45 protein-coding genes (2 of these 45 only partly in view) are annotated in these 57671 nt (G+C 63.0%); 24 read left to right on the top strand and 21 right to left on the bottom strand.

Going from position 1 to position 57671, the window contains the following annotated elements; genetic code table 11:
• From ABIB90_RS13080 to ABIB90_RS13070, 3 genes are all read left to right on the top strand, one after another.
• Positions 1 to 1005, top strand: partial view of an efflux RND transporter periplasmic adaptor subunit gene (locus ABIB90_RS13080; RefSeq protein ID WP_354160344.1) — the 3' portion only. The gene continues 168 nt to the left of window position 1, outside the view; the window shows 1005 of its 1173 coding nt (coding positions 169-1173); its start codon lies beyond the left edge, outside the window; it ends in the stop codon at positions 1003 to 1005.
• Positions 1002 to 4145, top strand: a complete 3144-nt coding sequence (locus ABIB90_RS13075) for an efflux RND transporter permease subunit (protein WP_354200801.1) — start codon at positions 1002 to 1004, stop codon at positions 4143 to 4145. Before ABIB90_RS13080 ends, ABIB90_RS13075 begins: the two co-directional genes overlap by 4 nt.
• Positions 4146 to 4374: 229 nt before the next feature.
• Entirely contained in the window at positions 4375 to 5736 is a 1362-nt protein-coding gene (locus tag ABIB90_RS13070; RefSeq protein WP_354160340.1) for a PAS domain-containing sensor histidine kinase, read from the top strand.
• Here ABIB90_RS13070 and ABIB90_RS13065 read toward each other — a convergent pair.
• A complete protein-coding gene (locus ABIB90_RS13065; protein WP_354200800.1) occupies positions 5675 to 8044 on the bottom strand; it encodes an FdhF/YdeP family oxidoreductase in 2370 nt (789 codons plus the stop codon). The genes ABIB90_RS13070 and ABIB90_RS13065 overlap by 62 nt on opposite strands.
• Before the next feature lie 248 nt (positions 8045 to 8292).
• Here ABIB90_RS13065 and ABIB90_RS13060 point away from each other — a divergent pair, with 248 nt between their 5' ends.
• Entirely contained in the window at positions 8293 to 9546 is a 1254-nt protein-coding gene (locus ABIB90_RS13060; RefSeq protein ID WP_354200799.1) for an oxalate decarboxylase family bicupin, read from the top strand.
• 49 nt (positions 9547 to 9595) lie between these two features.
• On the opposite strand, the gene ABIB90_RS13055 is transcribed toward ABIB90_RS13060, so the two are convergent.
• From ABIB90_RS13055 to ABIB90_RS13035, 5 genes are all read right to left on the bottom strand, one after another.
• A complete protein-coding gene (locus tag ABIB90_RS13055; protein ID WP_354200798.1) occupies positions 9596 to 10276 on the bottom strand; it encodes a YoaK family protein in 681 nt (226 codons plus the stop codon).
• A gap of 18 nt (positions 10277 to 10294) precedes the next feature.
• The gene (fdhD, locus tag ABIB90_RS13050) at positions 10295 to 11131 is read right to left on the bottom strand and encodes a formate dehydrogenase accessory sulfurtransferase FdhD (RefSeq protein WP_354160334.1); all 837 of its coding nucleotides are present in this window, start codon (positions 11129 to 11131) and stop codon (positions 10295 to 10297) included.
• Between the two features lie 216 nt (positions 11132 to 11347).
• On the bottom strand, positions 11348 to 11848 hold the full coding sequence (locus tag ABIB90_RS13045; RefSeq protein ID WP_354200797.1) for a Dps family protein: 501 nt from the start codon (positions 11846 to 11848) through the stop codon (positions 11348 to 11350).
• Positions 11849 to 11911: 63 nt separating this feature from the next.
• Positions 11912 to 12475, bottom strand: coding sequence for a cytochrome b (locus ABIB90_RS13040; RefSeq protein ID WP_007596080.1), 564 nt, complete (start codon positions 12473 to 12475; stop codon positions 11912 to 11914).
• Entirely contained in the window at positions 12472 to 13527 is a 1056-nt protein-coding gene (locus ABIB90_RS13035) for a catalase family peroxidase (protein WP_354200846.1), read from the bottom strand. The genes ABIB90_RS13040 and ABIB90_RS13035 overlap by 4 nt, the downstream gene beginning before the upstream one ends.
• 351 nt (positions 13528 to 13878) lie before the next feature.
• Here ABIB90_RS13035 and ABIB90_RS13030 point away from each other — a divergent pair, with 351 nt between their 5' ends.
• Positions 13879 to 14763, top strand: a complete 885-nt coding sequence (locus ABIB90_RS13030) for an SDR family NAD(P)-dependent oxidoreductase (RefSeq protein ID WP_007596085.1) — start codon at positions 13879 to 13881, stop codon at positions 14761 to 14763.
• A gap of 197 nt (positions 14764 to 14960) precedes the next feature.
• Positions 14961 to 17834 (top strand): ATP-binding protein, encoded by a 2874-nt coding sequence (locus ABIB90_RS13025; RefSeq protein WP_354200796.1) that lies wholly within the window; start codon positions 14961 to 14963, stop codon positions 17832 to 17834.
• 110 nt (positions 17835 to 17944) lie between these two features.
• On the opposite strand, the gene ABIB90_RS13020 is transcribed toward ABIB90_RS13025, so the two are convergent.
• Both ABIB90_RS13020 and ABIB90_RS13015 read right to left on the bottom strand, forming a co-directional pair.
• Positions 17945 to 20797, bottom strand: a complete 2853-nt coding sequence (locus ABIB90_RS13020; RefSeq protein WP_354200795.1) for an ATP-binding protein — start codon at positions 20795 to 20797, stop codon at positions 17945 to 17947.
• Positions 20798 to 20912: 115 nt separating this feature from the next.
• A complete protein-coding gene (locus ABIB90_RS13015) occupies positions 20913 to 21194 on the bottom strand; it encodes a hypothetical protein (protein WP_007596089.1) in 282 nt (93 codons plus the stop codon).
• A 251-nt stretch (positions 21195 to 21445) separates the two neighbouring features.
• Here ABIB90_RS13015 and ABIB90_RS41625 point away from each other — a divergent pair, with 251 nt between their 5' ends.
• The 5 genes from ABIB90_RS41625 to ABIB90_RS12995 all read left to right on the top strand — a co-directional run bounded on the left by ABIB90_RS41625 (position 21446) and on the right by ABIB90_RS12995 (position 28319).
• Positions 21446 to 21688, top strand: coding sequence for a hypothetical protein (locus ABIB90_RS41625; protein WP_502918233.1), 243 nt, complete (start codon positions 21446 to 21448; stop codon positions 21686 to 21688).
• A gap of 317 nt (positions 21689 to 22005) precedes the next feature.
• Positions 22006 to 23271, top strand: a complete 1266-nt coding sequence (locus ABIB90_RS13010; protein ID WP_502918232.1) for an ABC transporter substrate-binding protein — start codon at positions 22006 to 22008, stop codon at positions 23269 to 23271.
• Positions 23272 to 23446: 175 nt separating this feature from the next.
• Positions 23447 to 23674, top strand: a complete 228-nt coding sequence (locus tag ABIB90_RS13005) for a hypothetical protein (protein ID WP_219681611.1) — start codon at positions 23447 to 23449, stop codon at positions 23672 to 23674.
• 548 nt (positions 23675 to 24222) lie between these two features.
• Entirely contained in the window at positions 24223 to 27054 is a 2832-nt protein-coding gene (locus ABIB90_RS13000) for an ATP-binding protein (protein WP_354200794.1), read from the top strand.
• 56 nt (positions 27055 to 27110) lie between these two features.
• A complete protein-coding gene (locus ABIB90_RS12995; protein ID WP_354160318.1) occupies positions 27111 to 28319 on the top strand; it encodes an ABC transporter substrate-binding protein in 1209 nt (402 codons plus the stop codon).
• Between the two features lie 49 nt (positions 28320 to 28368).
• Here ABIB90_RS12995 and ABIB90_RS12990 read toward each other — a convergent pair whose 3' ends face one another.
• The 7 genes from ABIB90_RS12990 to ABIB90_RS12960 all read right to left on the bottom strand — a co-directional run bounded on the left by ABIB90_RS12990 (position 28369) and on the right by ABIB90_RS12960 (position 36967).
• Complete coding sequence (locus ABIB90_RS12990; protein WP_007596098.1) at positions 28369 to 29070, bottom strand: hypothetical protein; 702 nt, start codon at positions 29068 to 29070, stop codon at positions 28369 to 28371.
• An 11-nt stretch (positions 29071 to 29081) separates the two neighbouring features.
• Positions 29082 to 30353: an efflux RND transporter periplasmic adaptor subunit gene (locus tag ABIB90_RS12985; protein WP_219681614.1), complete on the bottom strand. Its 1272-nt coding sequence runs from the start codon at positions 30351 to 30353 to the stop codon at positions 29082 to 29084.
• Positions 30350 to 33532, bottom strand: a complete 3183-nt coding sequence (locus ABIB90_RS12980; RefSeq protein ID WP_354200793.1) for an efflux RND transporter permease subunit — start codon at positions 33530 to 33532, stop codon at positions 30350 to 30352. The genes ABIB90_RS12985 and ABIB90_RS12980 overlap by 4 nt, the downstream gene beginning before the upstream one ends.
• A 79-nt stretch (positions 33533 to 33611) precedes the next feature.
• Positions 33612 to 34535 (bottom strand): RNA polymerase sigma factor RpoH, encoded by a 924-nt coding sequence (gene rpoH, locus ABIB90_RS12975; protein ID WP_354160312.1) that lies wholly within the window; start codon positions 34533 to 34535, stop codon positions 33612 to 33614.
• Between the two features lie 60 nt (positions 34536 to 34595).
• Entirely contained in the window at positions 34596 to 36020 is a 1425-nt protein-coding gene (locus tag ABIB90_RS12970; RefSeq protein ID WP_354160310.1) for a sensor histidine kinase, read from the bottom strand.
• 9 nt (positions 36021 to 36029) lie between these two features.
• Positions 36030 to 36710 (bottom strand): response regulator transcription factor, encoded by a 681-nt coding sequence (locus tag ABIB90_RS12965; RefSeq protein ID WP_035993491.1) that lies wholly within the window; start codon positions 36708 to 36710, stop codon positions 36030 to 36032.
• A gap of 71 nt (positions 36711 to 36781) precedes the next feature.
• Positions 36782 to 36967 (bottom strand): hypothetical protein, encoded by a 186-nt coding sequence (locus ABIB90_RS12960; RefSeq protein WP_354160308.1) that lies wholly within the window; start codon positions 36965 to 36967, stop codon positions 36782 to 36784.
• Between the two features lie 233 nt (positions 36968 to 37200).
• Here ABIB90_RS12960 and ABIB90_RS12955 point away from each other — a divergent pair, with 233 nt between their 5' ends.
• Both ABIB90_RS12955 and ABIB90_RS12950 read left to right on the top strand, forming a co-directional pair.
• Positions 37201 to 37449: a hypothetical protein gene (locus ABIB90_RS12955; protein WP_007596106.1), complete on the top strand. Its 249-nt coding sequence runs from the start codon at positions 37201 to 37203 to the stop codon at positions 37447 to 37449.
• A 302-nt stretch (positions 37450 to 37751) separates the two neighbouring features.
• Positions 37752 to 38135 carry a hypothetical protein gene (locus ABIB90_RS12950; RefSeq protein ID WP_354200792.1) on the top strand — a complete coding sequence of 128 codons (384 nt, stop codon included), beginning with the start codon at positions 37752 to 37754 and terminating at the stop codon, positions 38133 to 38135.
• 1086 nt (positions 38136 to 39221) lie between these two features.
• On the opposite strand, the gene ABIB90_RS12945 is transcribed toward ABIB90_RS12950, so the two are convergent.
• Positions 39222 to 40247 (bottom strand): aldo/keto reductase, encoded by a 1026-nt coding sequence (locus tag ABIB90_RS12945; RefSeq protein WP_354200791.1) that lies wholly within the window; start codon positions 40245 to 40247, stop codon positions 39222 to 39224.
• A gap of 201 nt (positions 40248 to 40448) precedes the next feature.
• On the opposite strand from ABIB90_RS12945, the gene ABIB90_RS12940 reads away from it, so the two are divergent.
• The gene (locus tag ABIB90_RS12940) at positions 40449 to 41348 is read left to right on the top strand and encodes an SMP-30/gluconolactonase/LRE family protein (RefSeq protein ID WP_354200790.1); all 900 of its coding nucleotides are present in this window, start codon (positions 40449 to 40451) and stop codon (positions 41346 to 41348) included.
• A gap of 15 nt (positions 41349 to 41363) precedes the next feature.
• On the opposite strand, the gene ABIB90_RS12935 is transcribed toward ABIB90_RS12940, so the two are convergent.
• The 4 genes from ABIB90_RS12935 to ABIB90_RS12920 all read right to left on the bottom strand — a co-directional run bounded on the left by ABIB90_RS12935 (position 41364) and on the right by ABIB90_RS12920 (position 46163).
• A complete protein-coding gene (locus ABIB90_RS12935; protein WP_204510880.1) occupies positions 41364 to 42323 on the bottom strand; it encodes an ABC transporter permease in 960 nt (319 codons plus the stop codon).
• The gene (locus ABIB90_RS12930) at positions 42320 to 43432 is read right to left on the bottom strand and encodes an ABC transporter permease (RefSeq protein WP_007596118.1); all 1113 of its coding nucleotides are present in this window, start codon (positions 43430 to 43432) and stop codon (positions 42320 to 42322) included. The genes ABIB90_RS12935 and ABIB90_RS12930 overlap by 4 nt, the downstream gene beginning before the upstream one ends.
• Positions 43425 to 44966, bottom strand: a complete 1542-nt coding sequence (locus ABIB90_RS12925) for a sugar ABC transporter ATP-binding protein (protein ID WP_354200789.1) — start codon at positions 44964 to 44966, stop codon at positions 43425 to 43427. The genes ABIB90_RS12930 and ABIB90_RS12925 overlap by 8 nt, the downstream gene beginning before the upstream one ends.
• Positions 44967 to 45032: 66 nt before the next feature.
• Entirely contained in the window at positions 45033 to 46163 is a 1131-nt protein-coding gene (locus ABIB90_RS12920) for a sugar ABC transporter substrate-binding protein (RefSeq protein WP_018459502.1), read from the bottom strand.
• Positions 46164 to 46854: 691 nt separating this feature from the next.
• On the opposite strand from ABIB90_RS12920, the gene ABIB90_RS12915 reads away from it, so the two are divergent.
• From ABIB90_RS12915 to ABIB90_RS12880, 8 genes are all read left to right on the top strand, one after another.
• The gene (locus ABIB90_RS12915) at positions 46855 to 47856 is read left to right on the top strand and encodes an autoinducer 2 ABC transporter substrate-binding protein (protein ID WP_219681623.1); all 1002 of its coding nucleotides are present in this window, start codon (positions 46855 to 46857) and stop codon (positions 47854 to 47856) included.
• A 109-nt stretch (positions 47857 to 47965) separates the two neighbouring features.
• Positions 47966 to 49450 (top strand): sugar ABC transporter ATP-binding protein, encoded by a 1485-nt coding sequence (locus tag ABIB90_RS12910; protein WP_354200788.1) that lies wholly within the window; start codon positions 47966 to 47968, stop codon positions 49448 to 49450.
• On the top strand, positions 49443 to 50447 hold the full coding sequence (locus ABIB90_RS12905; RefSeq protein WP_007596125.1) for an ABC transporter permease: 1005 nt from the start codon (positions 49443 to 49445) through the stop codon (positions 50445 to 50447). The genes ABIB90_RS12910 and ABIB90_RS12905 overlap by 8 nt, the downstream gene beginning before the upstream one ends.
• The gene (locus tag ABIB90_RS12900; protein WP_007596126.1) at positions 50444 to 51451 is read left to right on the top strand and encodes an ABC transporter permease; all 1008 of its coding nucleotides are present in this window, start codon (positions 50444 to 50446) and stop codon (positions 51449 to 51451) included. Before ABIB90_RS12905 ends, ABIB90_RS12900 begins: the two co-directional genes overlap by 4 nt.
• A 6-nt stretch (positions 51452 to 51457) precedes the next feature.
• Positions 51458 to 52876: an FGGY-family carbohydrate kinase gene (locus ABIB90_RS12895; RefSeq protein ID WP_354200787.1), complete on the top strand. Its 1419-nt coding sequence runs from the start codon at positions 51458 to 51460 to the stop codon at positions 52874 to 52876.
• Positions 52873 to 53586 carry a class II aldolase/adducin family protein gene (locus tag ABIB90_RS12890; protein ID WP_354160288.1) on the top strand — a complete coding sequence of 238 codons (714 nt, stop codon included), beginning with the start codon at positions 52873 to 52875 and terminating at the stop codon, positions 53584 to 53586. The genes ABIB90_RS12895 and ABIB90_RS12890 overlap by 4 nt, the downstream gene beginning before the upstream one ends.
• Positions 53587 to 53978: 392 nt before the next feature.
• Positions 53979 to 54761 (top strand): Crp/Fnr family transcriptional regulator, encoded by a 783-nt coding sequence (locus tag ABIB90_RS12885; RefSeq protein ID WP_354160286.1) that lies wholly within the window; start codon positions 53979 to 53981, stop codon positions 54759 to 54761.
• Between the two features lie 169 nt (positions 54762 to 54930).
• Complete coding sequence (locus ABIB90_RS12880; RefSeq protein WP_354200785.1) at positions 54931 to 55782, top strand: hypothetical protein; 852 nt, start codon at positions 54931 to 54933, stop codon at positions 55780 to 55782.
• 5 nt (positions 55783 to 55787) lie between these two features.
• On the opposite strand, the gene ABIB90_RS12875 is transcribed toward ABIB90_RS12880, so the two are convergent.
• The gene (locus ABIB90_RS12875; RefSeq protein WP_007596131.1) at positions 55788 to 56075 is read right to left on the bottom strand and encodes a hypothetical protein; all 288 of its coding nucleotides are present in this window, start codon (positions 56073 to 56075) and stop codon (positions 55788 to 55790) included.
• Between the two features lie 391 nt (positions 56076 to 56466).
• Between ABIB90_RS12875 and ABIB90_RS12870 the strand changes: the two genes are divergently transcribed.
• Together ABIB90_RS12870 and ABIB90_RS12865 are read left to right on the top strand one after the other, a co-directional pair.
• On the top strand, positions 56467 to 57567 hold the full coding sequence (locus tag ABIB90_RS12870) for an inositol-3-phosphate synthase (protein ID WP_354200784.1): 1101 nt from the start codon (positions 56467 to 56469) through the stop codon (positions 57565 to 57567).
• Positions 57567 to 57671: the 5' end (the start) of a histidine phosphatase family protein gene (locus ABIB90_RS12865; protein WP_354200783.1), read on the top strand. 495 nt of this gene lie beyond the right edge of the window; the window shows 105 of its 600 coding nt (coding positions 1-105); its start codon is at positions 57567 to 57569; its stop codon lies off the right edge, out of view. The genes ABIB90_RS12870 and ABIB90_RS12865 overlap by 1 nt, the downstream gene beginning before the upstream one ends.

Here is a 57671-nt window from a genome sequence, read left to right as displayed (position 1 = left end):
CTGCACGGCATCGGCACGGTGATCGCTTACAACACCGACGTCGTGCGCAGCCAGATTCAAGGACAGATCGTCAAGATCGCCTTCACCGAGGGACAGGCCGTCAAGGCCGGCGACTTGCTCGCCCAGATCGATCCACGTCCTTACGAGGCCCAGATCGAGCAGTTGACGGCCAATCGCGACAGGGACCAGGCGCAGCTCGCGAATGCCGAAGCCAATCTCTCCCGCTACAATCAACTCGGCGACAAGGGCTATGCGACCCCGCAACTGATCGAGACGCAGACGGCGCAGGTGGCGCAGCTCAGGGCCGCCGTGAAGGCGGACCAGGCCCAGATCGACGAGGCCAATGTCCAGCTGAGCTATACGCGCCTCTCGTCGGCCGTTCCCGGCATCACCGGCGTTCGCCAAATCGATGTCGGCAATGTCATTCATCCGACCGACGCCAACGGCCTCGTCGTCGTCACCCAGATCGAGCCGATCTCGCTGCTGTTCACCCTGCCGCAGGCAGACCTGCCGAGGATCCAGGAGCACGCAGCAAAGGGCGCCCTGAAGGTCATCGCCTACAGCCAGGACAACAAGACGAAGCTCGACGAAGGCACGCTACTGCTGGTCAACAACGAGATCGCGGGAACGACCGGCACCGTCCAGCTCAAGGCGGTGTTCCCGAACCATGAGCACCGGCTATGGCCGGGGCAGCTGGTGAATGCGCGCCTGCTGCTCGAGATTCAGAAGGATGCGCTCACTGTCGCCGGCTCGGCCGTGCAGCAGGGCCCGAACGGCAGCTATGTCTATGTCGTATCCGCTGACCAGACGGTTACCTTGCGTCCCGTTCACGTCGCCCAGATCACCGATGGCCAGGCCCTGATCGACCAGGGCCTGAAATCCGGTGACGTTGTCGTCGTCGACGGCCAGTATCGACTGACGGAAGGCAGCCGCGTTCTCGAGCTGCACGGCAAGGCCGCGCGTGAAGCCGACCTGCAGAGCGCCGTGCAGGATGCGATCCCATGAACATTTCCGCGCCCTTCATCCTGCGGCCGATCGCAACCGCGCTGCTGATGGCGGGCCTGCTGCTGTGCGGCCTTGCGGCTTATCCCCTGTTGCCGGTCGGCGCGCTGCCGAACGTCAACTACCCGACCATCCAGATCTCGGCGCAACTGCCCGGCGCCGACCCGGGCACGATCGCCTCGTCGCTGGCCACTCCGCTCGAGCAGCAGCTCAGCCAGATTCCCGGTATCACTCAGCTCACCTCGTCCAGTGCGCTCGGCGTGGCCCAGCTCACGGTGCAATTCGAGCTGTCGCGCACGGTGGACAGCGCGGCGGTGGACGTGCTGGCCGCGATCAATGCCGCGAGCCCGTTCCTGCCGCCGAATATCCCCTACCCGCCGACGATCCGGAAGGTGAACCCGGCGGAGACGCCGATCATGCTGATCGCGCTGACGTCCGACTCGCTGCCGCTGACCACGGTCGATGCCTATGCGGAGAACATCCTGCTGCCGAAGATCTCGCAGGTGCCGGGCGTGGGCCTCGTCGGCATCGGCGGCCAGCAGAAACCCGCAATCCGCGTTCGCGTCAATCCGCAGGCGCTCGCTGCGCGCGGCATCGGCCTCGAAGACGTCCGCAACGTGATCGCCGGCGCCAATGTCGACCTGCCCAAGGGCACGCTCAACAGCCCGCGCGTTACCTATACGCTGAACACCAACGATCAGTTGCTCAAGCCCGCCGCCTATGAAGACCTCATCATCGCCTATCGTAACGGCTCACCGGTGCGGATACGCGACATCGGCACGGCGGTCGACGGGCCCGAGAACGACCTCTTGGCCGGCTGGTACGGCAATGATCGCGCCATCATCCTGGCGGTGCAGCGCGTTCCCGGCGCCAACGTGATCCAAACCGTCGACCGCATCAAGAAGCTGCTGCCGCAACTGCAGGCCTCCGTTCCGCCCGCGATCAAGGTGACGATTGCCGCCGACCGGACCGCCACCATTCGCGCCGCCGTCTCCGACGTTCAATTCACGCTGATGCTGACGGTCGCACTCGTGGTGATGGTGATATTCCTGTTTCTGCGGAATTTCTGGGCCACGATCATCCCGGCGATCACGGTTCCCCTGTCGCTGGTCGGCACGTTCGCGGTGCTTTACGTGCTCGGCTACAGCCTGGACAACCTCTCGCTGATGGCACTGTCGATCGCGGTGGGCTTCGTGGTCGACGATGCCGTCGTCGTCATCGAGAACATCGTGCGCCATCTCGAGCAGGGTATGACGCCGATGGAGGCCGCGCTCAAAGGTTCCAGCGAAATCGGCTTCACGATCGTCTCCATCACCCTGTCGCTGATCGCGGTGTTCATCCCGCTGTTCCTGATGGGCGGCTATGTCGGCAAGCTGTTCCAGGAATTCGCGATCACGATTACCGCCGCGCTGCTGCTGTCGCTCATCATCTCGCTGACGCTGACGCCAATGATGTGCGCGCGCCTGCTGAAGGACGACTCGCGGGCGAAGCACGGCCGGCTTTACCTCGCCTTCGAACGCGGCTTCGATGCCCTGCTCGCACTGTATGCGAGAGGCCTGCGAATCGTGTTGCGCCATCGCTTCGTGACGCTGCTGGTGATGCTCTCGACCATCGCGCTGACCGGCTACCTCTACGTCATCATACCGAAGGGTTTCTTCCCGCAACAGGACACCGGGCAGATCGTCGGCATCACCGAAGCCGCACAGGACATCTCCTTCCCCGCCATGTCCGAGCGCCAGCAGGCGGTCGTCGACATCCTCTCGAAGGATCCAGCGGTCCAGTCGGTGGCGAGTTATATCGGCCCGGGCGGCCCGACCGCGACGCTCAACCAGGGACGCATCTTCATCGTCCTGAAGCCGAAGCCCGAGCGCAAGGCCAGCGCCGATCAAATCATCGAGCGGCTAGGGCCTGCGCTCTCCCATATTCAGGGCATCAGGCTTTACATGCAGGCCGCGCAGGACATCACCATCGGCGCACGGCTGTCGAAGACTCAGTATCAGTACACGCTGACGGACGCCGATTCCAACGAGCTCACCAACTGGTCGGCGATCTTTCTGGAGAAGCTCCGCGCGCTCGACCTCATCACCGATGTCGCGAGCGACCAGGCCAATGCCGGCCCGAGGCTGGAGGTCACCGTCAATCGCGAGGTCGCATCGAGCTTCGGCATCCTGCCCACGACGATCGACAACACGCTCGATGACGCATTCGGCCAGCGCATCGTCTCCACGATGTTCACCTCGCTGAACCAGTACCATGTCGTGATGGAGGTCGACCCACGTTTTCAGTACGGCCCCGAAGCGCTCAAGGACATCTACCTGAACTCGGCCACCGGCCAGCAGGTCCCCCTGAGCACGCTGGTTCACAGCGAAATCAAGCCCGCGCCGATCCTGATCAACCACCAGAGCCTGTTCCCCTCGGTGACAATCTCGTTCAACCTGAAGCCCGGCGTCGCACTGGGCGACGCGGTGGCGGCGATCCAGAACATCGAGAAGAGCACCGGCAAGCCCGCCTCGCTAACAGCTTCGTTCCAGGGCAATGCGCAGGCGTTCCAGTCCTCCCTGTCGGGCACGCCGCTATTGATCGGCGCGGCGCTGATCGTGATCTACATTATCCTCGGTGTGCTCTATGAGAGCCTGATCCACCCCATTACGATCCTGTCGACGCTGCCGTCGGCAGGCATCGGCGCGCTGCTCTTGCTGCTGGCGGTCCACGTGGATCTCAGCGTCATCGCCATCATCGGCATCATCCTGCTGATCGGCATCGTCAAGAAGAACGGCATCATGCTGGTCGATTTCGCCCTCGAGGTGGAGCGCCAGCACGGGCTCAGCCCGGAAGAGGCGATCTACCAGGCCTGCACGCTGCGCTTCCGCCCCATCCTGATGACGACGATGGCGGCGCTGCTGGGCGGCGTACCGCTGATGATCGGCTCCGGCACCGGCGCCGAGCTGCGTCAGCCGCTCGGCTACACTATCGTCGGCGGTCTGATGTTATCGCAGATCCTGACGCTCTACACGACGCCCGTCGTCTATCTCTATCTGGACCGGCTCAGCAATTGGCTCACCGGACGCAAGCCGCGGTCGGCCGAGACATCCACTCCAGCCACGCGCGAAGCGGATACTGGATTGCGCCATGAATCCGCTTGAGTAGTTAACTGGCGGCATGATGCCAGCTCGATCACAGCTTCGTGCGTTTTGACAAAGCGCCGACGAAAACGCAAAAGACCGGCCTCCGGCGGGGCGGTAAACCTTTTGCATGACGCTCGAATGCCTGGATGGCTCCGACCCCGTACAGCCTCGCCGATGGTGGCGCCGTTTGCTGCCGATCCAGACAATACAGGATCGGATTCTGCTGTGGGCTTGGGGTAGCCTTGTTTTGACCCTGCTGTCCTTCGCCTGTTCACTGCTTGGAGAAAATTTTACGGCGATCGCTTTCGCTGCTTTTCTGGCCGCTTCGCTGACGCTCGTCGGCGCGGTCATGGACATCACCGCGCAGAAGAAGGCCCATGGCGAGCTGGAGCGGAGCGAGCAGCGTTACCGCCATTTGTTCAGCCGGATGCCGATCGCGCTTCGGCAGCTCGACACCAGCAGGCTGATGGCGCTGTTCCGAAAGTTGCGCGCCGAGGGCGTTACCGATCTGGGCCTCTATCTCGATAGCCATCCCGATTTCCTCCGGACCTGCATGGACGCACTCTCGATTCAGGAGGCCAACGAACGGGCCATCCAGAGTTTCGGGGAAGGCTATGTCGGACGTTCCATGGCCGAGACCTGGAAGCAACGTCCAGATACGTTCCGCCGGGCTATCGAGTCCCGCTTCCGCGGAGAAACGAATTTCGAGGAAGAGACCCAGATGGTCACGTGGGACGGCCGCATCGTCGACGTTCTCTTTACGACGGCTCGCGTCGGCCCCATTGACAATCTCGAAGCAAGCCTGGTCGTTACCATCGACATTTCCGAACGCATTCGCGCCCAGCAGAAGCTCCAGCAGGCACAGGCCGAGTTCGCGCATGCCGCGCGCGTCTCGATGCTCGGCGAGCTCACCGCGTCGATCGCGCACGAGGTCAATCAGCCGCTGGCCGCCATCGCCACCAACGGCGCCGCCGGCCTACGGTGGCTGAACAGGCCCACGCCCGATATCCTCGAGATCCGCAAGACCATCGAGAACATTGTCGTGGATACCCAGCGCGCCGCGAACATCGTGGCGCGCGTTCACGGGATGGCCTCCCGGAAAGCCCCCGAGCAGGCATTGCTGTCCTTTGACGAGATCATCCGCGAAGCACTTCTTTTCCTTCAACACGAGATGGAATCCCGCAGCGTGACGATCCTGCACCGGCCTGATCCGACCAGCCCGCAGGTGCTCGGTGACCGCACCCAGCTCCAGCAGGTGATCGTCAATCTGGCCATCAACGCGGTGCAGGCGATGACGCAAGCGGGATGTGACGATCGTAGGATCGTCATCAGCACGGTCACACAGGACGCGTCGAAATTGTGCTGCTCCGTGGAGGACAACGGTCCTGGCATCGCCGAACATGTCGATCGGCTGTTTGAAAGCTTTTTCACGACCAAGGACAGCGGGATGGGCATGGGACTCCCGATCTGCCGGTCGATCATCGAGGCGCATGGAGGCAGGATCGGCGCCGACGGCAACGGCGCGAATGGCGGCGCCCGCTTCTGGTTCACGCTGCCGGTCTCCGTCCCGGCGGATTCGCCGCGCTGCGACCTCCACGCCGATACCTGAGCGCGACGTCTACGACTCTACAGCTATTCCAAGGGAAACGTACCAGGCGGACCGGAACGCCTTTGTATGACGGCGTGAAGCTGAGGGGATCGTAGGCGTAGAGCGGTACCAGCGGATTGGTCTCCGGATAGTACGCCGCACAACAGCCGGTCGGGAAGGAATAGGCCACGACACGGAAGTTGCGCACGATCCGCTCGGCGCCATCGGTCGAGGCGGTGATCAGGTCGACGCGGTCGCCGTCAGCAAGTCCGCGCCTCTTCAACTCGTATTCGTTGAGGAACACCACGTCGCGCTGGCCGAACACGCCGCGATAGCGGTCCGACATCGAGTAGAGCGTGGTGTTGTACTGATCGTGGCTGCGGATCGTCGTGAGCCAGAGGAAATCGGGATCACTCTGCGGCGGATCCTCGCCGCAGCCCGGAAAGACCAGGAAGTTCGCCTTGCCCGACGGCGTCGCCCAGACACGCTCGCGTGCCGTCGAGGTGAGGTGAAAGCCGCCGGGGACGCGGATGCGGGCATTGTAGCCCTGGAAGATGGGGAATACCGCCTCGATCGCGTCGCGGATGCGGTCGTAGTCGCCAAGGAAGCCGTCCCAATCGACCACCGTGCGCTCGCCCAGCGTCGCCTTGGCAACGCCGGCGACGATCGCGACCTCGCTGCGAAGATGCTCCGATGCCGGCTTGTTGCGACCGCCCGACGCATGCACCATCGACATCGAATCCTCCACCGTGATCGACTGCGGCCCCGACGCCTGGACGTCGATCTCGGTGCGTCCGAGGCAGGGCAGGATCAGGGCGGCGCGGCCATGGATCAGGTGGCTGCGGTTGAGCTTGGTCGAGACGTGGACGGTCAGATCGAGCTTGCCAAGCGCCGCCTGGGTCGCCTGCCAATCCGGAATGGCCGCGGCGAAGTTGCCGCCCATTGCGAAGAACGCCTTCACCTCGCCGCGGATCATCGCCTCTAGCGCGGTCACTACGTTGTGTCCCGGCGCGGCCGGAGGCTTGAAGCCGAAGCGTTGCTCCAGGCGCTCGAGGAAGTCGGCCTTGGGGGCCTCAGTGATCCCCACGGTCCGATCTCCCTGCACGTTGGAATGACCGCGAACCGGGCAGACGCCGGCGCCATCGCGCCCGACATTGCCGCGCAACAGCGCGAGGTTGGCGATCTGCTGGACGTTGTTCGCGCCGCGCCAGTGCTGGGTGATGCCCATGCCGTAGACGAGGATGGCGCGCTCGACCTTCATATAGGCGCCGGCCGCATATTCCATGTCCTCGCGCGTCAGGCCGGACTGACGTTCGATATCCGGCCATTGCGTGCGTTTGAGGTCGTCGATCAGCGCTTCAACGCCGACCGTGTGGCCGCGAATGAAATCCCAGTCGAGTATCTCCGGCTGCTCGGCGGCACGGGCGGCCTCGTCGGCTTCCACCAGGATCTTCATGATCCCCTTGAGGACAGCGACGTCGCCGCCGACCCGCACCTGGAACAGTTTTGAGCTGATCGTCGTCGATGACAGCGTGATCATCTCGACCGGGCTCTGCGGCGCCTGGAAGCGCTCCAGCGCCCGCTCACGGAACGGGTTGAACGAGATGATGGAGGCGCCGCGACGTGCCGCGTTACGCAGGCTGGTCATCATCCGCGGGCTGTTGGTGCCCGGGTTCTGGCCGAAGATAAAGATGCAATCCGTCTTGTCGAAATCCTCCAGCAGCACCGTGCCCTTGCCGACGCCCAGCGAGTACGGCAGGCCGACGCTGGTCGCCTCGTGGCACATGTTCGAGCAGTCGGGAAAGTTGTTGGTGCCGTATTCGCGCACGAAGAGCTGATAGAGGAAGGCGGCTTCGTTCGAGGTTCGCCCGGACGTGTAGAACTCCGCCATGTTCGGATCCGGCAGCGCCCGAAGCTCGCGACCGATCATGTCGAACGCATCGCTCCACTCCACCGGGAGATAGCGGTCGGACACGGCGTCGTAAGCCATCGGATGGGTGAGCCGCCCGACCATTTCGAGATCGTGATCGTTCCAGCTCGCGAGCTCCGTGACAGTATGCTCGGCGAAGAATTCCGGAGTGCAGCGCTTCGATGTTGTCTCCCAGGCGATCGCCTTGCCGCCGTTCTCGCAAAATTCGAATGATGAGGTGTGCTTCGGATCGGGCCAGGCGCAGCCGGGGCAATCAAAGCCATCCGGCTGATTCATCCGGCTCAGCGTCGCTGCGCCCTTCAACGGTACCCGCTGCACCAACAGCGCTTCGCTGAGCGCCTTGAGAGCGCCCCAGCCGCCGGCGGGCTCATGGTAGGGACGAACCGATTTCGCAGTCATCTCGATATCTCTCGATGAGCAACTCTCCAAGCCAGTTAAGGATCGTGCAGGCAGAGCCGTCTTTTCAAAACGAAGCCGAATTTCTCAATTGCACACGTTCGGACTCGGCCCCGCCAGTTGAAGCAGCCAGTGCATTCCGGAAAAAGGAAGGCCGTTCGCGGAAGCTGTGCCGGCAGCCAGGAACTAGGCTTTGAATCCGGAGCCCCGTCGCCACAGAGGGCTTTTGACTATTCTCAGGAGGCCCCAATATGTTTTCCCGACGTGATTTGCTGGCCATGTCCGCGGCAGGCGCCGCCATGGTCGGCTCCGGCGCACAGGCCGCGACCTTCGGCAATCCGGACGAGCCGCCGCAAGGCGCGATCAACGCCAGGAGCCCTGGAAGCCTGACCGATCCTGGTCCGCAGAACCCGGCTCTCGCCGGACAGTTTCCCTCCGTCCAAACCCCGCCCGCGACCGACATCGGTGGCCTGCCGATGGATTGGGCTTCGTTCAACAACGCACCGAAGCGGATTCAGAACGGCGGCTGGGCACGGCAAGTCACCGTCGAGGATTTCGCGATCTCGAAGGAGATCTCCGGCGTCAACATGCGGCTGTCCGCCGGCGGCATCCGCGAGCTGCACTGGCATCAGGCGGCCGAATGGGCGATCATGACCTACGGCAGTTGCCGTATCACCGCGCTCGATACGCAGGGACGCCCCTATATCGGCGACCTCAAGGCCGGCGACCTCTGGTATTTCCCGCCGGGCGCGCCGCATTCGCTGCAAGGCCTGGGTCCCGACGGCTGCGAATTCGTGATCTGCTTCGACGACGGCCACGCCAATGAGTTCAACACGCTCCTCGTGACCGATTGGCTCGCCCATACGCCGCCCGAGGTGCTGGCGAAGAATTTCGGCGTTCCGGCCGACGTGTTCGCGAAGATCCCGCTGCACAATCGCTGGATCTTCCAGGGTACGGTGCCCGGCGATCTCGCCGCCGATCGCGCCGCAATCGCCACGAATGCGGAAGCACCGCCCTATCCGTTCATCCATTCGCTCGGCAGTTCGGCGCCGATGAAAGAGAGCTCCGCCGGCAGCATCCGCGTCGCCGACAGCAGCAACTTCAAGGTCGCCACCACCGTCGCCGCGGCGCTGGTGACTATGCCGCCGGGAGCGGTCCGGGAGATGCACTGGCATCCGAACGCCGACGAGTGGCAGTACTACATCAAGGGCAAGGCGCGGATGACGGTGTTCGACACCGGCCCCAACGCGCTGACGACGGATTTCTCGGCCGGCGACATCGGCTATGTCCGGCGCAATCTCGGCCACTATATCGAGAATGTGGGTGACACCGAATTGCAGTTCGTCGGCGTGTTCCGTGCGCCCCGCTACGAGGAGGTGTCGCTCTCCAACTGGCTGACGCACACGCCCCCCAGCCTGGTCGCCCAGCATTTCAACATCGACGAGAAGCTGATCGCCCAGTGGCCGGACAACAGCCCAGGCGTCATGCCGAAGGCCCGAACATAAGGAGCGTCTGACATCGGCGCCCCGTTTCGAAGTCTCCGGGCTCGAATGGTCAGCCTTGGTCTCGTCGATGGCGATGCCGTCGGCAGAACCAAAGAACGTGCATCGACGATGCAATCGGCAGGGCAAGGCTCCACGCGCCCAGCCACCTCGTCGCGCAGCTGCCGAGGGCGGCTCCCAACAGGAACATCAGGCTGAGCAGGAGCATGACTCCGGCGCCACGTGCCGCATCACGATCGGATGTCGCAACGGACTGGTCGATGGCGCGGAACATGTTGCCGGTGACGGTAGTCGAGAGATACTTCCAACGCTCCACCTGCCTGAAGCTCGCCGACTGCAGCGCGACACCGAACGAGATTCCGAGGATCGCGACCATATCCGGAACGTGATGAAGCAAGAGCATCGCCGCCGCCAGGCAGACGATCTCTCCGACGAGGCAGCGCAGCGGCGCCTGGATGCGGATCGCGATCGACGCGCCGAGGAGAAACGCGACCATCGGGAGCAGATGGTGGGCCGCCTGCTGCCATTGGCCGGACATCGCGTAGACACCGACGAATACGACATTGCCGGTTTGCGAATTGGCAAACACGCCACCAAGCGAGAGCCAGGTAAAGGCGTCGAGGAAGCCCCCTGACATGCTCAGTACCGATGCGACGAGAAGGGATCGCTCCGGAGCATAGATGCCGATGGGCGCCTCGACGTCCGACGCGGAAGATGCGGCTTGCATCGCCATACTGGTCGGCCCGCGGGGTCAGCACTCGGTGCGTCGCGCAGCCTCGTCAGGCAGCAAGACGCGGCACGGGTGCGTGAAGACGCCATATCCGTCATCGCGGGCGATCGCGAGCAGCGTGATCCCCGCCTCGTCCGCAGTCCGGATTGCGAGTGCGGTCGGCGCGGAAACGGCCACGATGACCGGTGCGCCGATCATGGCCGCTTTCTGCACCATCTCGACCGAAACGCGGCTCGTCAGCAGCACCGCGCCATCGCAAGCCGATGTTCCCTTGCGAACGAGCGATCCGGCAAGCTTGTCGAGCGCATTGTGCCGGCCCACATCCTCCCTGACCGGGCCGATGCCGTTGCGGGGATGCCAGAAGGCCGCAGCGTGGACGGACCGCGTTTGCTGATTCAGGATCTGGAGGGGAGACAGCGCCAGCATGGCGCCCAGCAGGTCCCGCGCATGAAAGGCAATGCCGCGGCCCTGGATCCGTGCCGACGCGCGGCGCGCCTGTTCGAGGCTCTCGATGCCGCATAGCCCGCATCCGGCCGGACCGCTGATGGCGCGACGGCGCGCAGCCAAGATCGCGGCGCGGTCGCCATGGAGCCACATCCGCACTTCCATGCCGAGCTCGTTCGAGATCAGTTCGATGCTCCTGATCTCGTCTGCGCGGTCAATGATTCCTTCGGTGAGGCTGAAGCCGAAACCGAAATCCTCCAGATCGGCCGGCGTCCCCATCATCACCGCATGAGTCGATCCGTTGTAGGTGAGCGCGATGGCGCTCTCCTCGGCGACAAATCGCGACGTCGACCTCGTGCGGCCGCCGCGCCAGGCAATCTCCCGCTGCTTCGTATACGTCGACTCCGTCATCATGCCCGATACCGTTGCCGGCTAGGGCGAATGTCGGGAGGAGTGAACGAAGCCAGGATCGGGTGATACGGTATGATGACTCCGGCCTTCGAATTCGACATGTCAGCCATGGTTCGACTCTCGTTCGCACGACCGGTCCGCCGGCAATGAATGAGCGCAAGCTTACAAGGACCTGCCCGGGGCTATCTTTTGAGGATGCAGTGACGGCATGCCCCGCACCTACGAACTCGGACCACTCCGGCCGGTCTCGTACAAGAACCAGATCCGCCGTTCCGTCTCGTCGATCCAGTTTTCCAGCAGGCTTGCGGTAGCGACATCGCCGTATTCGTCGCAGAGCTCGTGGACCCGGCGCATTTCTCGCGTCAGTTGCTGGTTGTCGCTGCGCAGCTCGGCCAGCATGTCCTGCGGATCGACGTAATCCGCGTCGTTGTCCAGAATGCGCTGCTCGCGCGCGATCTGGCCGATCGAGCGCAGCGTGGTTCCGCCGATCTTGCGTGCCCGCTCGGCAATGTCGTCGGTCATGGCAAAGATCTGCTCGGCCTGCTCGTCGAGCATGAGGTGGTAGTCGCGAAAGTGCCTACCCGACACGTGCCAGTGGAAGTTCTTGGTCTTCAGGTACAGCGCAAAGACATCAGCCAGCAGCGCTCTCAGCGCGGCTGGAACGTCCCGGTTCGCATTGGCCCCGAGATCCGTCGGGCTTTGGAGATCTGCTTTGGTCATTGTCGTCATCCTTGCTGGAGGTTTAGAAATTTGAGGTGCGGATTTCGCCGGCACGCGAAGCGCTCATTCCGCCGGCGTCGTCCTGTTCCGCAGTCGAAAGGGTGCGATCGTCCCGAACACGCCGTCGCGGCGAACCAAAGCGTGGAACAGCGCCGCCGCCAGATGCAGTAGCACGAGGGCAAAGAACGCGAAGCCCAGGTAAAAATGAGCATTCCATAGCAATGTGTGCACGCGGTCGCTCTGCGGCAGCAACGCCGGAATTCGAATCCCGCCATACAGGACGACTGGATAAGCCGCAGCCCAAAGCATGCCGAGACCCAGCAACGGCATGACGATCATGAAGCCATAGAGGAGCCGATGCGACAATCTTGCTCCCAGCTTGATCGCCGGCGGAAGATCTGCCGGCAACGGCGGCGCGCCGTAATGGAGCCGCAGCGCCAGCCTGATCACAACGAGGACCAGAAGCGTGACGCCGAGCGTCTTGTGGATCAGGATGAGCGGCAAGTACTTCGGCGCCACGGTGGACACCATGCCGACGCCGATGAAGAACATGGCAACGATACAGGCTGCCATCAGCCAGTGCAGCAGCCGCTGGATCAGGGCGAAACGATGCGGAGCGTTGCTCATGGCCTCGCCGACTCGGTTCGCGGATAGTCGCCGGCTTCGGCCGCACGCAAATCGTAGGACTTGCGGTAGACCGACGAGCGCGCGGCCGGGAAAGGATCGTCCGACAGCCGGATTCCCCGCGGCAGCACGGTCGGATCGAAGTTGATGTCGCGGCAGGGTCCATCCCGCTCGGGTTCGATCCGCTGCACGACAAGCGTTCCGAGCTGCACCGTACGGCGCCCCTCGGGCCAGGCCTTGCTCGGGTCCGCGGTCGGATCGCCGGGATCGGCGACCGTCGTGACCATGGTCCAGCGCTGCGGGCCGGCGGTCCGGATTCGCTCCACTATCTCTTGCTCGAGAAAATCCGGGCCGCGCTTTTCCAGCTCGGCTTGCGAAACCGGAACGGGCTGCACAGTGGGCAGCAGCGACCATCGCACCGCGTGCTCCCCGCCCTTCGCGTTCGTGAAGATGAAACTGTTGAGCCCGTGGTAAGGCTCCTCCGTATAGCTGGTGGTCCAGGGCGCCGTCTTCGCCCAGGTCGCGAAGGCGGCAAATTCCGGATTTGCGTGGATGAAAATCTTCATCGCCTCCGGCTCCTTCTCGGCGGATGCGATCAGCAGGTCGTGAAACGCCTGCGGCGTGGACACTGCAAAGAACGGCGGGTTGATCAGGGCCATCCGCCACTCTTCGCCATCCGCTGCGGCGATCTGCAATCCCAAACCGCGCACACGGACAGTTGCATCCACGGCGTTCGGATCCGCAGTGCCGAGATTGAAGCGACCCAGCGCCGGATACGTGCCGCGTTCGAAGACCTTGGCCCGCGAAAGTTCTACGCCGTTTCCGTTGGCCTCGAAGATGCCGGTGAAGCAGATCCCCTTCGCATGATTTCGCCGGTGCCCGAGCGGTGCGCCGCTCGGAGGCGTCAGCGCCGCAATCATCTGCTCCGGCGTCAGGCGCCCCGGCGAGAGCCAGCCCGCAGTGTACGCGAACGCCGCAGCCCCGCCTCCGAGGATGGCCGCTATCAACACGAGCGGTCCGAGTCCCGAACGCGGCAGTTTGCCTGATTGATTCATCGCTTCTCCTCGTAACGAGCGAGCTGACACAGACGCGTCACACGGCCCGTTCTGCCGAGCGGCTCTTGTAGTCGGCGGCCACAGCCGCGATCTTCTGAAAGCCAACGCCAATTTCGCGAAGGCACGTTCGAGCCTGCCCGGTCCGCGGGAGACCCGTCCTCATCCGCTTTCGGGCTTTCTCGAAATATTTCGTGCGATCTGGAAATCAGCCGCCGGGCTCGAAAGACCCGTCTTGCGCCCGGCTGTATTTCAGGAACTCTTCGCACAAGGCCAGGGATCAATCGCCAAACGACGAACGTGTCGCGATGGCGCTGGCGTCTTTGCGGAAGGTGGAATGCGATTGGGATTCGAATGGGCAAAGTGATCATCGTCACAGGAGCTGCGAACGGCATCGGACGAAGCACCTGCAGGAAATTGGCACAGGCCGGCCACACGGTCTACGTTTCAATGCCGGAAGTGGATGAGCACGGCGGCGCGGATGGCGGAGCCGAGGACGGCAAGCGTGGCGCGGACCTCCGAACCATCGCGTTCGACGTCTCCTCCGAAGCCTCCGTCAACTCGGCTATCGACGCCATCGTCGCTGAGAACAACCGCCTCGACGTGATCGTGCACAATGCCCGCCAGGTCCTCTACGGGCCGGCGGAGGCCTTCACACCGGCCCAGCTTGCCGAACTCTACGACACCAACGTGCTGAGTGCGCAACGGCTCAATCGGGCCGCGTTGCCACAGTTGCGCAAGCAGGGCCATGGCCTGCTGATATGGGTCTCGTCGAGCAGCGCGCGAGGCGGCTCGGTTCCTTTCCTGGGCGCCTATGCTTCCTCAAAGGCCGCCCTGGATGCGCTGGCGCTCGGCTATGCCGGCGAGCTCGCGCGTTGGGGTGTCGAGACAACCATCGTCGTTCCCAGCGCGCTCGGGCCCGGCCACTACATTCGCTCCGGCCGGCCGCTGGACACCGTTCGGGCAGAGGAATACGCGGATGGTCCGACGGCCGATTTGAGCGAGATCGCGCTGTCGGCACTTGGGCAGCTTCCGGCGAAGGATCGAACTCCGCAAGACGTCGCGACCGCCATAGCCGATATCGTCGATATGCCATTCGGACAGCGTCCGCTACGCGTTCATTTCGGTCCGGACGACGACGGGGCTGCAGCCGTCGACACCGTCGCCGACAGCGTCCGCGCGGAACTGCTCCGCCGGATCGGACTGGAAGACATTCTCAAGCCGACATTGATCGGATAAGGCGCGCATCGTGGCGCCGCACATCCAAGCCTCAGACGAAAGTGATAGAGCCCGATGCTTTACCCCGAAACTACCGGATGTTACCGTTTAAGGGCCACTGCGTTCACACGTCTTGGTGTGCTTCCAAGTCATAGAACGTGACGAGTCGTGCGCCGGGTTGATATCCGAAAATGGTCCCCCGCTGGCAAAGCAACGACATGATGGCCCAAGCCGGCCGCTCCGCTCAAGACGAGTCCGCCCATGAGATCTTTCTCTTCGGGCCGTTTCGCCTCGACCTCTCGCAGCGGCGGATTGAACGAAACGGGAGCCCGCTCCGATTATCGGATCGTGCGTTCAACATCCTGCTCGCGCTGGTCCGGCAGGCCGGCAACGTCGTCAGCAAGACGGATCTGATAGCCACGACATGGCCGGGTGCCAACGTCGAGGAAAACAGCCTGCGTGTCCATATCGCCGCACTCCGCAAAGCACTCGGAGACGGCGATGCCGGCGCCAGATATCTGAGCACGGTCTCCGGCCAAGGCTACTGCTTCGTCGCCGCGGTCTCACGCCCCAAACAGAAGCAAGCTGCGCCGACCAATCCGACTTATGTCCACAACTTGCCGGCGCATCCCCGGCAGATGGTGGGGCGTGAGCATACCATTCAGGACATCTCGGAAAGTCTGAGAGCCCACCGCTTCGTCACGGTTGTCGGCCCCGGCGGCATCGGCAAGACCACGGTCGTCATTTCCGCGGGCCACGCCCTGCTCGCGGAATTCGCCGGACATGTCCACTTCATCGGTCTCGGCGAAACCGGCAACGCCGCTCCGGTGCCGGCGATCGTCGCATCGTCACTTGGACTGCCGGCGCGATCGAATGATCCGGCGAGCAGCCTGGCAGCATTCCTGCGCGACAGGCGCATGCTGCTCATTCTGGACTGCTGCGAGCATGTCATCGAAGCAACGGCGGCGCTGGCCGAGCGGCTCTACCAGGCGGCCCCGGAGCTGCACATCCTGACCACGAGCCGGGAGTTGCTGCGCGTCGAAGGCGAGTTCACATACCGTCTCCCGCCGCTCCCGAGCCCGCCGGAGAAGGCCGTTCTGACGGCCGCGAACGCCCTCGCTTACCCATCCGTGAAACTCTTCGTGGAGCGTGCGACTGCAGGAGGCGGCGAGTTCACGCTGACGGATGCGAACGCCCCGGACGTCGGCAACCTCTGCCGTCGGCTCGACGGCATCCCGCTTGCCATCGAACTCACCGCCGGCCATGTGGGCGCATACGGCGCGAGGGCGATGGTCCAGCTCCTCGATCAGCACCTCAATTTGCTGTGGGAGGGGCGACGCACGGCACTGCCCCGACACCGGACGCTGCGCGCAACCATCGAATGGAGCTACAATCTTCTATCCGAACCGGAGCGCGTGATTCTCGGCCGGCTGTCGGTGTTCGTCGGCGGCATGACCCTGGACGCCGCCCGATCGATCGCCGTGGCCACCGAGGACGACGACACGATCCTGGCGATCATCGACGGCCTCGTTGCCAAGTCGATGCTTACACTGAACACCGGCTCGCAACCAACCCGCTACCGCCTTGCCGACTCGACCCGGGCGTACGCGCAAGAGAAACTTGTCACCAGCGGGGACGCTGGCGCGATCTCGCGACGTCACGCCTGCTACTTTCGCGGTCTCCTTGAAAGGATCGGGAGCGAAGCGAACCGAGACCTTTCGGCGGTTGCCGAGGAGTTCGGTAACGTCCGCGCCGCGCTGACGTGGTGCTTCTCCGATCAGGGAGACCGCAAAATCGGCGTGGCGCTCGCTGCGGCATCGATTCCGCTGTTTTTCAAGCTGTCGCTCCTGGCGGAATGCGAACTCTGGGTCACTCGCGCCATCGAAGCACTGGATGAAGCCAATGGAAGCATCAGGCAGGGTCTCGTCCTTCACACTGCGCTGGGCGCCGCCCGCATGCTCACGGGACGGCTCGACGGAGTGGGCGTTAATCATCTCAACCGGGCGCTTGAACTGACCGAGAAGATCGGCGACGTGCAAGGGCAGATCCGTTTGATCGACCAGTTGCACCTGCTGCAATTGTTCGTCGGCAGATATGATGAGGTACTGGCCACCGCCAAACGCGGCGAAGCCGTTGCGCTGACCAGCAACGATCCCATTGCCGTCGCGCGCATGCGCGTGTTGCTCAGCATCTCCTACCAATATCTCGGCAGGTTCGTTGAGTCCCGCTCATACATCGAAGCGGCGTTGCGTCATCCGGGCATGGATGGGGACATCCTTAGCGGCCTCACCCTCGAATACCCTAAACGCGCTCAAATCACCCTTGCGCGCGTCCTCTGGCTTCAGGGATATCCGGATCAAGCAGCGCAAATGGTGCGCCGGGCGATCTCCGACGTGATCGCGACGAACCATCCGGTCATGTTCTGCCGAGCGTTAGCATGGGCATTCGACGTCTTCTTCTGGAATGGCGATCTGGCGGATTGCGAAGAACACATCGACAGGCTCGTCGTGGAGGCTCGAAGGCACAACCTCGCCATTCTCCAGATGGTCGGCGAGGCGATGAAGGGGATTACGCTGCTGGCCCGAAGCGAGACCGGCATCGGGCTCGCTATGCTGAAAGGCTCGATCGACAAGCTGCAGAGCCAGAGCTTCGGTGCGGTGGCAGGGTTGCGCATGTCCCTCGCCGATGCCTTGTCGGCTACAGGTCACGGTGACGAAGCCCTCGACACCATTGATCAGGCGATTGCCCAGGCCCGGCACTGCAACTTCATGATGGAGATGCCCGACATGCTGCGCGCAAGGGCTGAAGCGCTGATGCACAAGAGCAATCCGGATCTTTCGCAGGCGGAGATGAGCTTCGTGCAGGCGCTCGACCTCGCTCGTCATCAAGGAGCGCTGGGCTATGAGCTTCGCGCGGCGATCGGGCTTGCGAGACTATGGCAGCGAGGCGGTCGCTGCCAGGAGGCGCACGATATGCTTGCGTCCGTCTATCTGCGATTTACCGAGGGCTTCGATACGCGCAGCCTCAAGATGGCGAGAGCGTTGCTTGCCGAGCTGAATCCGGCGCGCCCGTACGCGTCTGCGGCCAAATGATCCTCTCCTGATCCATAAGCGCCTTTTGCCCCGACCGATGCGGTGCTCGCCGAGGCTGCACCGGCATCCGATTGGTTGAATCGGATGCCGCTCCCCGGGGCATCTAGGACCTACGATCCGAGCTTCGCCAGCATTGCACGCGCGTCGCGGAGGTCCGCCGTCTCGAAACCTTCAGTGAACTTGCCGTATGCGGACGCGAGAACACGGCGTGCATCGGCCGGATGCCCCTCCCTCACTTTCAATCGTGCCACACTGATCGCCGTTCTCAGCTCCCAAGCCAAGGCGCCCTGGCTCCGCGCCACCTCGAATGCCCTGTCGAAGGCCTGCGCGGCGGCGATCGCCGAGCGGTGCTCGCCGGGAAGCAGCAGCAATTCGCCCTTGATGCGCCAGAGTTCGGCGACGTACCACCCCTCGTCCCTGGCCTCGCATCGCGCGAGCGCCTCGTCGGCGGTCGCAAGGCCTTGCGATACCTCGCCGGCGTCGCCGAGACATACCGCGAGTTCACCGAGGGGAAGCAGAAAGCGCGGCAGGTGGCGCGCCTCGCCCGCGAGCTCAAACGTCTTGCGCAGCAGGGGCAATCCGGTCGCGAGGTCACCCCGGCGCGAGATCAGCATTCCTCTGAAGGCGCGCGCCCACAGATTCCACAGGCGGATCGGATGTCGCTCGGTGTGTTCGAGCAGCATCGTACAATAGCGCTCGGCGGCGTCGAGATCGCCGGCCAGGAACGCAATCGGGCAGGCACCCTGGCCGAGGACGCTGCAAAACGTGAGTGCGTGACCACTGGTCCGGCCTTCCTCGACGTTGTGCTCGACGACGCTCAAGGCCTGATCCGCGAGGCCGAGCAACCACAGGATCCGCGCCTGGAAATAGCGCGTCGAGACCCGCAGGTCGAACCGGAAACGAATGACCTGCGGCTTTGCCGCAAGTTCCGAGAGCCGCGACAGGGTTCGGCCGATATGATGATAGGCGAGTCGCTGGTCGCCGCGATAATGCAGCGTGGTTGCGAGAAGGCGGTCGGCCATCATGCGATCGACGGGATTGCCGGAATCGGCCACGACCTCCGCGAAGCGATTAGCAAATTCAAGCGCCTTGTGGAATTCGCCGTTATTGAACTGATCGATGCAGAGCCCCCACAGCGCGCGCAGCAGGTAATCCCTGTCACCGAGCTGCTCGGCGAGCTGTAGGGTCGCAGCCCAGGCGGGACCGGCCTCCCGGGCCCTGCCAACACCGTACATCAGTGACCAGCCGCGCGCGGCCGACAGCTGCATCCGAAGTCGCGGCGCGTTTGCAGCCGTCGGATCGAGGCGCGCCAAAGCGAGTTCGGTCCGCTCGCGGCATTCGGCGAGCAGCGACAATTGCACCCAGAGCGGGACCGCGGCCGCCGTCAGGGCGGCCCCGACTTGCGAGTCCCCGCCGGGGGAGAAGGCCCAATCGAGACTCGTTCGCACGTTGTCGATGTGTCGGCCATAGAGGGTGAGCCACTCCGCCTGCGGCCTCACTTCGCTGTCGGCTTCGGCGCTGGCAAAGAATCCGCAGTAGTATTTCGCCTGGCGGTAGGCTGCGCCGGGATGTTCTCCGCCGGCACGTAGCTTCTCCAATGCATAGGCACGCGTCGTATCCAGCAGACGATAATGCGGGCTGTCGCCGCAAATATCCGCGAGAACGAGCGACTTTGCCACCAGCCTGGCAAGCTGGCCGGTCACATCGCCGATGTTCTCGCCAGCAACAGCAATCACTGCATTGAGCTGGAACTCGCCGGCGAATATGCCGAGCTGCCGGAGCAGCCACGCCTCGTCGTCCGGCAAGAGGTCGTAGCTCCAGTCGAGCGTTGCGCGTAGCGTTTGCTGCCGCGGCAACGCCGTGCGCCGGCCGGTCGTCAGGAATTTGAACCTGTCATCGAGAAGTGACGCGATCTTCGGCGGGCTAAGCATGACTGCGCGCGCCGCCGCAAACTCGATCGCCAGCGGAATGCCGTCGAGCCGGCGGCAGATGGATGCGATGGCGCCGATGTTCTCCTCGTCGGGTACAAAACTCGAACCCAGCGCCTTCGCTCTGCTCGTGAACAATTCCACTGCGCTATACGCGGAAGCGTCAGTGGGCTCGTGCCAGGTTTCAGGCGGTACGCCCAGAGGAGGCACGCGGTAGACATGTTCCCCCTCGATACGCAGCGCCTCCCGGCTTGTCGCAACAATGACCGTCCCCGCACAGTGGCTGACAACCAACTCGGCCACCTGCGCCACGGCGTCGATGACATGTTCGCAATTGTCGAGAATGAGCAGCAATGGCCGAGAGCCGATCGCGCGCGCGATGGCATCAGGCGAGATCTCCTCGCCCTCGAGCTTGGTGCCGAGGACACTGGCGATGACCGAGCAGACGAGCTTCGGATCGGACAGTGGGGCCAGCTCGACCAGCAACCGGTCAGCCACAAAGCCGGGCGGCGGCGTTCTGGCGACCTCTAGCGCGAGCGACGTCTTTCCGATGCCGCCAGGCCCGACCAGGCTCACGATGCGATAGGCCGACAGGAGCCGCCACAAATGTGCGATCGCAGCCGTTCGGCCGATGAGATCGAATGATGCGCTGGGAATGTTGATCGACGGCAGCAGGCCGGTTGCGGCAGATTGTAGCGGGGTGTCCGTATGCTGAACCCGCCATGCTCCCAGCAAACGATAACCGCGGCCAACGCTGGTTGACAACATGTCGCGGTCGGAACCGAGCGCCTTTCGGATCGCAGCGATATGCACGCGAAGTGCACTCTCCTCGACAAAGACGCCCCGCCAGACCCGCTCCTTCAGGTCGTCCCTGGTGACGAGCTGGCCCTGCGCCTGAACCAATTCCGCAAGAATCTCAAAGGCACGCCCCCCCAACGGAACGAGTTCGCCGTTCGAGCGCAATTCGCGTCTGGCAAGATCGATTTCCCATTCCGCGCAAATGTAGACGGGACGCTGGCCCGGCTCAGCCATCATTGGGACAGCCCCAAGCGGTTTCGTCATTTTCAGTCCAGCTTACCACCAACCCCGTCGAAAGACACAGGTAGCCGGGCGGCGCGGCCGCCGGCCCCTGTCTCTCAATGCGCGCCGTTCAGCAGCCGCGGCAGATCGATCCTTCCAGCATCTTCTCAAGCCGGGCATCTTCCTTGTCGATGGTCTGGTCTGTGCCAAGCAACGGCCCCTTCATCGCGTGACCACCGCCGTCGGACGACGAAAGCGCAGTGCCCAGCGAGTTCGTGCCCGGCGCGGCGGCGCTCGTCCCGAGCGCACCGCCGCTCTCCATCGACATATGCGATCCCATGCCGCCGCGGGCGGACGCGGTGCCCGAAAGCGCAACGCAGGCGAGGACGCAAACAACAGCAAATGATTTCATTGCTCACACTCCAGGTATTCAAACTATCCGCCTCCCAGAAACGGACACCGGACGCGTTTGACTACGCACAAACGCGCGAGAATCCTGACAAGCGTGACAGACTCTTCCCGCAGGAGTGATTCAGATCCACCGGGACTTTCCGCTCCGACGACCTAGATCATTTTCATCAAAAAAACTTCGGAAACGCCACCAGCCGAGCAGCGATCATCGCCAAGCGACTCTCCGCACGGAGCAAACAATGGAGAATCGCTATGAGTGTATTCAAGATTCTAATCGCAGCGGCGCTACTCTCAACGGCAACGATATCGTCGGCGTCCGCAGCCTGGTCTTTCGCTGATCAGGAGCCGGCAGCCTTTGCATCGATGTACCCCGATCGCGACGTGCTGAATGGCGGCGCACTGACGCCCGCCGGGCGAATGGGTCTCGAACGGCCGGGCGGTGGCGCGCCCGTCTTCGGCATAGGCCAATTTCGCGACCACAACTGGCATCGATGACGAGATACCACAATCCAGTATTCTGCTTCCTGCAGGTGCGGATGATGGTGCCGGTAATCCGGGAGTGCGACCGCGCCATGCGGCGCACCCTGCCGGCTTCGCGGCAGGGCCGATTGCATCGATTCGGATAGCCGACCCAAAAACTGCGAAACTTAACAGTTCTTCAGCATCCGCAACCGGGCGCGTAGCGCCGTCCGCGCTATAGTCGCTACGCCGACTGCTGCACGCGCTCGTCCGCCGCCTCGAGCGGGCGCGGCCGAGCCACGCCTCGTCAGGGTTGGCATGTGCAAAGACCGGCAGCGCCATGGAGGCATCGCTTGATCGCAGGCAGGACTGGTTATTCGATTTCGGGCAACGCGTGGCGCCTGGGAAAGCTCTTCATCTCCTGCGCTGCGCTTGCAGTCGGCAGCGCTTCCGCGGAGCCACGATATGATCCCGGCGCAAGCGACACCGAGATCCGGATCGGCAACATCATGCCCTACAGTGGCCCGGCATCTGCTTACGGCATCATCGGCAGGACGATGAGCGCGTATTTCCGCATGGTCAACGACAATGGCGGGATCAACGGCCGGAAGATCAATTTCATTTCATACGACGACGCCTACAGTCCATCCAAAGCGGTCGAGCAAGCGCGACGGCTCGTCGAGGACGACGAGGTGCTTGCGATCTTCGCTCCGTTCGGCACGGTCAGCAACGCAGCGATCCAGAAATACATGAATAGCCGGCATGTGCCGCAATTGTTCGTTATCACCGGAGCATCGCGCTGGGCGGATCCCGAGCACTTTCCGTGGACCATCGGCTGGCAACCGAGCTACCGAACCGAAGCACGCATCTATGCGGACTACATTCTGCGGCACCATCCGGGGGCAAGGATCGGTATCCTGTACCAGAACGACGACTTTGGACGCGACTATCTGCTCGGCCTGAAGGACGTGCTGCAGGACCAGTACGCGCAAATGGTGATTGCCAGCCAATCATATGAGGTCAGCACCCCGACGATCGACTCCGAGGTCGCCGCGGTCAAGGCCGCTGCGCCCGACATATTCATCGACGTCGCAACACCCAAATTCGCCGCCCAGGCGATCAGGACGCTCGCCGAGCTGGACTGGCGTCCCATCCACATCGTGACGAACGTCTCGGTCTCGGTCGGCGCGGTGCTGAAGCCCGCCGGACTGGACAATGCGAAGGGAATTCTCAGCGCGGGGTATCAGATGGACGTGACTGATCCGCAGTGGGACAGCCATCCGGGCATGCAGCATTTTCGCGCGTTCATGGCGAAATACTATCCGGAGGCAGATCGATCGGAGAGCGGGCCGCTGGTGGCCTTCAACATGTCGAGTGCACTCGTGGAGGTGATCAGGCGTTGCGCCGACGATCTCACGCACGAAAGGATCATGCGCGTGGCCACCGATCTCGATCTCGACCTCGAAGCCTACATTCCCGGTGTTCGCATAAAGACATCACCGACGGACTTTCGTCCGATCGAGCAGCTCCGGATGATGCGCTTCACCGGCGAAAGATGGGAATGGTTTGGCCAACTGCTGGATGGACGCACGGACCAGGCGACGTCCTCACCAAACTAGCGCGCGAACCTCCCTGTCGGATGAGCCGTCGATGTTTGAATTCAACGCACCGCGACGGCTTCGTGCAAAGAGGAAAATGTTCGTTCGATCAACACTGCGGATCCGGCGCATGCATGCACATGTCTCAGGTGCGGGCCGAGGCGCTCTCGGCGTCGCTTTCTCAAGGAGATGTTCGATGACGACACTGAAGTTCTTGTCGGCCGGATTCGTGGTCGCGGCCATGATTGCCTCCCCCGCGATGGCCCGCGAAGGCAACGCGAAGCGTACCAATGTCGAGGCTTATGCGTCGGCTCAGCGCGTGCCGGCCTCCGCCAAGCGCGGCTGCGCCCGTGCTCCCGACGTCGGTGCGTACGCGACCGCCCCCTGGCGCCGGCCGCCCTGCGAGCCCACCTCGGGCTATTGAGTTCGCGAACCGGAGCAAGTCCGGTTGACGCCGACCGGAAGTTGATCGCCTCAACGTTCCGGATTTTGACCTCTCGGCGGAAGGAAGGACGGCGGCTCACGACCAGGCCGCCGTTCTTGCGACTGGTGCACGTCTCCTGGAAGCATTTGGGCTCCGGAGTTCTTGCGCTGACGATTCTCGGCGATGCCGAGTAAATGATGCTTCCTTTGATGGCATCAGGTTCCCTCCGAGGGACCCTTTCCATTCTGACACGCGCCCGAACGTCGTCACGAATTCGTGTATCGATCACCAACGTGTCGGGTGTCAGCATTGATAATGAACGAAGCCCCGGCGACTGAGCGGGCCTTCTTGACACGCTGACGATCTCCCCTGTAGGAGACCCAACCGCATTGACGCTTTCAAATCCATGCCAGGGATCGGTGACCTCAAGGGGCGGGCTCGTGATTTCCCCCGGATCACGGCGGCGGAATTGAATCACGGGCCCCCTTATGTCGGTTGATCGCACCTACTCTTTCGGACAATGGCATATCGATTGCCAACGAAGAGAGTTGAGGCACAACGACGTCACAGTGCCGATCGGAAGCCGCGCGTTCGAGGTTCTCGAGAGGCTGGTCGGCTCCGCGGGTCTCCTGGTCACCAAGGATGATTTGATCGGAAGCGTCTGGTCGGGCCTGACCGTCGAAGACAACACGCTTCAGGTCCATATCTCGGCCGTCCGCAAGGCACTCGGCGAGGATCGCAATCTCCTCAAGACCGTTTCGGGCCGCGGCTATACGCTCGCCGGGAGTTGGCGAAGCGGGCATCTGGAGCACCCTGCGGCCGCGCCGGTAACGATTGCGGCCGACGCACCCTTTACCAACAACCTGCCGAGCATCCGCGCGCCTCTCATCGGCCGCGAGGATTGCATGAGCCAATTGGTCGATGTGCTTTCGGCATATCGTGCCGTGACCCTGGTCGGCCCCGGCGGCATCGGAAAGACGAAGCTGGCTATCGAGTTGGCGCGCAGCGTCGCACCCGCATTCAACGATTCCGTGGCGTTGGTCGAACTCGCGACCCTGCAGGATGCGGCACTTGCGGCATCCGCATGCGCCCGTGCACTCAAGCTCGCCTCGAACGACAAGGAAGTCTCGGCCGCGAGCATTGCGCAGGCCATCGGAACCCGCCGTCTGCTTCTTGTCCTGGACAATTGCGAGCATGTGATCGAAGTCGCCGCGCAGATTGCCAGTGCCGTGCTTCGCTATTGTCCGAACGTCACCGTGCTCGCGACCAGCCGCGAAGGTCTCCGCATCGACGGCGAATATGTTGCGGCCATTCCGGCGCTGTCGGTTCCCGATCCCGATATGCACGATCCCGACTTGCTGCTGCGGGCAAGCGCAGTGCAGCTGTTCGTCGCGCGAACGCGGGCCCTACGTGCGACCTTCGTTGCGGGCGCGGAGGAGCTCCGGAAGATCGCCGCCATCTCTCGCCGCCTCGACGGCATTCCGCTCGCGTTGGAGTTTGCCGCGGCCCGGGCCGCCAATCTCGGGGTGGACACCGTACTGCTCCGTCTCGATAAGCGCTTCGAGCTCCTGAATGGCGGCCGCCGTGACCAGTTGCCGCGACACCAGACCCTGCGGGCGACCCTGGACTGGAGCTACGACCTTTTGACCCCGGCAGAGCAGCACCTGCTTTGCCAGCTCGCGGTGTTTCCGGCCGGCTTCACGCTCGATGCGGCCAGTGCAATGATGGACGACACTCTGTCGCGGTCGGACGTCATTGAAACCCTGTTCAATCTGGTCGGGAAATCGCTGGTGTCGCTGGACCCCTCATTCGAGGGACGATGGCGGCTCCTGGAGAGCACCCGCGCTTATGCGCTGGAGAAGCTCGCAGAGGCAGGCCTCGTCGAGCGGGCGGCAAGGCGGCAGGCCGGCTTTCTCAGGCAGATCATCGCACCGCTCGGCGATGCCTCTCCCGCTCCCGACGACATCTCCCGTTTCGCTCAGGAGATCGGCAACGTGCACGCCGCGCTCGACTGGGCGTTCTCGCCCGGTGGAGAGACCGCGCTTGGAATCGAACTGACGGCCGGATTCGTTCCGGTATGGATGCAGTTGCTGTCTTTCGTGGAATGCTCGACGCGGATCGAGCACGCGCTTGCGCATTTCGGTCCCGGGTTCACCTGCGTTCCGAAGCTCAAGGCGCAGCTCTATGTCGCGTTGGGTTTCGCACTTCTCAACACGGCGGGAACAGCGGACCGCATGAAGGCGGCGCTGAGCATCGGTCTCGTGCTCGCCGAGGAATTGTCCGATCTCGAGCTTCAGCTCAAGGCGGTCTGGACCTTGTGGAGCTATAATCTCAACTCGGGCCAATATGCCGCGGCCAAGGAGGTTGGCGAACGCTACCTCGAGATCGCGCTACGCACCGGAAATCCCGCCAACGAGGCGGTAGGCCGTCGCCTGATCGGCGCTGCAACGCATTTCTTTGGAATGCAGGAGGATGCACGACGCGAGCTGACGCTGTCCCTGGACCATTCGGCTCACGGATTGAACGGCGGTGCGAACCAGATGTGGTTTTTGCTGAACCAGAGTGTCCTCGCCAAGGCGATGTTGGCGCGCGTCCTGCTGCTGCAGGGAAAGATCGCCCAGAGCAGATCTCTGGCCGCCGAGTGCCTCGAGGAGGCCCAGCGCGAGAAGGACAAGCTTGCGATCGCCTATGCACTCCGCAACGCCGTCTGCCCGATCGCGCTGATGACGCATGATCTTGCCGCCGCCGATCAGGCGATATCCTCCCTTCTCGAACTCGTCACGCGCGAGGGAATAGCTTTCTGGACCAGCTGGACGTCCTGCCTGAAGGGACAATTGCTGGTTCTGCAAGGCAAGCATCACGACGGAATAGCGCTGCTGCGCAGCGGCCTGAAGGCGCGGACCGAGAACGGCTGGCTGATGCGCAATCCCGAGTTTCTCGGATCGCTCGCCGAAGGCCTGCTCGCGATCGGTGAGGCTGCGCAGGCCCTGGCCGCGGTGGAAGAGGCCTTGTCGATGTCGCGGCAAGGCCGGCAATTGTGGTGCCTTGCGGACCTATTGCGGATCAAGGCCGAGATACTCCTGGCCAACGGACCATCCGATCTTTCGCGAGCCGAGGTGCTGTTCGCCGAGGGACTGTCCATCGCCAGGGACCAGCAATGCCGCTTCTACGAGTTGAAAGTTGCGGCTGCGTGGGCAGGGATCATGGCGAAATCGAACCGTCAGCAGACGGCCCTTGATCTTGTGGGCCCGGTGAGCGCGCTGTTCGATCAGGAGATTGACCTTCCCGCACTCGCCTTTGCCCGCACTCTGGCTGAAATACCGGGCATCTCGCTTTCGACATCCGACGGCGACCGGCTCCCATCCTGCACCTGCCATTAGGTTGCGATGCCTTTCGGCCGACACTGCCCTTCACTCCATCTTCCGGACCTTGCGTGATGAACATCTCTCGACGACAGATTTTGGGCGGCATCGGCGCTTCGGTGTTTTCGCCCGGCATCATCCGTGCGCAGGGCACGGGACCGATCAGGATCGGCGAGATCAACTCCTATAGCAGCGCCCCCGCGTTCACCCTGCCCTATCGTCGCGGCTGGCAGTTGGCGGTCGAGCAGGTCAACGCCAAAGGCGGCCTTCTCGGTCGCGAGCTGCAGGTCGTCAGCCGGGACGACGAAGGCAAACCCAGCGTCGCGATCCGCGCGGCAGAGGAACTCGTGCGCAGGAACGACGTCGATCTGCTGGCAGGCGCATATCTGTCGAATGTCGGCCTCGCGATCAGCGACTTCGCCCGGCAGAACCGGGTCTTGTTCGTGGCGAGCGAGCCGCTCACGGATGCCCTCGTCTGGGAGCGGGGACATCGATATTGCTACAGGCTCCGCCCCTCGACCTACATGCTGGCAGCGATGCTGGTTGAGGAGGCCGCTCAACTCAAGGCGACACGATGGGCGACAATCGCTCCGAACTACGAGTACGGGCAGTCGGCCGTAAGGTGGTTCATGCAGCTTCTCCGCCAACGTCGCCCCGATGTCGCGTTCGTTGGCAGTCAATGGCCGCCGCTGGCTGCCATCGATGCCGGCGTGGTCGTGAACGCGCTCGCACAGCAGAATCCCGAGGCGATCCTCAATATCACCTTCGGGCCCGATCTCACCAAATTCGTCCGGCAGGGAAAGGATCGCGGCCTGTTCGAAGGACGAGATGTCGTGTCGTTCACGACAGGCGAACCCGAATATCTCCATCCGCTCGGAGAGGACGCGCCGACAGGATGGATCGTGACCGGCTATCCCGTGACCGAGATCCTGGACCAGGCCAACAGTTCATTCGCGTCGGCCTATTCCGCGCGCTACGGCGAGGCTCCCACCATGGGCTCCGTGGTCGGTCACGCCATGATCAGCTCCATCGTGGCTCCGATCGAGCGGCTCGGGAGCCTCGATACCGAAACGATGGCGGATGGGTTTGGCAATGTCAGCTTCGATACACCGTTTGGACCGGCAATTTGGCGTTCGATCGATCATCAAAGCACGATGGGAACATTCGTCGGTCGCACCGCGGTCAGGGGCAACAAGGCCGTCATGGTAGACTGGAAATATAGGGATGGTGGAAGCGTGCTTCCCCCGGATGCCCAAGTCCGCAAGTTGCGCCCGGCAATATGACTGGCGAATGCCGTGTGATGCGATAACACGGAAGCCCTGCAAGTCCACCTCAGCATCCCGGCGGCAGGATCGGCGATACGCCCGGCGTCGGCGCAGCGCCTGAGGCGTTCGCCGGCACCACCGTCGCGGGCTCCGCCAGGTTCATAGAGACCCCTTCCGCGCAAGCCGAGCTGTTAGGGCTCGGCACGACGGTGGCGTTCGGGTCGATGCCCGTGCCGCCGGCGTTGCTGGCGTCCGCCGGGATCGTGCCGGGCGCGGGGCTTGCAGGCACTTGCGAAATCGAAAGCGGCAGAGACGCAGCGCTGGTCACCTGTCCTCCCGGCGTTGAACTGCAGGCCACTGTTGCACCTGTTCCCGCCGGAGCGGCCGCGGGAATCGTCCCGATGGAGCTACCGCTCTGTCCCGTGAGCGGCAGGATCGGAGCCGCGATGCCCGGAGGCGAAAGACCCGTGGGCGATACAGCTGGAGTCGCCGGCACCGGCGACAGCGATGACGATGGCGGCGCGCAGATGACCACTGTCCCCGGCGTCACCGGATCCGAAGCCAGCGGAACGGGCGCCAGCGTCGTATCCGGAGCACCCGGCACAGTCGTTGCGGAAAACGGCCCCGGACTGTTGAGCGGCGAGATCACGATCGCGCCCGGCACCGTCGGCAGATCCATTGCGGTGCTGCCGGTCGTTGCGATTTGTGCCTGGCCCGGAGAGAAGCCGAGCAGGAAAGCGACCATCATTGCAAACGCGAACCGTATCATCTCTCGTGTCCCTAGCTCGTCTCAAGCTTGCGAACGGTGACCTTGCTGCCTTCTGCCAGCGTGACCGCAGGATTGAGCACGACCTGATCGCCGGGCTGCACGCCGTCGCGCACTTCCACCGTGGTGCCGAAATCCCTGGAGATCGAGACCTGCTGTAAGTGGACCGTGCCGTTCCGCACGACCGCGACGTGGAGGCCATTCTGATCGAAGACGAGCGCGTCGGACGGGATCGTCATTGATGGCGTCCTGCGCGGTATCGATAATTCGACGGTGCAATAGATGCCGGGACTGAGCAGACCATCTGGATTGGGCACGTCGATCTCGGTCAGCAGCGTTCGGCTCCCCGGCTGCAGCGCGGTTGCGATCCGCGTGACCTTGCCCGCAAACGTCCGCCCCGGAATCTCGGGAACGCGGATGTCCGCATCGACGCCCGGGGCAACTCCGAAAGCCTCGTCCTGCGGTACGAAGACCTGAGTTCGGACCACATCGGAATGCATCATCGTGAACATGAAGGTGGAGCCGGCTTGCACCAAGCTGCCATTGTCCACGTTCCGCTGCGTGACCACGCCATCGAACGGCGCCACCACACGCTGGTAGGACTTCTCTTGCTGGAGAACGCGAATCTGCGCCTCCTGCGCCGTGATGTTCGACTGGGCGACGCCCACAGCCCCCTGCTGCGCGCGCAGGGTGAGACGGTCGTTGTCGCCCTGCTGTGCCGTTAACCAGCCTTGCTTGACAAGATTGCTGTCGCGCGAGTTGGTGACGTCGGCCAGCTCCCGGCTGGCTTGCGCCTGCTGAAGCGCAGCCTGGTCCTGGGCGAGCGTCGCCTGCGCCTGCGCGATCTGCTGATCCAGCTCGGGAGCGGTGATTTCCGCGAGGAGATCGCCCTTCTTCACGCGATCGCCGATATCGACGTGGCGCTTCTCGATGTAGCCGCTGGTCCGCGCGAAGATGTTGGCCGCCTCGAATGCAGTCGTCGTCGCTGGCAGGCTGACCTTCATGATGTCGCCGCTGGGCTTGACCGTCGCCACCCGAATTTCCGGAATGTTGGTCCGAACCTGTTCGGCCACGGCGGCCACCTGACGCGCAACCTCGTAGTGCCGCCAGCCGCCGATGCCGAGACCGCCCGCAAGCAGCAGGAGCAGGCCTCCGCCCAGCAGCGCCCCACCATAAGGGCGTCCGGATCGTGCGCCCTTGCTCGGCAGCTCCACAACCCGGAGGTTTTCCGCCCCGGGGCGATCTCTCGCACCGTCGTCATCGGTTCTTGCGCGAACGTCGCTCATTCCGGTTGCTCCTCAAATACGCCGTGCCGAGGCTTGCCATCGTTGCTCTTGCGCAGCATGGCGAAGAGATACGGCACGATCAGCAGGGTGGTCGGGGTTGCGAACAGCAGCCCGCCGATGACCGCCCGCGCGAGCGCCGCGTTCTGCTCCTCGCCCGGACCGCCGATCGCCATCGGGATCATGCCCACGATCATCGCGGCCGCGGTCATCAGGACGGGCCGGATCCTCGTACGGCCTGCGCTCAGCGCCGCCTGGAACGCGGAATGCCCCTTCAACTGCTCGTCACGCGCGAAGGTCACGAGCAGGATGGAATTTGCCGAGGCAACGCCGATCGCCATGATGGCTCCCATCAGCGATGGCACGTTCAGCGTCGTCCCGGTAATGAACAGCATCGTCACGATGCCGCAAAATGTCGCCGGCAGCGCCAGGATGACGACGAAGGGATCGCCAAAATTCTGATAGTTCACGACCATCAGCAGGTAGACCAGGATAGCGGCGAACAGCAGTCCCATCCCGAGATCGCGGAACGACTGATGCATGCTCTGGATCTGTCCCAGAACCTGGATCGAATTGCCTGGCTGGAGCTGCTTCTGCAGGGCTGACGTCACCTTCTCGATATCGGCCGCTACGCTGCCGAGATCGCGGCCCTGGACACTCGCATAGACGTCGAACACCGGCTGGACATTGGCCTGGTTCGAATTGGTGGGAACGGTCCCCCGCTTGAACGTCGCGACATTGCTGAGCAAGCCCGGCACCGTCTGACCGCTTGCGGCAGCCGAGGCCGACACTGGCGTGTTGCCCAAAGCGTTCAGCGAATCAGCCCTGTATTCGGGTGTCTGCACCGCAAGGTAATAGGGGATGCCTGACGTCGGGTCCGTCCAGAAATTCGGCGAGACCTGCGCGGACGAGCTGAGGCTGACATTGATATTGGTCGCCACCGTGCTCGCATTGAGGCCGAGCTGTGCGGCGCGGGTGCGGTCGATGTCGGCGTAGAACGCGGGAGCATCGACCTCCTGCTGCAGATGCGCATCGACCACGCCGGGGATCGCCGCGAGGCTCTTCTGCAGCTCCTTGGCCACGGCCAGATTGTTGCTGCCGTAACCGACCGTGCGGACATCGATCTGCGCGGGAAGCCCGAAGTTCAGGATCTGCGTGACGATATCGGCCGCCTGGAAATAAAAGGTGTCCTCCGGGAACGCCGCTGGCAGCACCTGCCGCAACTTCCTGACGTAATCCGCCGTCGGCTTGTGCCCATCCTTCAGCGATACCAGAATGGTGCCGTCATTCACTCCGATCGTCGAGCCGTCGGTGAATGCGAGATTGTAGGCCCGCGCCGGAAGACCGATATTGTCGACGATCAACGCCCGGTCGCCTTCCGGAATGACCTCGCGGACCTTGTCCTCGACCGCCTGGAAGATCGCTTCCGTACGCTCGATCCGCGTACCCGCTGGCGCGCGAACATGGAGCTGGATCTGGCCGCCGTCGATGACGGGATAAAAATCCCTGCCGACATAGGCGAACATGGTGGCTCCGAGCGCCAGCACAAGCACGGCGACGACGGGCACGACGGCACGACGCCGCAACAACTTTTGCAGGAGATCGGAATAGCCCTCGCGCAGGTGCTCGAACCCGCGCTCGAACGCAGCGGAGGCGCGCGCAAAGATGCCTGACGGGCGCGCGCTCTCGCCATGACGCCGTTCGCCCTTCAGCAGCAGGCCGATGGTGATCGGCGTGAGCGTTCGCGACAGCCCGTAGGACGCCAACATCGCGAACACCACCGCCAGGCCGAGCGGCGTGAAGAGGTATTTGGCCGGGCCCTCCAGGAACACGACCGAGGTGAACACGCAACTGATCGCGAGCGTCGAGACCAGCGTCGGGATGGCGATTTCAGCGGCTCCGTGCAGGGTCGCCTCGGGCAACGGCATGCCTTCCTCGGTCCAGAGCCGGTGCGTGTTCTCGATCGTCACCGTCGAATCGTCGACGAGGATACCGACCGCGAGGGCGAGCCCGCCGAGCGTCATCGTGTTGAGGGTCTCGCCGAGGAAATACAGCACGATCAGCGAAGACAGCATCGCCAGCGGGATCGAGATCAGGACGACCAGCGTCGACCGCCACGATCCCAGAAACACCAAGATCATCAGCGCGGTCAGGCCGGCGGCGATCGCACCTTCGCGCAGCACGCCATTGACCGAATGGGTCACGAATATCGACTGGTCGAACAGCTCGTTGATCTTCAGCCCCGCCGGAGCCGCCGCGCGGATAGACGTCAACGCCGCCTTGACGCCGTTGACGACAGCGAGCGTGGAGGCATTTCCGTTCTTGATGATGCTGAGCAGGACGGCGCGGTGGCCGTCCTCGCGCACGATGTTCTGCTGGACCTGGGCCCCGTCGCGGACCTGGGCGACGTCCTTCAGGAAGATCGTGGCCCCGTTCACGAACTTGACGGGGATCATGTTGAGATCCTGGATCGTGGCCGGCGTCGCATTGGTTCGAACGGTGTACTGGGTATCGCCGATCTTGGTCGTGCCGGTCGGCAGCGTCAGGTTCTGGGTGTTCACCGCATTGACGATGTCGAGCGGCGTCAATCCGCGCGACAGGAGCTTGTTCGGATCGATGTCGACCATGATCTGGCGGTATTTGCCGCCGGCAGGCGTGGGCAGGGTCACGCCCGGAACGGGAGCCAGCTGCTGGCGGACGCGGTAAATGCCGAAATCGTAGAGCTGCTGCTCGTTCAGGCTGTTCGACTGGAGACTGAGCTGGAGCACCGGCACGCTCGAGGCATTGAACTGCACGATGATCGGCGGCTGGATCCCCGGCGGCATCAGGGCGCGGATGGCATTGGTCCCCGAGACGATCTGCGAGATCGCGAGATCGAGATTGACGTCCGGCTGGAAGTAGATTTTCTGAATCGAGAGGCCGTTGAGGGTCTGCGCTTCGATATTCTTGATGCCGCTGACATTGGCGCTGATCGAATACTGGCTATAGGTGCTGACGCGCTGCTCCATCTCCGGCGTCGAGAGGCCCGTGTAACTCCAGATCACCGTGACCACGGGGATCCGGATCTCCGGGAAAATATCCGTCGGCATCGAGCGGATCGCGATGCCGCCGAGGAACACGATCAGCGCGGCAAGCACATAGAATGTGTGCGGAAGCCGTAACGCGAAGCGAACAATTCCCATGGTGGTCTGCCTGGAGGGAGTTAGGCGGGATCGTCGGACAGGTGAGAACGGCCGGACCTGCGTTCAAATGAAAACGAATTCAGACGCTGCATGCGGTGCCCCGCTGCGCATCCTGCACGGCAAGCATCACCGCGCGCTTGACCTTGGCAAAGGCGCGCATCTCGATCTGCCTGACACGTTCGCTGGATATGGACAGTTCGTGGGCCAGCCGATCGAGCGTGACGGGGCATTCCGTCAGCCGCCGCGCCTCGAAGACGCGGCGTTCCCGCGCCGCAAGCCCGCTGAGCGCAACACGCAAGGCGCTGGCACGCCGCTCGGTCTGCTCGTGATCGACCAGCACCGTCTCGGCGTCGACCGCCCCGTCGACGAGCAACGCTTCCAGCTCTGTTCCGCTGTCCTCGCCACCGACGCGCGCGTTCAGCGACATGTCGCCGTGCAGCCGCGCGTCCATCTCGATCACCTCACGCGCGGTGACCTCGAGCTTCCCGGCGATCAGTTCGGCAACGTCAGGCGTGAGCCCCGACATCGCGCTGCCGGTGGCTTTCCTGATCTCGCCGCGGAGCTTGAAAAACAGCTTCTTCTGCGCGGCCGTCGTGCCGATCTTGACGAGGGACCAGGACCGCAGGATGTATTCGTGAATGGCGGCCTTGATCCACCAGACCGCGTAGGTGGAGAAGCGCGCGCCGCGGCCGGGTTCGAAGCGTGACGCTGCGATCACGAGGCCCAGATTAGCCTCGGCAATCAGATCGACCATCGGAAGGCCGTATCCCTTGTAGCCTCGCGCCAGCCTGGCCGCGAGCCGGAGATGGCTGGTGACGAGCGCGTCCGCCGCGCTTCGGTCCCGCGTCTGCTGCCAGCGGCGTGCAAGCTGCTGCTCCTGACCGGGCTCGAGGAAGTCGTAGCGCCCGATGGCCGCGGAATACGCGCTGAGGAACGGCACCGACACCGGTGCGACCGGCGTCGCAGGGGGATTGATCCTCGTCACTTCGTGGCTAGTCTGCATCTGTCGCTCCCGCACTCCAGGCCGGCTGATCAATCTCGAAAGCATCGTGGACCATGTGGCTCATCCCATCTGGTCTGCGTCTGCGCGCAGCAATGTCCGCGACCGGCGCGTGGCGGCCTTGCCCATCCGTCCGGTCCAGGCAAGGATCTCGATCCGTCCACCAGGGGCGGGACCGACGATCAGCCGAAAGTCGTGCAGCTTGACGATGGCGGCGACCAGGCTCAGTCCGAGGCCGACGCCCGGCGTATGGCGCATCTTGTCGGAGCGATAGAACCGCCGCAGCACCGCCTCGCGTTCCTGCTCGCTGATGCCGGGCCCGGTATCGCTGACGCGCACCAGCGCAGTGTCGTCGTCCGCTTCCAGGGCGAGCTCGACCCGACCGCCTGACGGCGTGAACTTGACGGCATTGTCGACGAGATTGGCGACCGCCTCGAACAGCAGGTCCCGGTCGCCCCACACAAGCACATCGCGCTCGATGACGACACCGAGCCCCACACGCTTGTCTTCGGCGATGGGTTCGTAGACGTCGCACACCTCCCGCAGAATCTCGTCCAGCGCGACCTCGCCAAAGCCCGCCATGCGGCGGTTGTTCTCGATTTCGGTCAGGCGCAGCAGGGCGGTGACGATCGCGAGCGACTGGTCGATGCCGGCAATGGCCTTGTCGATGGTCTCTTGCAGCTCCTCCAGCGTGGCCGCATGGGAGCGCCCGCGCTCCAGCGCCAGGCGGACGCGCGTGAGCGGCGTCCTGAGATCATGGGCGATGTCGTTGCCGACGCCGGCGAGCGCATTGATCATCGCCTCCATCTCGTCGAGCATGCCGTTGACGATCCCGGCCAGCCGCGCGAACGGATCGTCCGTCCCGTCCTGCGGAAGCCGCTCGCGCAGCTCGCCGGCCACGATGCGCTGGACCCGCTGGTTCACTTCCTCTACGCGCCTCTGGGCGCGGAGGCTGAGCCAGGCACCGGCCAGCAGGCAGAGGCTGAAGGCCGGCAGCAGGCCCAGGGCCAGCGCCTGCCCCACCACGCTCGAGATCTCGCGTGTCTCATCGACATTCCGTCCGACCACCAGGACATCGCCGCCGTCGAGGCGCTTGCCGATCACCCTGACGACGGGATAGTGCACGGCCGTCGACTTGATGAGATCGAGGCGCACACCCTGCACCGCTCCGTCGAGCCCGAGCTCGCGCGGCACGCGGTCGATATTGCCGGCAAGGCGGGTGCCCGCGGCATCGAACAGTCCCGCGTATTGCACGCCCCTGGAATCCTGATCGAGATGATCCGCGATCGCGCTGATGCGATGGGCCGGCGACAGGTCTGAGATGAAGTGAATCTGGGTGGTAATCATGCGATCGGATCGCGCGACCAGATAATTGTCGAGCTTCCAGTAGATGAATGCGAACAGGCCGACGACGAACAGCGCGAAGCCGGCCGCCATGGCCAGGGCCGAAAGGAATGTGCTGGAGCGGATCAGCTGGATCTGACGCATCGCCGGCCCCTATTGCCGCGAACGCAGGACGAAGCCGGAGCCTCGGACGTTATGGATGAGCGGCACCTCTCCGGGGCCGTCGACCTTGTGACGGAGCCGGCCCATATGCACGTCGATCAGGTTCGTGGTTGCCGGAACAAACTTGTAGTTCCAGACCTCCTCCAGCAGCATCGCACGCGTCAGCACCTGGTCGTTCCGGCGCATCATGTATTCGAGCAGGCGGAATTCGCGCGGCAGCAGCTCGAGCCGGCGTTCGCCGCGCCGCGCGGTCCGCTCGATCAGATCGAGCTCGAGCGGTCCGACATGCAGGATGGTTTCGCGGCTGTCGATCGGACGGCGCAGCAACGCCTCTATCCGCGCGACCAGCTCGATGATCGCGAACGGTTTTGTGAGGTAATCATCTCCGCCCATTCGCAATCCGCGCACCCGGTCGTCCACCGCGCCGAGCGCACTCAGGACGAGAACGGGCGTCCTGACCTGGTCGTTGCGAAGTGCCTCGATGACGGTCAGCCCATCCATTCCCGGCAGCATGCGATCGACGATCATGGCATCGGGGCTCGACACGCGCGCGCGGTCGAGGCCGTCGACGCCGTCGGCGGACCAATGCACCTCGAACCCGCGGTCGGCAAGCTCGGCGACAATCGCCTCGGCGGTCTCGGCGTCGTCCTCGATCAGGAGAATCCGGTTCATGACCCTCGCTCCACGTTCCACGCGGCGTCTCGGCGCGCGGTAGGGGCGCGTGGGCTCGGCGACGCGTTGGGTCATGTGCGATGCCCGTGCTCGTCGAACGCGCGGCCTTGATGTCGCCTGTTGCCGGCCACTCGCTGCGGTACGGGATAGGCTTGCGGCGCATGGGGCGCCATTGAATTGCAGTTCATGATGCAAGCTGCGCGTCGCGCCAGCAGCGCCAGTGCAAGGGCAATGCGTGTTGCCAATGTCGTGATCATCTTGTGGGCTCCGCTCCGAACTGCGCTGCATCGAACATATGAGCTCGACGCGCTCGCAGTCGTCCGGGGGACAACGGATGTTATGGATTCGCACGATCGTGGTTGCGACGTCACATCGGCTCACGGGCCGTTGAATTGCGGTGAGCAAATCGTGCATTTGAATCGGGCCCGATCGCGCACACCTCGACGACCAGCCGGCTTGGTCGGCCTGATGTCATCAAAGGAGAGAGCGAATGACCACGTCCAAACTGTTGTCGATGGGACTGATTGCGGCCGCCATGCTCGGCGGCCCCGCCATGGCGCGCGAGCATCACCGCCTCGTGCGGCAGCCCGCGATGGAGGCCGACACGGTCGCAACGAGCGCGCCGGTCTATCAGGGCGAACGTGGCTGCGTGCCGGCGCCGCGCGTCGGCGCCTTCGCCACCGCGCCGTGGACCGGCAACAACGTGCCTTGCGAGCCCGGCACCGGCAGCTTCTTCTGATCGCGCCAACGCATCCGGCCGGGTGACTTCGCCGGCCGGACGCGTATCGAATGACAGGGAGCGGACTGATCTCGTCAGCCCGCTCCTTTGCGTGCGTCGCGGCTACGCGCGGCGCGATCACCTTCGTGGGCGGCGAGCCCGATGTCTGACCCCAATGTCTGACCTCGAATTCAGTTGGATTGCCGCGCAGCGCTCCTACCTCTCCAGCGTCACACACCCGGCCATCAAGCAGCCTCGCGCGTACCGCGCGGCGCGGAAGCGGGCTTCAGGGATGGCCGGGCTCAACACGAGAGGAGTTTTCCATGAAACGAGTGATCATGATTCTGGCAACAGCGGCGCTCGCCTCGACGCTCGCCATCGGCACGGCCGACGCGCACGGCGGTGGTGGTGGTGGCGGCGGCCACGGCGGATTTGGCGGTGGCGGATTCGGCGGCGGACATGCGGGCTTTGGCGGCGGCGCGCATTTCGGCGGCATGGGGCACGAGGGCGGCTTCGGCGGCGGCACCCGGTTCGGCGGCGAGCACCTAGGCTTCGGCGATCATGCCGCAACCCGCGGCTTCGGCCAGCACACGTTTCACCGCGATGGCCGCTTCCGCCCCGGATATGGATTCTACGGCGCCGGTCCGGATTGCTATGATTGGTACGAGCTGCATCCCGGCCAGCCGGTGCCGCTGAGCTGCAGCTAGCCAGTCACGCACTTGTAGCAGCGCTGGTAAGATGGGTAGAGCGAAGCGAAATCCATCATGTTTCATCCGCGCGGAAGCATGATGGGTTTCGCAAGTGCTCTACCCATCCTACGGCCTAACAGACGCACCTTCGCCTTCTCGCGACGCGTTTCGCCCGAGCTTTGCTTCGTCATTCCACCCTCTTGTCCAAGAGGGCGCAGGGAAGGCCGGGTGCCGGCTGGCACCCGCGGTCCGCTGCGCGAAAAGCACACGCAGGAAAACCGCACAGCAGCATACAGGTGTAGCCAATCACTCGGCCTTCCCTGCGCAGTGGTCGGACGGCTTATGCCGTGCTCTCCCGGGAGCCGAGTTCGTTCTGGCCTCCCTCACCCCAGCGAAATTCACCGACACCACGCCGGTTGACGCAGATGCCGCATTCGCTAGGGCTTGACCGTAGCAACGACGGCCAGGACCACACGGTTTTGCCGTACGCACGGCCCGCCATTTCACCACCGGTTTCGACGACGTTGTGCACCTTGCCGCCGACCTGATGACGAGACGAAGCCTAGCAGCGCCGCTCGTCGGAACGAAGCCTTGGGCTCACGGAGAGCAATCCGCCCTGCCCTTGGCCACTCGCACCCGAACGCTGCCGCGTCCACCGCAAGCCCGGCTCGCGAACATGACGACCACAAGATCGCCCCTCAAGGATGAGCCGGGATGGACGACACATACGCTAATTCCGAATTTCGGTAAAGTGGAATATTTTTGTGGGGAGGGGTTGACGGGGTGGCGGGTGTTTTGCCCGACGGGTAGTCCTCCCATAGGTCAAAGCCGCACATGCGAAGCTCGGGGAAATCGTAGCGGGAGACCGCTACGGTGCCAAACCCACTACTGTGGAGGCGCTGTTCGCTTACCGGAGGGCAGCCTAACCCCCGGCCTCGTGCCTTGATAGCCCGCCAGAAGCCGCCGTTCTTACGCGGTCCACGCGCGCCCGCGCATCGATGCAAAAATTCACGATTCCGACCGTATCATTCGGATCACCTCTCCCCCGCGGAGAGACGTGATCCGAGTCCTCGCCTTGTACCGATTCAAGCGCGTTCATCCGGGCTACCTCGGAACAGGGGCTTCCGATTCCAGCAGGGACGCGGCCTTGAGATCGCTCCAGAGCGCGGCTGGCACTGTGGTGGTCAGCGCTGCCACGTTGCGCTCGACCTCCTGCGCATTATGCGCCCCGAGGACCACGCTCGCGACTGCGGGATGACCGAGCGCAAAATGTAGAGCGGCCGTCGGCAGCGCTACGTCATGAGCTGCGCAGATACGCTGGATTTCGGCAACCTTCGAAAGGATCTGCGGCGGTGCGTCCTGATAATTGTACTTGGCGCCCTTGGTGGCGCCCGTCGCCAGAATCCCCGAATTGAACACGCCGCCGAGCAGCACCGCGATGCCCTGCTTCAGCGCCAGCGGCATGAACTCTTCGAGTGCTGGCTGCTCCAGCAGCGAATAGCGCCCCGCGAGCAGCATCACCTCGAAGGATCCGGCCTGCGCAAAGCGCACGCACATCTCGGCCTCGTTGACGCCGATCCCGATGCCCGCGACCACACCTTCGGAACGAAGCTTGTCGAGCGCTACATAGGCGCCGGACATCGCTTCGCGAAACCGGTCCTCGATCGCGTCCTTGCCGTGGGTCCACACATCGACATCATGGATTAGCAGCAGGTCGATCCGGTCGGTGCCAAGCCGCAACAGCGATTGCTCGACCGAGCGCATGGTGCCGTCGTAGGAATAGTCGACGACGGCCCGGTGCGGCTGTCCGCCAACAAATCCGGACCGAGTCTCCGGCTGGTGAAACGGATCCATCCAGCGACCCGTCTTGGTGCAAAGCACCACATCCTTGCGGGGCACGCGCCGGAGCGCCGTTCCGCAGCGATGCTCCGACAGGCCGTTGCCATAGTGCGGTGATGTATCGAGCAGATTGATGCCGAGCTCGAAGGCGCGGCTCGCGGCGGCTATCGCAGTGTGGTCGTCGAGCTCGAGAAAGAGATCGCCGAGCGGTGCGGTTCCGAACCCGAGGATGGAGACTTCGAGACCGGTCCGGCCAAGTGTGCGGCGCGGCAAAGCTGATTGCGAAATCATGGTGGATTGCTCTTCCTTCTTCGCGCCTTGATCGCGCGCTCGTCTCATTGCAGCGACGCGCAGCGTATGTATTTGCCGTCGGGTGTCAACGCGAGGATTGCGGGTCTCGTACAAGACTATTCCGCTCCTACATTCGGATTGCTAAGAAAAGCGGAACCGGCACGCGGGCACTTCACGACCTGCGGCAACGAAGGAGGAACGATGCTCCCCTATGTCACGCACGATCCACGCTTTGCCCGCTTGGTCTTTGGTCATGCCAATCTCGAAAAACTCACCAGCGGCTGCCGCTGGGCCGAAGGACCCGCTTACTTTCCGGCCGGCCGCTATTTGATCTGGTCCGACATTCCGAACAACCGGATGATGCGCTTCGACGAGACGGATTCATCGGTGTCGGTGTTCCGCTCGCCGAGCTTCAACTCGAACGGCAACACGACCGATCGCGAGGGGCGGCTGGTCACTTGCGAGCACTTCATGCGCCGCGTCACCCGGACCGAGCACGACGGCTCCATCACGGTGCTTGCCGAGCAGTTCGAAGGGCGTCGGCTGAACTCGCCCAACGATGTCGTGGTGAAATCGGACGGCTCGATCTGGTTCTCGGATCCGACCTACGGCATCGACAGCGATTACGAGGGCCGGCAGGCCAAATCCGAGATTGGCGCCTCCAACGTGTACCGGATCGGTCCAGCGGGCGGCGAGATCAGCCTGGTCGTCTCTGACCGCGTGCAGCCGAACGGGCTGGCGTTCTCGCCAGACGAGAAGCTGCTTTATGTCGCCGATACCGGCGCGACCCACGTCGACGGGCTGCCCGCGACGATCTGGTCCTACAAGGTGCAGGGAGACAAGGTCGCTGAGCCCTCGCTGTTTTCCGCCTGCCCCGACGGGCTCTATGACGGATTTCGCTGCGACATCCATGGCAACATCTGGACGTCGGCGGGACGGAGCGTGTTCTGCTACGGGACCGACGGGACGCATATCGGCACGATCCCGATCGGTGAGATCGTGGCGAATGTCTGTTTCGGCGGTCCACGGCGCAACCGCCTGTACATTTGCGGACAGACCTCGTTGTATTCGATCTTCCTCAATACGCGCGCCGCCGTGTAAGCTTAGGCCGGCCATCTAGCTCGTGACGCGTTCGCCCCGCCCGTAGACGAGCAGCATGAAGATGATAACGAGACCATAGATCACCTGGCGGCCCGCCTCCGGCATCTCCATGATCGACAATACACTGTTCAGGAGCACGATCAGGACGACGCCGATCAGGGTGCCGAGATAGCGGCCGCGGCCGCCGAGGATGTTGGTGCCTCCAATCACGACGGCGGCGATCGAGGGCAGCAGATAGGCGTCTCCCATGCCTTGGTAGGCCTTGGTGGAATAGCCGGCGAGCAGCACGCCCGCGAGCGCGGCAGCAAGGCCGCAGAGCACGAAGCAGACCACCGTGACGCGGCGCGTGTTGACGCCGGCCAGATAGGCCGCCGCCTCCTTGTTGCCGATGGCGTAGATGTAGCGGCCGAGCGACATGCGCTGCAGGATGACGACCACCAGCACGGACACCGCGGCCCAGACGAACAGCGCGTTGGGAATGCCGAGCGTACGATCGCCCGCCAGCATCCGCATCAGGTCGGTCGCCCCGGTCTGCGGTGCGTAGCCGCCAGTATGCGCGACCATCAGGCCGCGCATCACGGCGTTCACGCCCAACGTAAAGATCATCGAGGGGACCCGCAGATACGCGACCCCGACGCCGTTGACGAGCCCGACCAGAACGCCGACCCCGAGCCCGACCGGAATTGCGAGAGGACCGCCGACCGAGGTCGCCATCATGGCCGCGGCGGCGAGCGTCCAGGGCACCGACAGATCGATCTGCGCGATCAGGATCACGATCATCATGCCGGCCGAGACGATCCCGAGGAACGCACCGATCTGCAATTGCTGCAGAAGATAGGCCGGAGACAACAGGGGAGCGCTGCCGAAACGGGCGAATGTGTAAACCGTACCCGCGACGAGAATGACGACGATGAACACCGCCGCAATCAGGATCGGGCGATCGTCGCGCGAGAGGCTGAATGAGGCCGCCGTCATCGAAACAGCTCCAACGTGTTCTTGACGCGCAGCATACCCAACGCGCCGATGCTGACGGCAGCGAGCAGGATCACGCCCTCGAACAGCGGCTGCAGAAGAGGGGCAATGTCGAAGATGCGGAAGAAGAAGGAAATCACGCGCAAGACCATGGCGCCGAAGATCGACCCGATCGCACTGCCGGTTCCGCCAAGCAGCGACGTGCCGCCGATCACCACGGAGGCTATCGAGTTGAGCGTATAGGCGCCGGCCTGCGGAATGTCCGCATTCCCAGACGAAGTCTGGATAGCAAGGAAGAGACCGCCGCAGCCGGCGAAGAAGCCCGCGAGCGTGAAGGCGGCGATCTTGGCGCGCTCGATCGGAAGGCCGGACATATAAGCCGCGCCCTCGGCCGAGCCGATCGCATAGACGGCGCGGCCGAGAACGGAGCGGCGGAACGGCACCCACACCAGCAGCGGAATGAGAACGAGAAGCACAAAGGGCACCGGGATCCAGGCGAACGGCGCAAACCAGGCAGCCGCGCCATCGTCGAAGATGTGCACGGTCGAGGCGAAATCGCCGAGCGAGTTAGTCAGCGCCCAGTTCAGATCAACATCGATCTTGCCGCCCGGGGTCGGACGCAGGAAAAGCGCGATGCCGATGTAGACCGCGCCGGTCGCAAGCGTCGCGATGATCGGCTGGATGCGCCCATAGACGACGACGCAACCATTGATAAAGCCGGCAGCCGCGCCGATCGCAAGGCACACGGCGATCCCGAGCAGAATGCCGCTCACGCCGCCCGGAAAGGTGCCGAGGCCGAGATGCACGCCGAACATGTCGAGATGCAGCGGCGCACCACCTGCCGCGCCGGTCAGGAGGTAGCTCGCAAAGCAGCCCACCATGGTCATGACCGCTCCGACGGAGAGATCAAGGCCCGACATCAAGACCGGCACTGTCTGCGCCATCGCCAGCATGGCGAGCGCAAAGATTTCGTCGCCATTCTGCACCAGCACGGCGGAGGAGAAACCGCGGGGATGCGCGGCGTTGTAGAAAATGTAGAGGGCACAGAACAACAGGATGGCGGTGACCAGACCGATGTTCTGGCGGATCCTGATCGCGATATCGTCAAGCATGCGCCGCCCCCGCTGCGGTATCGGTGTCGACATTCAGGGAGCTTGCGACAATGTTGGTCTCGGTGAGGTCGTCGCCCTCGAGCTCGCGCACGATGCGGCCGTCATACATGATGACGACGCGGTTGCAGCAGCCGATCAGCTCGTCATAGTCGGTCGAGTAGAACAGGATTGCGGCGCCCTGGTCGGCGAGTTCGCGCATCAGCCGGTAGAGCTCCTGCTTGGTGCCTACGTCGATCCCGCGCGTGGGATCGTTGAGCAGGATGATGCGCGGATCGGTCATCAGCCATTTGGCGAGCACGACCTTCTGCTGGTTTCCGCCCGACAGCGTCGAGACCGCATCACTCGCAGCGTCCAACTTGATCTGCAGCCTCGCGATGGCTCGCTGGATCGCGGTGCGTTCCCGGCCGGTATCGATGAATGGGCCAGTGGAAAGCGCGTCGAGCGATGCGATTGCAAGATTGTCCGCGATCGACATCGGCAGCATCAGTCCTTCGGTCTTGCGGTCCTCAGGGACGAGCGCGATGCCGACCGATTTTGCCGCCGCCGGGGAGCCGGGACGTACTTCGCGATCCGCCACCGTGAGACGACCAGTGACGCCGCGCAAAACACCGAACAGAGCAAGCAACAGGGATTTCTGGCCCTGCCCGTCGAGACCGCCGAGCCCGACGATCTCGCCGGCGCCGATGCTCAGTGAAATGCGATCGAGCTGCCTCTCCCAGCACAGGTTCTCGAGCGCCAGCACCGGCTTCGCGGCATTTCGCGCAGGCTTCGGCGGATACTGGGCCGCGATGTCACGCCCGATCATGAGCTGGATGATATCGGCGGTCGAACGCCTCCCCTTGTCGAAGGTCTCGATATGGCGGCCGTTGCGAAACACCGAGGCGCGGTCGGCGAGCGCCTCGACCTCGTGCATGCGGTGCGAGATGTACAGGATTGCGACGCCCTCGGCCTTGAGCCGTGCCAGCATCGCATAAACCTTCTCCACATCGGCGCTCGTCAGTGCCGATGTCGCCTCGTCGAGGATCAGCAACTGCGGCCGCTTGCCGAGCGCCTTCGCGATCTCGACCACCTGGCGTCTCGATAGGGGCAGATCGCGCACGCGCCTCAGGGGGTTGACGTCCTCACAGCCGATCTCGGACAACAGTTCTTCGGCGCGGCGGCGCTGGGCCTTCGCATCGATCAGGCCGAACCGCCGCGGCGGGGATGCAATGGAGATGTTGTCCGCGACCGAGAGGTCGGGCATCAGCGATAGCTCCTGAAAGATGCAGACGACACCGGCTGCATTCGCCGCCGACGGCGTGGCGAAGCTGACCTCGCTCCCCGCGAGGCGCATGCGGCCGCTGTCGGGCTGCACCACACCGGCAATGATCTTGATCAGGGTCGACTTGCCGGCGCCGTTCTCGCCCAGCACGGCGTGGATCTTGCCGCGCTCGCAGGCGAAATCGACCCCTTCCAGCGCCCGAACGCCGGCATAGCGCTTGGAGATGCCGGCAAGCTCCAGGAAGGCGGATTGCGTCGGGTCGGCAACCGGCATGCCCGGGCCTTCACGCGACGGCGGCCCGGCGAATGCCGGGCCGTGACAGAGACATCGCTAGAGCCGTCACTGGGTGTTCTTCTCGCTCTGCGACATGATCTCCGGCGCAGTGAAGTTCACGCCGCACGGCGTGAACTGATTCGGCGCGAAGAAGTTGGCATTGAGCTCAGGCCAGTAATTCGTGCCCGGCTTGAGATCCTTGTAGGTCGCCACTGGAATCGGGATCGAGATCAGCTGCGGCATAATGTTGCCCTGCAGCGCCGAGATCGCCGCCTTGGTCGCGATCGCCACCAGCGCCGGCGATTGGCCGTAGGACATTCCCTTCAGTCCGTCCTTGGCGTGATCGGCGATCTGCTTGCGGTACTCGTTCTCGCCCTCACCCGACATCGGCACAAAGGGATGCTTGGCAGCCATCAGCGCCTGCACGGTGCCGTCGGATCCGCCCTGGGTGAATACTCCATCGAAATGGCCATGGACGGCTAGCGCATCCGCAGTCACCTTCTGCGAGGTGCCGGTGTCCCAATTACCAACCACCTCGGTGATTTTGAAGCTATTGCCGGGCGATTCTATTACCTCGCGGAAGCCGAGATGACGGTCGCGGTCGACGGAATTTCCCGGCAGGCCGCGGACTTCGAGGATGTCGCCGGATTTCTTGCCGCTCTCGTCGATCAGCCATTTGGCCGACATACGGCCCATTTCCTTCTGGTCCTCGTTGACCATCATCACCTTGTCGGTGTCGAGGACGTTGTCGAACGGCACCACCACGACGTTGTTCTTGTCGGCAAGACGGATGATGCGATCAAAACCGTCGGGAGCGACCGCAATGGTAACGATTGCGTCGAAGCCTTGGTTGATGAAGTCCTCCATCGCGCCAAGTTGCGCCGCCACATCGGTCCCGGTGGAAACGACCTTGAACTCCTTGATGTTCTCTTTGATACCCGGCTGATCGGCGAAAGCCTTGGCAGTCTTCACCATCTGGATGCGCCAGGTGTTGCCGACAAAACCGTTGACCAGCGCGATCCTGTAGGGGCCCGCCTTCTTGGGCCACTGAAAGAATTTGGTCTCGGACGACCATGGCTTGAAGCAGGCGGGGTCGGCGCCGGGGCCGGAGACGACCTTGGGACCTGCCAGAGCACTCACCGATGACAACAGCAAGCCGGCGCAAGCCAGCCCCGCCAGACGAAGCGTCCACACCATGTCGTGTCTCCCTGAGCGTTTGTGTTCCACCCTAACGCGGCGCGTAGCCATGCCGGGAATTGACCTTCCCGTGCGCGTGTTGCGTTAGGATGGCACGCAACTTGCGATGCTGACAAGCCGAGGGCGGACGCTCCGGCGCGAGACACGATCTGAACGCACGGCCAACCGACGACAATTGCGGGAAGCAGAAAACGTAACAATGACAGTCGGATGTTCGTGGGCGGCAAGGGATTGTGCAACGGCGAAGCCGGCCATGGCCGGCCTTTCATGGTGGCATCCACGCGCGTCACGAAAAAAATGACACTCAGGGAAAAGTGTGAATCGCTACGCGAAGCCGAACGAAGCCCGATTGCTGAAGCTGGATTGAAGCCAGAAGCCGGGACTACTTGCTTTCGTCCGGCGGGGTGGCGTGGCGCTCCTTCGGTGAGACGATGGCTGTAGAAACGCCGATCGCTCGCGGCTCCTCACTCAGCAGCTCGAAGGCGAGATCAGGTATCGCACTGCGACGGTGGCTGGCGAACATCTCGCTTGCTTGACACGTTCTGGAGTGCCGGTCTCTAATCTCCCTCAAGGTCCTGCGGTTGGACAGGCAACTCTTTCTGCCCCCAAGCAAGAACAGGCTCGACTGCCCCCACCCATCGACTCTCAGATCGAGGGTGCGGAATCCAAGATAGTTTCCTGGGAGGGAACAATGGACAGACGTCAGACGCTCAAGCTGATCGGTGGTACGGCCGCGTTTGCCGGTGCCGGTTTTCCGGGCCTTGCCTTTGCGCAAGCCCAAAAGGAAATGGTCACGGTCGTGAAGATCGCGGGAATTCCGTGGTTCAACGCACTTGAAAAGGGAATCCAGAAGGGTGCGAAGGACTTCAGCATTAATGCCACTATGGTTGGCCCGGCGAACGTCGATCCGGCACAGCAAGTAAAGCTCCTTGAGGATCTGATTGCCAAGAAAGTCAACGTGATCGGCTTGGTCCCGCTTGATGTAAAAGTCTGCGAGCCCGTGCTGAAGCGCGCCCAGGCCGCCGGAATCAAGGTCATCACGCATGAGGGTCCGGAACAGGAAGGTCGTGACTGGAATGTGGAATTGATCGACTCCGTTCGCTTCGGCGAGGTGCAGATGGAACGTCTCGCCAAGGACATGGGCGGCGAAGGTGATTATGTGGTCTATGTCGGGACTCTTACGACGCCGCTTCACAACAAATGGGCCGATGCCGCGATTGCCTACCAGCAGAAGAATTTTCCGAAAATGAAGCTCGTCGCCGACCGCTTCCCCGGCGCCGACGAGATCGACACCAGCCAACGCACGACGCTCGACGTGATCAAGGCCTATCCGAACCTGCGTGGTATTCTCGGCTTCGGTTCGAATGGACCAATCGGGGCCGGAAATGCTGTGCGTCAGCAACGCCTTGGCAAGAAGATCGCCGTGGTCGGCACCGTGCTGCCGAGCCAGGCGAAGTCGCTTATCGCGGACGATACGATCCGCGAAGGTTTTCTATGGAATCCCACCGATGCGGGTTACGCGATGGTCGCGGTGGCCAAACTCGTGCTCGATGGCAAACCGATCACGGATGGCGTCGATGTACCCGGCCTTGGCAAGGCAGCCGTCGACGTTGCAGGAAAGCAGATCAAGGTGGACAAGATCATGCGCATCAACAAGGAAACCATCGACGGGTTGATCGCCGGAGGGCTCTAGGCCGACACCCGTTTAGTCGCCTCATCGCGCTGCATTCCCGGCCCTTCCGGTCGGGAATGCAGTACCACTCGAGTGATCGCACGATCGAACGTCCATTGCAGGCGAACCTTTGGCGACTTTCCTGGAGATGTCCGACATATCGAAGCGCTTCGGCGGCGTGCACGCGCTCCGCGGCGTCGATTTCACTCTGGAAGTCGGCGAGGTGCATTGCCTGGTCGGTGAAAACGGCTCCGGAAAATCCACACTGATCAAGATCATTTCGGGCGTCGAGGCAGCGGAGCCTGGCGGCCGTATCGCAATTTCCGGCAAGGAATATCCCAAACTAAACCCGGTCTACTCCACGCATTGCGGCATTCAGGTCATCTACCAGGATCTTTCGCTATTCCCCAACCTCACCGTCGCCGAGAATATCGCGATGGCGCACCATCTTGGCGGCCTCCATTCGGTGAACTGGGCCTCAATGCGCGCCACCGCGAGGACCACAATGGCAAGGATCGGCGTCGAGTTCGACCCGGACGCGAAAGTCTCAGAGCTCAGCATTGCCGGACGCCAGCTGATCGCGATCTGCCGCGCCTTGGCTGCGGATGCCAAACTCCTGATTATGGATGAGCCGACGGCATCGTTGACCCGCCACGAGGTGAACGCCCTGATCGCGCTCGTAAGGGAGCTGAAGCGTGCTGGCATCTGCGTCGTTTTCGTCAGTCACCGCCTCGACGAGGTGCTTGAAATCGCCGAACGCGTAACTGTGCTGCGGGATGGCGCCAAAGTCGGTACTTTTGCTGCAGACACAATCGACGGGGGGAAACTCAGCCATCTGATGACCGGTAAGTCCTTCGAGTATCAGGTGCAGGCGCCTGAGCTTGCCGCTGGCCCGGTCGTGCTGGAAGTGAAGGGCCTTGGCCGCCAGGGTGAGTATGAGGATGTAAGCTTGCAGTTGCGCGCAGGGGAAGTGGTGGGTCTCACCGGTCTGCTCGGCTCGGGTCGAACCGAACTCGCGCTATCGCTGTTCGGCATGAAGCCGCCCGACCGCGGCACCATCTTGCTTGACGGGCAGCCGATCGCGCTCCGGACAAATGCAGAGGCGATCGACCGAGGGATTGCCTATGTATCCGAGGATCGGCTTACGCTTGGTCTCATCCTGAATCAGTCCGTCACGGCGAACGTCACGCTCACGGTGCTGGAACGTCTGGCTGGCGCATTCGGCCTGATTGCCGCAGGCGCGCGACAGAGCCATGTGGCTCGGTGGGTCGCCGAACTCGGGATTAAGGTCTCCAACCCGGCCAACGCGGTGAAGACCCTCTCCGGGGGCAATCAGCAGCGGGTCGTGCTCGCCAAATGGATGGCGACCAGCCCGCGGGTGCTTATCCTCGATAGTCCTACGGTGGGCGTCGACATCAGCGCCAAGGACGGAATCTATGAAATCATCCGGCGGCTGGCCCGCGACGGCGTTGCGGTGCTGATGATATCAGACGAAATCCCGGAGGTCCTTTATCATAGTCATCGCGTGCTAGTGATGCGGGAAGGACGTTTGACAACCGATGTGGCTGCCGCAGCCACTTCCGAAGATGAGCTTCGGCAGGCCGTCAATGCCTGAATCGCGCATTGCATCATTTGGGAGGTTTCGTCGCAGCCATGAGTTCTGGCTGCTGATGGTAATCCTCGGGCTCTGCGCCAGCTTGGGCTTCGCGAATGCCCAATTCCTGACCGTGCAGAATCTGTTTGATCTGCTGACCTCCTACGCCTTCGTCGGCATCCTGGCGCTCGGATTATTGGTCGTGCTGATCGCCGGGGGTATCGACATCTCGTTCACCGCCACCGCGTCGGTGGCGCAATATGTCACACTCTCGCTTGCCAATGCTTACGGCGCGAACTGGATCAGCGTCTTTGCGATCGCGATTGGGATTGGCGGTGCGCTGGGTGCCCTCAACGCGATCTTCATCCAGAAACTTCGAATACCATCGATCATCGTTTCGGTCGCAACTCTGAACATTTTCTATGGACTTCTGATCTTCTTCACCGGCGGCAAATACATCTATTCGTTGCCCGACTGGTTTGCGACCGGAATATTCTGGTTCGAATTCGAATGGGGCAAGGATAGCTCGTACGGCATCAACCTGCAGATCCTTGCGCTCGCGCTGGCGTTTCTCGTCACCTGGCTCCTGCTTAATCGAACTAATATCGGCCGGCAAATCTATGCCATGGGAGGCAATGCCGACGCTGCACAGCGGCTCGGCTTCCACATTTTCGGTCTCAACATACTGGTCTATTGCTACATGGGTGTCATGGCCGGAATCGCCTCCCTGATCCAGGCACAACTCGCGCAATCCGTTGCCCCGACAGTGCTGGTAGGCAAGGAACTCGATGTGGTCGCCGCCGTCGTGCTGGGCGGCGCCAGCTTGATGGGCGGCGTCGGCACAGTCCTCGGCACGTTTTTGGGCCTGACACTGCTCGCGGTGCTCCAAAACGGAATCATTTTGTTGGGCGTTTCGTCCTACTGGTCGCCGTTCTTCGTCGGTTTGGTTATTCTCATTTCGGTCTCAGCGACCGCCTGGTCGCAGCGAGAGCGGCGAACCCGGAGCGCGCGCCGATGAGCAATGCGCCCGCCCTCTCGCTTCGCCGGCGTATGGTCGGCCTCGCCGGCAGCGGCACGGTCACCACCCTCACCCTGCTGTTGTTCGCGCTCTGGGTGGCGTTCGCGATCACGATCGGCGACCGGTTCTTCTCGGTCAACACGCTGCAATCCATGGCTTTCCAGATGCCCGAACTCGGCATCCTCTCACTTGCGATGATGCTGGCCTTGCTATCCGGCGGACTCAACCTTTCCATCATCGCGACCGCCAATCTGTCCGGACTGACCATCGCCTTCCTGCTGACGCACTACATCCCGGGGAGTCAGGGCCTCGCCTGGGTCGGCATTCAGGTGCTGGCGATCGCTGCAGGATTCGCAGTGGCCGCATTGGTCGGCCTCCTCAACGGTTTTGTCATCGCCTATCTCGGCGTTTCGCCGATCCTGGCCACGCTCGGCACGATGACGCTCTGCAAGGGCATCGCGATCGGCCTGTCGCGCGGTAACGTCATCTCCGGATTTCCGGAGCCCATTGTATTTATCGGCAATGGAACGGTTTTCGGGGTACCCTTTGCTTTGATCGTACTTGTGTTCTGCGCCTTGCCCGTCGCGCTCATGCTGAACGCGACGCCGTTCGGGGCAAAGGTTTACATGATCGGCTCGAACGAGAAGGCGACCCGCTACTCCGGCGTCGATACACGCGCCGTCCTCCTCAAACTCTATGTGTTTTCCAGCTTGCTCGCGGGCGTGGCAGCGGTGGTCATGTTGGCACGTTTCAATTCGGCCAACGCAGCATACGGCGAGAGCTATCTGTTGGTCACCATTCTCGCGGCCGTCCTCGGCGGCATCGATCCGTTTGGTGGCTTCGGCAAAGTCGGCGGGCTATTGCTTGCGCTGATCATCCTTCAGGTGATCTCATCGGCATTCAACCTTCTGAACCTCAGCCAATTCCTCACGCTGGCGATCTGGGGTGGAATCTTGATTGCCGTCGCGGCGGTTCCTCATTTCGCCGGCAAAGCGCCGCGGTAGCCAGCGATGATGCGCTCGATCGCCTCGCCCCGTATCGCAGTTCTCGACATTGGCAAGACCAATCTCAAACTGCTAGTGGCGAGCGAGGACGGCTGGCCGCTCGAAACACATGCGCTTCCAAATGTGCCGATGACTCAGGGCTCGTACCTCGCCTATGACCTTGCCGGGTTAGAAGAGTGGTTTCTCGATACCCTTGCCGTCGTGTCTCAACGCCATGCCATTGGAGCCGTGATCGTGGCTGCGCATGGATGCGGTGCGGTTCTCGTCGACGGTGATACGCCAGTGCTGCCGATGATGGACTATGATGCCGTCTCTCCACCGGCAATCGATGAAGCATATGCGCGAATCGCGCCCGGTTGCGATGAAGTGTTTTGCGGAATCGGAGGGGCGATGCGGCTAGGAAAACAGCTGCTGTGGCAGGAAAGCGCGTATCCCCTCGAATTCGCCCGCGCAAAAACCTATCTGACCACCGCGCAGTTTTTTGCCTTGCGGCTTGGCGGACGTGCGGCCAGTGAAATCTCACAGCTCGCGGCTCAGAGCCATATCTGGGACCTCATCCACCAGCAGCCTTCTTCTCTTATGCGCAAGCGCGGCTGGACACATCTGCTGCCCGAATGCGTACCCGCCGGCGAGGTGCTAGGGACAGTTTCGGAATCCGTAGCCAGGCGCTCCGGCCTGGCGCAATCGACCGAGATCCTCTGTGGCGTCCATGATTCCAACGCCAACCTGTTCCGCTACAAGGCCGCCGGCATGGCCGATGCCACGATCCTATCGACCGGTACCTGGATGATCGGCTTTCAGCGCGGCCTCCCCCTGGACAAACTCGATTGCACGCGCGCGATGGTTCTCAATATCGATGTCGATGGCGAGAATGCACCTTCGACATTGATCGCGACCGGCCGCGAATACGACCTGATCCGCGGGAACAATTGTGCTTCCGATGCAGCCGTCCTTGCCGCATTGCCCACCCTGCTGTCGAGGGGAACCCTGGCGCTCCCCTCATTCGTCGGCGATGATGGACTGTTTCCGGGCGCGGCTCGCCGCGGACGGGTCATCGGACCGCCCCCCGAAACGCCTGCCGAATGGCAGGCATTAGCGGTGCTCTACGCAGCATTCAGCGCAAACCGCTGTCTTGATGCGCTCGAGAGCTCACAACGCATAGTCATCGATGGTGGCTTTGCCGCAAACCTGCCCTTCGCCCGTTGCCTTGCGACTTTGCGATCCTCGCAGAGCGTCTGGGTGAGTCGGTCTCCGGACGGAACGGCGCTTGGCGCTGCGCTGCTGTGGCGGCGGTTCTCGCGTACGCTGCCGGTTTCGAGCGTGATCCTTGAAGCCGTCACATCACTCAGCAACGATGGGTTCGAACCGCGCGACCTTTCCGCCGCCTACCAGTCCTGGATCGCTTTCTCGGAGCCGTCTTCATGACAGACCATAATCATGCCGATCTCCGCCAAGGCATTGTCGATACCTGCAGGGAGATGAATCGAAACGGCCTCAATCAGGGCACATCCGGCAATCTTTCGCACCGGATTCCAAACGGCATGCTGATCACGCCTACCAGTCTGCCCTATGATCGGATGCGGCCAGACGACATTGTCGCGATGGATTTTGCCGCGAACTACCAGGGCAACCATCGGCCTTCATCCGAATGGCGCTTTCATCGCGATATTCTGCGAGCACGCGAAGACGTCAACGTCGTGCTGCATACGCATTCCACCTTCAGCACGATTCTCGCCGTTCATGAGCGTGGCATTCCCTGCTTCCACTATATGGTTGCAGTTGCGGGTGGCAACGATGTGCGCTGTACGCCATATGCTTGTTTCGGCACTCAGGCACTATCGGACTACGCCCTCAAGGCCCTCGAAGATCGCAACGCTTGCCTCCTTGGCCATCATGGCTTGATCGTGACGGCCCAAACGTTCGAAAAGGCGCTTTGGCTCGCCGTGGAGGTGGAGACGCTGGCGAAGATGTATGTCCATGCGTTGGCTATCGGCGAGCCGCCGCGCCTCAGCGACGCTGAAATGGCGCAGGTACATGAGCAGATGAAACGCATGGGATACGGCCAGGCGCCTGACCTTGACGATGTCGGCGATGTTCCGCGCGCCCTCCCTGAGTCGAAACGGACGGCACATTGATGGTGGATTTTCGCGGACAGCTGCCACCAAGTTCGCTCAGCACCGGCCACGCAGAACGAAGGCCGAGGCCGGATGTACGGGTTTGACCGTCACAGCCCTTGGGCAGAAGACGTGCGCGAACAATCAGGCTTGCCCGCTTCACCGCTCAAGAGATCAACGACTTAGCTTGTCGATCGGCTCCGCGCAATTGCGGCAGGATACGCCGCCCTCACCGGGAGAAGAACCTCGTCATCGACGCAGACCTGATCCCGGGCGCCGATGGCGCGTCGCCTTTTTCGCGCGTGCGAGGCAGACAAACAATCACCTGCATGGAGCGAAACTATCAAAGTTTAATGCGTTCTGTCGTTCTCATCGATCAAATTGGGGACGGGTTCTGAGTTATTAGGCGACCAATGCAGGCAGGATTTGCGTTCTCCAAGCTCGCCGACCGGTTGGCGAGCCTCACTCCCGTAACGGCTGACGATCTCCACCTGCTCGCGGACATGGCAAGCACAATCGCGCATCTCAGTTCGCGTCAGGCCGTTTTGCGGCATGGCGATGATACCACCCAGTGCTGCCTGCTGCTTCAGGGATATCTGTCCTGGCAGGATGCAGAGAGTGCGGACGGGCAGATCACGTCAATCCATGTTCCCGGTGACATCGCCGATCTACACACGCTTTATCGTCCTCGCGTTGACGGCAACCTGATCGCACTCGGCCCGGCCATCGTCGCTCTCGTGCCACACCGCTTCTTTCACGATTTGTCCGCGCGTTCGCCCGCGATGTCTCGCGCATTGCTGCTGATGCTGCTCACCAGCCACGCCATTCAGCGCAACTGGACGGTGAACCTGGGCAGCCGTGATGCATTGACGCGAGTGGCGCATCTGCTGTGCGAGATCACCACCCGCCTGCAAAGCGTCGGCCTGGCGAGAGATCTCAGGCTGCCGTCACCCTTTACCCAATCGGACCTTGCGGCAGCGTGCAGCATTTCCCCAGTGCATGCGAACCGCACAATTCAGGAACTGCGACGATGCAACCTCCTGCAATGGCAGGGTAAGACGGTAACGATCACGGACTGGCCGGGACTCGTGCGGCTCGCAAGATTCGATCCGACTTACCTGGGCATTCAGTCCAGCCGCGACGATGCGTCGTCCTCGCGTCTCAGGCCACTTACGGCGGACCTTGCGCTCGCTTGAGCCCGTTTCGGACGACACCTTGACGGATCGCGGAGCGTGCAATCAGGGCCTGCCGCGCTTCTCCAATGACATCATCCCAATTATCTGGCGTCCTCTGATGAAACAGCCGCAGGCTCGGATACCAAAGGGAGTGGGACTCGGATGACGGCCAGCGCCAGTCGCAATCCGCATGCAACAAGACCCACGCATCACAGCCGAGTGCTCCCGCGAGATGGGCCACCATGGTATCGACGCAAATGAGCAGATCGAGCCGCTGGAGGAGATGACCGAGAACCGTAATGTCAGGCGTGCTGACGTCCCTCGCGCCGATCTCGGCCAGTTCGCGCGCTCGGGCCCCGCGTTGCAGCGAGCAGAGCGTCACGCCGGGAACGTCAAGTTGCCCCAACAGGGACGGCGGGATGGTCCTTCGTTTGTCCCAGTTGCCGACTTCCCAAACCAGACCGACGGCAAGCCTTCGCAGTCCAAGACCTGGACCTTCAAGACCTGGAACTTCAAGACCTGGAACTTCAAGACCTGGAATTTCGAGACCTCGAAGTTCAAGACCTCGCACTTGCGCAAGTGCTGGCGCGACCGCCGGCGGCAGCGATACGTAAGGTGCCCGCATCTCGACGTGCTCCCGCCCCGCCCTTATGGCATGCGGCACCTCCATGATTTCGACATCGACTTCGAAGTCGACCTCAGGCGTACCATCATGGAGCGCAAAGGCCCGATCGACGCCAGCCGTTCGCTCGACCAGCGGCAGAAGCTCGCCCTGGCACCAGACCGTGACCCGGCGCGCGACGTCACGAAGCGGCCGCATGAAGCGCAGGAACTGGATGGTGTCGCCGAGCCCGTGGTAGCAGCGGACCAGCGCATCCTTGCCCGTCAGCTCCTCGCCGCGCCAGATACGCTGCAGGTGCCGAGGCCCGGTGTGCTTGGGTGGATACGCAAGCATCGCCAGATCGCGGTCGCTGATCGCCCAGGCGCGTTCGAAGTCGCCTGCCCGCATCGCTTCCGTCCAACTAACCGACACTCGCGGTGATCCGATCAACGCCGCACGAATTTGTGAAAACGGCTCATCTTGCCGTCCTTGGTGCGGTCCTGGTGAAGGAACGCGATGCCGGTCTCGTCGAACTTCGCGAAGAATTCGTCCCAGCTGATCCGGTCGAGACCTTCGTCGGGCGGATCGAAATCGATGCGCAGGATACCGGCGTGTCCGTCCTCCTCGGTAGCCTTGACCGTCGCGGGCTTTCCGCCGCGTTCCTCCGCCCATTTCCGGATCACGTCATGGCTGGTGGTCTGCTGGGCTTCGCTGGTTTGTGATTTGGTTGACATGTCACACCTCGACTGCTGACAAAGAGCGAGCGACGAATAGGTCGTCGCGTCAGACTGTTCGCCGTGAACGCCGGACGGAAGGATTTGTTCTTTCGTGGTGTCGGGCTCTCTCAGAGCATCATCTTCTTCATCTTCATCATGGAAGCTTTTAGTTCCCGCCAAACTGCTCGGGATTCTATCCCAGGTTAAGGGCGCGAAATTTTTTTGGCCGGAATCTGACGTAGTGCCGTGAGTTCAGGAACGAACATACGTTCCTCACGTTCGCCGACGTACTTACGTCAACACTGCAAGTCTTCAACACTGCAAGTCTTCAACACTGCAAGTCTTTAACACAGTACGTCTTCAACACTGCATGCCTTAACGCTGCACGTCTTCCGGAGGGCCTAGATCCATGCATTCTCGTCTTCAGGACAGGCGGCGCGTGCGCGTCGGCATCGTCGGTGTCGGCAATTGTGCGAGCTCCTTCGTTCAGGGGCTCTCCTATTACCGGGACGCCAAATCGAATGAGCCGGTGCCTGGGCTGATGAACGCCGATCTCGGCGGCTACCACATCAGCGACATTCAGGTCGCGTCGGCCTTCGACGTCCATGCCGGCAAGGTCGGACGCGACGTGGCCGAGGCAATCTTCGCAGCGCCGAATAACACGCACCGCTTCTCCGACGTCGCGCCCACCGGCGTCATGGTCCAACGTGGCCCTGTCATGGACGGCGTCGGCCAATATCTCAAGGACGACGTTCCGATTGCGGATGTTGCGGAAGCCGACGTCTCCGAGGTGCTCGCGACGTCGCGCACGGACGTGCTTGTGTCCTATCTTCCGGTCGGTTCGCAGCGCGCGAGCGAATTTTACGCCGCGCGCGCGATCGAGGCCGGCTGCGGCTACGTCAATTGCATCCCGGTCTTCATTGCCTCGAATCCCGACTGGCGGCGGCGATTCGAGGATGCAGGCCTGCCGATCGTCGGCGACGACATCAAGAGCCAGGTCGGCGCCACCATTCTGCACCGTGTGCTCGCCAATCTCTTCCGCGAACGCGGCGTGCGGTTGGACAGAACCTACCAGCTCAACGTCGGCGGCAACACCGACTTCAAGAACATGCTCGAGCGCGAGCGGCTGACGTCCAAGAAGATCTCCAAAACCCAGGCCGTGACCAGCCAGTTCGATGTGCCCATGGATGCCGATAATGTCCATGTCGGCCCGAGCGACCATGTGCCGTGGCTGACCGACCGCAAGCTGGCTTTTATCCGCCTGGAAGGCACGACGTTCGGCGGCGTTCCCTTGAGCGCGGAGGTCAAGCTCGAGGTCTGGGACTCCCCGAACTCGGCGGGTGTCGTCATCGACGCGGTCCGCTGCGCCAAGCTCGCCATGGACCGCGGGCAGTCCGGCGCGCTGACGGGGCCGTCGAGCTATTTCATGAAGTCGCCGCCTCAGCAGTTCACGGACGAGGAGGCCGGACGGCGAACGCGCGCCTTCATCGACGACAAGGCGTACGCCTGATGGCGGAGATCATTCATCTGATCCGCCATGGGCATCATGCCCTGCTCGGCCGCACGCTCTGTGGCCGGATGAAGGGCGTAGAGCTCGATGATCTCGGCTGCGAG

Origin of the sequence: Bradyrhizobium sp. JR4.1, from assembly GCF_040548605.1 — a bacterium.
GTDB classification, from domain to species: domain Bacteria; phylum Pseudomonadota; class Alphaproteobacteria; order Rhizobiales; family Xanthobacteraceae; genus Bradyrhizobium; species Bradyrhizobium canariense.
The sequence above is the reverse complement of the archived record's forward strand: the minus strand, read 5'-3'. Positions and strand labels throughout refer to the sequence as shown.

What these genes read in the sequence shown, in the direction of transcription:
- ABIB90_RS13075 (WP_354200801.1), top strand. Translation starts at nt 1,002, where the DNA reads ATGAACATTTCCGCGCCCTTCATCCTGCGGCCGATCGCAACCGCGCTG.
- ABIB90_RS13065 (WP_354200800.1), bottom strand. Translation starts at nt 8,044, where the DNA reads ATGACTGCGAAATCGGTTCGTCCCTACCATGAGCCCGCCGGCGGCTGG.
- ABIB90_RS13060 (WP_354200799.1), top strand. Translation starts at nt 8,293, where the DNA reads ATGTTTTCCCGACGTGATTTGCTGGCCATGTCCGCGGCAGGCGCCGCC.
- ABIB90_RS13055 (WP_354200798.1), bottom strand. Translation starts at nt 10,276, where the DNA reads ATGGCGATGCAAGCCGCATCTTCCGCGTCGGACGTCGAGGCGCCCATC.
- fdhD (WP_354160334.1), bottom strand. Translation starts at nt 11,131, where the DNA reads ATGATGACGGAGTCGACGTATACGAAGCAGCGGGAGATTGCCTGGCGC.
- ABIB90_RS13045 (WP_354200797.1), bottom strand. Translation starts at nt 11,848, where the DNA reads ATGACCAAAGCAGATCTCCAAAGCCCGACGGATCTCGGGGCCAATGCG.
- ABIB90_RS13040 (WP_007596080.1), bottom strand. Translation starts at nt 12,475, where the DNA reads ATGAGCAACGCTCCGCATCGTTTCGCCCTGATCCAGCGGCTGCTGCAC.
- ABIB90_RS13035 (WP_354200846.1), bottom strand. Translation starts at nt 13,527, where the DNA reads ATGAATCAATCAGGCAAACTGCCGCGTTCGGGACTCGGACCGCTCGTG.
- ABIB90_RS13030 (WP_007596085.1), top strand. Translation starts at nt 13,879, where the DNA reads ATGGGCAAAGTGATCATCGTCACAGGAGCTGCGAACGGCATCGGACGA.
- ABIB90_RS13025 (WP_354200796.1), top strand. Translation starts at nt 14,961, where the DNA reads ATGATGGCCCAAGCCGGCCGCTCCGCTCAAGACGAGTCCGCCCATGAG.
- ABIB90_RS13020 (WP_354200795.1), bottom strand. Translation starts at nt 20,797, where the DNA reads ATGATGGCTGAGCCGGGCCAGCGTCCCGTCTACATTTGCGCGGAATGG.
- ABIB90_RS13015 (WP_007596089.1), bottom strand. Translation starts at nt 21,194, where the DNA reads ATGAAATCATTTGCTGTTGTTTGCGTCCTCGCCTGCGTTGCGCTTTCG.
- ABIB90_RS41625 (WP_502918233.1), top strand. Translation starts at nt 21,446, where the DNA reads ATGAGTGTATTCAAGATTCTAATCGCAGCGGCGCTACTCTCAACGGCA.
- ABIB90_RS13005 (WP_219681611.1), top strand. Translation starts at nt 23,447, where the DNA reads ATGACGACACTGAAGTTCTTGTCGGCCGGATTCGTGGTCGCGGCCATG.
- ABIB90_RS12995 (WP_354160318.1), top strand. Translation starts at nt 27,111, where the DNA reads ATGAACATCTCTCGACGACAGATTTTGGGCGGCATCGGCGCTTCGGTG.
- ABIB90_RS12990 (WP_007596098.1), bottom strand. Translation starts at nt 29,070, where the DNA reads ATGATACGGTTCGCGTTTGCAATGATGGTCGCTTTCCTGCTCGGCTTC.
- ABIB90_RS12985 (WP_219681614.1), bottom strand. Translation starts at nt 30,353, where the DNA reads ATGAGCGACGTTCGCGCAAGAACCGATGACGACGGTGCGAGAGATCGC.
- ABIB90_RS12980 (WP_354200793.1), bottom strand. Translation starts at nt 33,532, where the DNA reads ATGGGAATTGTTCGCTTCGCGTTACGGCTTCCGCACACATTCTATGTG.
- rpoH (WP_354160312.1), bottom strand. Translation starts at nt 34,535, where the DNA reads ATGCAGACTAGCCACGAAGTGACGAGGATCAATCCCCCTGCGACGCCG.
- ABIB90_RS12970 (WP_354160310.1), bottom strand. Translation starts at nt 36,020, where the DNA reads ATGCGTCAGATCCAGCTGATCCGCTCCAGCACATTCCTTTCGGCCCTG.
- ABIB90_RS12965 (WP_035993491.1), bottom strand. Translation starts at nt 36,710, where the DNA reads ATGAACCGGATTCTCCTGATCGAGGACGACGCCGAGACCGCCGAGGCG.
- ABIB90_RS12960 (WP_354160308.1), bottom strand. Translation starts at nt 36,967, where the DNA reads ATGATCACGACATTGGCAACACGCATTGCCCTTGCACTGGCGCTGCTG.
- ABIB90_RS12955 (WP_007596106.1), top strand. Translation starts at nt 37,201, where the DNA reads ATGACCACGTCCAAACTGTTGTCGATGGGACTGATTGCGGCCGCCATG.
- ABIB90_RS12950 (WP_354200792.1), top strand. Translation starts at nt 37,752, where the DNA reads ATGAAACGAGTGATCATGATTCTGGCAACAGCGGCGCTCGCCTCGACG.
- ABIB90_RS12945 (WP_354200791.1), bottom strand. Translation starts at nt 40,247, where the DNA reads ATGATTTCGCAATCAGCTTTGCCGCGCCGCACACTTGGCCGGACCGGT.
- ABIB90_RS12940 (WP_354200790.1), top strand. Translation starts at nt 40,449, where the DNA reads ATGCTCCCCTATGTCACGCACGATCCACGCTTTGCCCGCTTGGTCTTT.
- ABIB90_RS12935 (WP_204510880.1), bottom strand. Translation starts at nt 42,323, where the DNA reads ATGACGGCGGCCTCATTCAGCCTCTCGCGCGACGATCGCCCGATCCTG.
- ABIB90_RS12930 (WP_007596118.1), bottom strand. Translation starts at nt 43,432, where the DNA reads ATGCTTGACGATATCGCGATCAGGATCCGCCAGAACATCGGTCTGGTC.
- ABIB90_RS12925 (WP_354200789.1), bottom strand. Translation starts at nt 44,966, where the DNA reads ATGCCGGTTGCCGACCCGACGCAATCCGCCTTCCTGGAGCTTGCCGGC.
- ABIB90_RS12920 (WP_018459502.1), bottom strand. Translation starts at nt 46,163, where the DNA reads ATGGTGTGGACGCTTCGTCTGGCGGGGCTGGCTTGCGCCGGCTTGCTG.
- ABIB90_RS12915 (WP_219681623.1), top strand. Translation starts at nt 46,855, where the DNA reads ATGGACAGACGTCAGACGCTCAAGCTGATCGGTGGTACGGCCGCGTTT.
- ABIB90_RS12905 (WP_007596125.1), top strand. Translation starts at nt 49,443, where the DNA reads ATGCCTGAATCGCGCATTGCATCATTTGGGAGGTTTCGTCGCAGCCAT.
- ABIB90_RS12900 (WP_007596126.1), top strand. Translation starts at nt 50,444, where the DNA reads ATGAGCAATGCGCCCGCCCTCTCGCTTCGCCGGCGTATGGTCGGCCTC.
- ABIB90_RS12895 (WP_354200787.1), top strand. Translation starts at nt 51,458, where the DNA reads ATGATGCGCTCGATCGCCTCGCCCCGTATCGCAGTTCTCGACATTGGC.
- ABIB90_RS12890 (WP_354160288.1), top strand. Translation starts at nt 52,873, where the DNA reads ATGACAGACCATAATCATGCCGATCTCCGCCAAGGCATTGTCGATACC.
- ABIB90_RS12885 (WP_354160286.1), top strand. Translation starts at nt 53,979, where the DNA reads ATGCAGGCAGGATTTGCGTTCTCCAAGCTCGCCGACCGGTTGGCGAGC.
- ABIB90_RS12880 (WP_354200785.1), top strand. Translation starts at nt 54,931, where the DNA reads ATGCAACAAGACCCACGCATCACAGCCGAGTGCTCCCGCGAGATGGGC.
- ABIB90_RS12875 (WP_007596131.1), bottom strand. Translation starts at nt 56,075, where the DNA reads ATGTCAACCAAATCACAAACCAGCGAAGCCCAGCAGACCACCAGCCAT.
- ABIB90_RS12870 (WP_354200784.1), top strand. Translation starts at nt 56,467, where the DNA reads ATGCATTCTCGTCTTCAGGACAGGCGGCGCGTGCGCGTCGGCATCGTC.